The organism is Variovorax sp. GW821-FHT06D12 (assembly GCF_059419205.1).
In genome coordinates this window covers 761,528-817,467 of sequence record NZ_JBWKRI010000002.1, presented here as the reverse complement: position 1 = coordinate 817,467, position 55,940 = coordinate 761,528, and the positions used below count along the sequence as shown (strand labels likewise).

Sequence of the window (55,940 nt, the reverse complement as noted above, 5' to 3'; positions counted from 1 at the left end):
GTGGGGCAGCGCGTGTACGCCATCGGCAACCCGCGCGGGCTGGAAAACACCCTCAGCGAAGGCCTGCTGTCGGGCCTGCGCGGCGGCGACGGCGAGGCGCGGCTGCTGCAGACCACGGCGGCGATCGCGCCCGGATCGAGCGGCGGCGGGCTGTTCGACAGCGACGGCCGCCTGCTGGGCATCACCACCTTCTCTGCCCGCGACGGCGGCAACCTGAATTTCGCGATGCCGGCCGAGTTCCTGGCGGAACTGCCGGCCCGCGCCCAGGCGCAGCTGGCGGCGCGGGCGCGTGAGCCCGAAGGCGGCGCCCGCCGCAGCGCCGGCGTGGCGCTGGCGGAGCCGCTGCGCGCCGGCGACGCGCTCGAGTACGTGCGCACCGACCGGCTGACGGGCAACCGCACGCCGGTGATCTATCGGGTGGACCGGGTCAACGGCGACGAGGTGTCGTTCAACGCGGGCAGCCGGATCGAGAAGACCAACGGGCAGGTGGTGTCGATCACGTCGCCGATTGGCGGCATGTACGACAGCGCGTCGCCGCCGGGCGGCTGGGCGCCGAAGGACGAGGTCCAGCCCGGCATGCGCTGGCACCTGGACTACGTGACGACCACCGACGACCGGCTGCGGCATGAACTCAATGCCTCGGTGGGCGCTGAACACACGGTGCGCGTGGACGGCGTGGAGCTCAATGTGGTGCGCATCAGCTATGAAGGCTGGATCTACGCCTCCGCTGGCACGGGCGCCGCCCTGACCGGCACGCCGTTCAAGGTGGCCGTCCTGTACAGCCCCGACCTGAAGCGGATCGTCCAGTTCGAGGCCAGGCACCGGCGCGCCTATGCCAGCGTGACCAACGAGAGCCTGGAACTCGTCCGCATCCAGCGCTGAGGCCCCCGGAAGCCCGGAAATTGGCCGTTTGGCCATTTCTTCATATAATCGCGGGCTTCGCAGCGTTTTTGTAGCCCCGCGGCGAAGGCATGCCAGCTGCCCTTTCATTGGGCGGAAGGCGTGAAAACCCACCTAAGAGATTCCCATCAGAGGAACGCCGACCGTGGAAAAGGGCTCGCCAAACCCTCTTTCAAGAGAAAAACTCATGACCAAAACGTTCAGCGCCAAGCCCGCTGACGTGACGCACGAGTGGTTTGTGATTGACGCGACCGACAAGGTCCTCGGACGAGTAGCCAGCGAAGTTGCTCTCCGTTTGCGCGGCAAACACAAGGCCATTTACACGCCTCACGTCGATACCGGTGACTACATCGTCATCATCAACGCCGCGCAACTGCGCGTCACCGGCGCCAAGTCGATCGACAAGGTGTACTACCGTCACTCGGGCTACCCGGGCGGTATCACGGCGACGAACTTCCGCGACATGCAGAACAAGCACCCGGGCCGCGCCCTGGAAAAGGCTGTCAAGGGCATGCTGCCCAAGGGCCCGCTTGGTTACGCGATGATCAAGAAACTCAAGGTGTACGGTGGTGCTGAGCACCCGCATACCGCCCAACAGCCCAAAGTGCTGGAACTGTAAGGAGCCTTGAGAATGATTGGTGAATGGAACAATGGCACCGGCCGTCGCAAATCCAGCGTCGCCCGCGTGTTTCTGAAAAAAGGCACCGGCAAGATCACGGTCAACGGCAAGGACATCCAAGCGTTCTTCGGCCGTGAAACCTCGATCATGATCGCCAAGCAGCCCCTGGCGCTGACCAACAACCTCGAAGCTTTCGACGTGATGGTCAACGTGAACGGCGGCGGCGAATCGGGTCAAGCCGGCGCCACGCGCCACGGCATCACCCGTGCCCTGATCGACTACGACGCTTCGCTGAAGCCCGTCCTGAGCCAAGCCGGCTTCGTGACGCGTGACGCACGTGAAGTCGAGCGTAAGAAGGTCGGTCTGCACTCCGCCCGTCGCCGCAAGCAGTTCAGCAAGCGCTGATCCCCTGCTCGTTGCGAGACAAGAAGCCGCCCTCGGGCGGCTTTTTCGTGGCCGCGTCCCCCAGGTGCCCCTGGTGGATGCGGCGCCCGACCCCACTTGCGATGGGTGCTCGCCACAGTCGGCCTGCCGAAAATGCGGCATTGCAGTAGCATCCGTCCCATTGGCCGCCCAAGCGGCCCCCCAAGGAGTTTCACCCCATGAGCGCTGTTGCCGAAAACATCCAGACCCAGATGCCCGAGCCGATCGTCTTCACCGACAGCGCGGCCGCCAAGGTCGCCGACCTGATCGCCGAAGAGGGCAATCCCGACCTGAAGCTGCGCGTGTTCGTGCAGGGTGGAGGGTGCTCGGGCTTTCAGTACGGTTTCACCTTCGACGAGATCACCAACGAAGACGACACCACCATGACCAAGAACGGTGTGTCGCTGCTGATCGACGCCATGAGCTACCAGTACCTGCTCGGCGCCGAGATCGACTACAAGGAAGACCTGCAGGGCGCCCAGTTCGTCATCAAGAACCCGAACGCCACCAGCACCTGCGGCTGCGGTTCCAGCTTCTCGGCCTGATGCCTGGATGCTGCTGACCAGCCCCCTCGAAAAAGCCGCCTCCGGGCGGCTTTTTGCTGCCTGTCGTTTTTCCGAGTCCACGCCTTCCCGATGAGCCCCGAAACCGCCGTCCCCGTCGATCCCGCCCGCAAGAGCCTGCTGTGGCTCGTGGCCGTGGGCTTTTTCATGCAGACGCTGGACGCCACCATCATCAACACGGCGCTGCCCGCGATGGCTGCCAGCCTGGGCGAGAGCCCGCTGCGCATGCAGTCGGTGGTGGTGGCCTACGCGCTCACCATGGCGATGCTGATCCCGGCCTCGGGCTGGATCGCCGACCGCTTCGGCACGCGGCGCGTCTTCTTCTGCGCCATCGTGCTGTTCGCCGCCGGCTCGGTGCTGTGCGCGCTCTCGCAGGGGCTGGGGCAGCTCGTGGCGGCGCGGGTGGTGCAGGGCCTGGGCGGGGCGCTGCTGCTGCCTGTGGGGCGCCTGGCGCTGCTGCGCACGGTGCCGCGCGGCGAGTTCCTGCAGGCGATGAGCTTCGTGGCCATTCCGGGGCTCATCGGGCCCCTGCTGGGGCCCACGCTGGGCGGCTGGCTGGTGCAGTACGCCTCCTGGCACTGGATCTTCCTGATCAACGTGCCGGTGGGGCTGGCGGGCTGCATCGCCACGCTGCGCTACATGCCGGACCTGCGCGGTGCGCTCCAGAAGCGTTTCGACAGCGTGGGCTACGCGCTGCTGGCGTTCGGCATGGTGGCGATCTCGCTGGCGGTGGACGGCGTGTCGGGGCTCGGGCTGCGCCAGGGCGGGGTGATGGCGGTGTTGATCTTCGGCTTCGCCGCCGTGGTCGCCTACTGGCTGCGCGCGGCGCGCACGCCCGAGCCGCTGTTCTCGCCCGCGCTGTTCGGCATTCCGACGCTGAGCATCGGCCTGCTGGGCAACCTGTTCTCGCGCCTGGGCAGCAGCTGCATGCCGTTCCTGGTGCCGCTGCTGCTGCAGGTGTCGATGGGCTATTCGCCGGTGCGCGCCGGGCTGATGATGCTGCCGGTCGCGCTGGCCGGCATGGCGATGAAGCGCTTTGCCACGCCGTTGATCACGCGCCATGGCTACCGCCGCGTGCTGGTGGCCAACACGGTGCTGGTCGGCTGCACCATGGCCAGCTTCGGCCTCACGGCGCCGGGGCAGCCGGTGGCGTTGCACCTGCTGCAGCTGCTGGTGTTCGGTGCGGTCAATTCGCTGCAGTTCACGGCCATGAACACCATCACCCTGAAGGACCTCGACGGCGGCATGGCCAGCAGCGGCAACAGCCTGCTGTCGATGGTGCAGATGCTGGCGATGAGCCTGGGCGTGGCCGCGGCGGGCGCCGTGCTGGCGGGCTACAACGGCGTGTTCGGCACGGCCACGGCGGTGCAGACGCTCGATGCGTTCCAGGCCACCTTTGCGACCATGGGGCTCATCACGGTGGCTTCTGCGCTGATCTTCTGGCATCTGCCCGCAGAAGTGCGGGCGGCACAGCCTGCACAGCCGGAGGTCTCCGGTCAGGGCTGAGGCAAGTCAGGCGGGGTAGATCGCCCCGAGCACCCGCGCCCCGCGCGCGCCGGTCACGCTCGCGAGGTTGCCGGGTTCGCGCCGGACGGTGCGCCGGGCCAGCCACGCAAAGGCGGCCGCCTCGACCTGCTGGGGCGGCAGGCCGTGTTCCGACGACGCCTGCACCTGCACGCCGGGCAGCAGGGCGCGCAGGCGCGCCATGAGGTGGTCGTTGAGCGCACCGCCGCCGCAGACGATCAGCAAGGCGCTCTCTTTTTGATAGCTTTGCAGTGCTGTCGCGCAGGTGCTGGCGGTCAGTTCGGCCAGCGTGGCCTGCACATCGACAGGCGCCCAGGTGGCCGTGCCCAGGTGGCCGGCCAGCCAGTCCGGATGGAATAAATCGCGCCCCGTGCTCTTCGGCGGCGCCTTGGCGAAATACGGTTCGGCCTGCAGCCGGGCCAGCAGCTCGGGCAGCACGCGCCCGCTGGCCGCCCACTGGCCGCCCTGGTCGAAGGGCTGGCCGAGGTGGCGCTGGCACCAGTGGTCCATCAGCGCGTTGGCGGGGCCGCAATCGAAGCCCAGCAGGGGCGCAGTGCCCGCCGGCGCGCTCGTGGCGGGCAGCAGGCTCAGGTTGGAGATGCCGCCGAGGTTCAGCACGGCGACGGGGGCATCAGGCCGGGCGAACAGGGCCTGGTGGAAGGCCGGCACCAACGGGGCGCCCTGACCGCCGGCCGCGAGGTCGCGGCTGCGGAAGTCGGCGACCACGTCGATGCCGCTCAGTTCGGCCAGCAGCGAGGGGTTGTTGACCTGCAGCGTGTAGCCCGTGCCGTCGAATTCGAGCGGCCGGTGGCGCACGGTCTGGCCGTGGGCGCCGATGGCGGTGACGGCGCTGGGTGCCGTGCCGGTGCTGACCAGCAGCTGCGCGACCACGTCGGCATACACCCGCGCCAGGCCGTTGCCGGCCAGGGCCGCGCGGTGCAGTTCGTTGTCGCCGGGGGTGTTGAGCGCCAGCAGCTCGGCGCGCAGCGGAGCGGGAAAGTCGGCGCTGGCGTGGCCGATCACCGCGAGGTGGCCGTCGTCGGAGAAATCGGCAATGACGCCGTCGACCCCGTCGAGCGAGGTGCCCGACATCAGGCCGATGAAGCGTTGCTGCGGCGGCTGCGGTGCGGCGGCCATGCCCAGGGGAGCGAGGCTCAGTCGGCGCTGGCCTGGATCACCGAGAAGGCAGCAGCCAACTCGGTGCGGGCGCCCACGGCGATGCGCTCGAAGGCCGGACGCAGGGCGGCGGTGATCGGGGCGCCGCCTTCCTGCGCGATCGTGGTCGGGTCCTGGTAGGCCCCGCCGACGCGGTATTCGAAATGCAGGTGCGGGCCGGTGGCCCAGCCGGTGGAACCGACGGCGCCGATGGTCTGGCCCTGGCTCACGCTCTCGCCGGCCTTCACGTTGATGCGGCTCAGGTGAGCGTAGGCCGTCTGCTGGTTGTTGCGGTGGTTGATGATGACGATGTTGCCGTAGCCGCTTTGCGTGCCGGCGAAATCGACCGTGCCGTCACCGACCGTGCGCACCGCGGTGCCCGTGGGCGCCGCGTAGTCGATGCCGTTGTGCTGGCGCCAGCTGTTCAGGATCGGGTGCATGCGCATCGCGAAACCGCTGGACACGCGCGAGAACTCGACCGGCGAAGCCAGGTAGGCCTTGCGCAGGCTGTCGCCGTTCGGCCGGTAGTAGCTGCCCTTCTGGCCCGCGCCCGGGGGCTGGAACCAGACGGCCTGGTGGACCTTGCCGTTGTTCTCGAACTCGGCCGAGAGCACGCGGCCGCTGCGCAACGCCTGGCCGTCGGCTTCGAAGGTCTCGTAGACCACGGCGAAGCGGTCGCCCTTGCGCAGCGAGCGCACGTCGACGTCGCCCGCGAAGATGTCGGCCAGCTGGCTCGCCACGGCGTCGGGAATGCGCGAGTCGTCGGTGGCGGCGAACAGCGAGCTGCGGATGGTGCCGCTGGCCAGGCGCGTGCCCGGCGTCAGCATGTCGCGCTCGGTGCGGGCGACAAAACCGGTGGGCGTGCGCTCGACGACGAAACGCTTGAAGCCGCCGTCGGCGTCGGGAATCCAGCGGGCGCTGAGCTTCTGCAGCTGGTTTTCCTGCGTGGCTTCGGCCGTCACGGTGCGGCCCACGCGCGCGAACAGCGCCATGCGCGCCTCGGCGTTGCCACGCACGAAGGCGGTGGCGGCGGGGTCGGAAATGCCCAGGCGCTTCATCAGCGCCTCGGCCGTGTCGCTGGAGCGCGAGACGTCGGTGCGGAACAGCGTGAAGCTGAAGTTCTCGAGCGACGCCGACTGGTCGGCGAAAGACACCGGCGCGGTGGCTTCGAGCACTTGCTGGATGGGGAGGTCGGACGCGTCGGGACCGAGCGAGGCGACCGCAAGGGTGCCGGCGCTGAGCAGCATCGCAGCGATCGCTGCGGTGATCTGCTTGGGGTACGTCCGGAATGTGTAGGCCACGCGGGAAGCGAGAAGCTCCTCGGCGGCGAGAATGCCGTTGATCAAACTGTGGATTCCAACTCAGGTTCTGCAGGTCCGTGCTGCAAGGCCCAGTGCGTTCAGGGCGGCAGGAGACGGTGCGGAAAAAAAGCGCCGCTTAGAATCCGGCGCTTGAAAAGTCGGGCTGAGTATAGCTTCGGCCACCGGAAAAACCGCCAAAAAAGCCCATGAACGCCGAATCTGTTACATCCACCAGCCTCTCCGATGGTGTAAGACAAGCCCTCGAAATCTCCCTCCGCGGCGCTGACGAACTGCTGCCGCAGGACGAGTGGGTCAAGAAGCTCCAGAAGGCGGAAGCCAGCGGCAAACCGCTGCGCATCAAGCTGGGCCTGGACCCGACCGCACCGGATATTCATATCGGACACACGGTGGTGCTCAACAAGATGCGCCAGCTCCAGGACCTGGGGCACCGCGTGATCTTCCTGATCGGCGACTTCACTTCCCTGATCGGCGACCCCTCGGGCCGCAACAGCACCCGCCCGCCGCTCACGGCCGAGCAGATCCGCGCCAACGCCGAGACCTACTTCGCCCAGGCCAAGCTGGTGCTGGACGAATCGAAGACCGAGATCCGCTACAACTCCGAGTGGAGCGACCCGCTGGGCGCGCGCGGCATGATCCAGCTGGCGGCCAAGTACACGGTGGCGCGCATGATGGAGCGCGACGACTTCAACAAGCGCTTCAAGGCCGGCCAGTCGATCTCGGTGCACGAGTTCCTGTACCCGCTGATGCAGGGCTACGACTCGGTGGCGCTGCAGAGCGACCTCGAGCTGGGTGGCACGGACCAGAAGTTCAACCTGCTCGTTGGCCGTCACCTCCAGCAGGAATACGGCCAGGAGCCGCAGTGCATACTCACTATGCCACTGCTCGAAGGGCTCGACGGCGTCGAGAAGATGTCCAAGAGCAAGGGCAACTACATCGGCATCAGCGAGGACGCCAACAGCATGTTCGCCAAGGTGCTGTCGATCTCCGACACGCTGATGTGGCGCTGGTACACGCTGCTGAGCTTCCAGTCGGTGGCGCAGATCGAGGCGCTGAAGGCCGAGATCGCTGGTGGCCGCAACCCGAAGGACGCCAAGGTCGCGTTGGCCAAGGAAATCACCGCGCGCTTCCACAGCGCGGCCGCGGCCGATGCGGCGGAGCAGGACTTCATCAACCGCAGCAAGGGCGGCGTGCCCGACGAGATTCCCGAGGTGGCGCTCGGCGGCGCCCCGCTGGGCATCGGCCAGCTGCTCAAGCAGGCCAACCTGGCGGCTTCGTCGGGGGAAGGCAATCGCCTGATCGACGGCGGCGGCGTGCGCATCGATTCGGTCGTGGTGTCCGACAAGGGCCTGAAACTGCCCGCGGGCAGCTACGTGGTGCAGGTCGGCAAGCGCAAGTTTGCGCGGGTGACCCTGAGCTGATCGCAAGAAAAAAAGGCCCCTCGGGGCCTTTTTCAATGGGGGCAGGGCGGCGGGGTCAGCGGACCTCGATGGTCACGCGCCGGTTGCGGGGCTCGTCCACCTCGTCGGCGGTCGGCACGGCCAAGTCGCGTTCGCCGCGGCCCACGGCCTCGATGCGGTTCGCCGGAAACTGGCGCTCCACGAACAGCTGCACCACTTCCTGCGCGCGGCGGCGCGACAGCTGGTCGTTCTGCTCGCCGGCACCCTTGGTGTCGGTGTGGCCGGTCACCACGATGTCGCCGCCGCTGCGGGCCAGCGCGGCGGCCAGCGCCTCGGTCATGATCTGCTGCGATGCCGCCGTCAGCGTGGTGGTGCCCACCTCGAAGAACACCGTGTAGCGCTGCGGAAGCGGCGGGCGCATGTCGAACAGGGGCTTGTTCTCGGCCTGGACCTTGGCCGCGTCGGCCTGGTCGACCACCGGCGCACCGCTCGCGCCCACCGCGGCCGTGGCGCGCTGGTAGGGCTTGGAGAGCACTTCTTCGCCGTCCTTGGCGCGCACCACCACGGCGGAGGGCGTGCCGTCGGCCTGGGGCAGGAGCACCACGCGCGTGCCCGGCGAGGAGCAGGCGGCCAACAAAAGGGCGACCAGCGCGGTCGCAGGAAGAAGGGGGGAGCGGCGTGGCGGTGTCTGCATCTTTTCAGGGTTGGCCGTCGGTCTGCACGATGAAGTCCGTGCCCCGAATGCCGATGGTGGCGGTCTGGGTTTCGACGCGCACGGCGTCGGGGTTGGTCTTGCCGATGAGGCCCGTGATCATGCGCATCGAGCCGCGCAGCAGCGACACGAGCATGCCGCCGTCGCGGGTGGTGCCGTCGAAGTGGAATTCCTTCAGGTCCATGCGCGAGGACGGGCCGACCATCAGCGTGGTGTTGTCGCGCAGCACGACGGCCGCCGACGAATCCGGGCCGGTCACGATGCGATCGACCGCGCCCAGCGCGTCGCCGGGGGCGGCGTTGCGGGTGGCGCCGGCGCCGTCGAGCAGCTGGACGTTGCCGCGCACCGTCTTCACGAACCCGGCCTGCTGGGGCGCGGCTGCTGCTGCGGGCGCTGCAGCGGGTGCCTGGGCCTGGGCCAGGGTGGCTGCGCCGACGATGGCGAGCCCGAGGGCGGCGGTCAAAAATTTCTTCATCATTTGCCTCTCTGTGACTGATTGCTTCGCAATGAGCGCAAATATTAAGGCGAAGGCGTTACATATGGTCACGCGGCTGATAATTCAGCCGATTCCTGCGACGTAATGCCCGCCCGCACAGGCCCTTTTTACCTGATCTTGTTCTTTCTGCATGACGTTGACCCCTAAAACGCTGCTTCGCGTCTCTGTCGCGGTGGCCCTGATCACCATCCTCCTGAAGGGATGGGCCGGCTACCTGACGAACTCGATGGGCCTGATTTCGGACGCCATGGAGTCGTGCGTCAACCTCGCCAGCGCCATGTTCGCGCTGGCCATGGTGACCATCGCCGAGCGCCCGGCCGACGAGGACCATCCCTACGGCCACCACAAGGCCGAGTACTTCTCGTCCGGCTTCGAGGGCCTGCTGATCGTGGCCGCCGCCGTCGCCATCCTGTGGGTGTCGGTGCTGCGGCTGCTGTCGCCGCAGCCGCTGGAGCAACTGGGCTGGGGTCTGGCGCTGTCGGTGATCAGCTCGGGCTTCAACGCGGCGCTGGCGTTCGTGCTGTTCCGCGCGGCGCGCGCGCACCGCTCCATCGCGCTGGAGGCCGACGGGCGCCACCTGATGACCGACGTGTGGACCTCGGTCGGCGTGCTGGTCGGCATCGTGGCCGTGCATTTCAGCGGCTGGCTCTGGCTCGACCCGCTGATTGCCATCGGCGTGGCGCTCAACATCGTGCGCGAGGGTTTCAAGCTCGTGTGGCGCTCCTCGCAGGGCCTGATGGACGAGGCGCTCGACGCCGAGACGCTCGCCACCGTGCGCGCCACGCTCGACGCCTTCGCCGCCAACCATGCCGAGGGCGACCGGCTGCGCTTCGACGACATGGTGACGCGCGGCGCCGGCCAGCGCCGCTTTGCCGACCTGCACATGCACGTGCCCGGCGACTGGACCCTGCAGCGCGCCGCCAACCTGCGCGACGAGCTGGAGCAGGCGCTCATGGACGCCGTGCCCGGCCTGCGCGTGACCATCCAACTGCTGCCGCTCACCATGGAAGCGCGCGCCACCCGACTCGAGGACCACCATTCATGAAAGCCGTGCTCCAGCGCGTCGCCCACGCCCGCGTCGACATTGCCGGCCAGACCGTCGGCGCCATCGAGGCCGGCCTGCTGGTGCTGCTGTGCGCCGAACGCGGCGACGGCGACAGCGTGGCCGACCGCCTGCTTGCCAAGATCCTCAAGCTGCGCATCTTCTCGGACGAGGCCGGCAAGATGAACCGCAGCGTGCAGGACATCGGCGGCGGCCTCCTGGTCGTGAGCCAGTTCACGCTGGCCGCCGACGTGAGCGGCGGCAACCGCCCCAGCTTCACGCTCGCGGCGCCGCCCGACGAGGGCCGCCGGCTCTACGAGTACTTCGTGGCGCAGGCGCGCGGCGCGCACCCGGTCGTGGCAACGGGCGAATTCGGCGCCGACATGCAGGTGCACCTGCTGAACGACGGACCGGTCACGATCCCGCTGCAGATGACGGCGTGAACGGCGCGGGGCGGATCACCGCTTCCCACGCCACCTTCGGTTCGTCGTAGCGCAGCACGCGCACCTCCTCGAGGTGCTGCAGCTGCCAGCCGTCGGCAAACAGCCGCTCGACCGCGGCGCGCTCGAAGAAGCGCTTGGGAATGCCGTCCACCGTGTAGAAAAAGTCTTCGTCCCGTCCGCTGGCCGACGGGCCGCGCGCGCCGTGGTGCCGGTCGTTGACCGAGTTGAGGCGGCACAGCAGCACGCCACCCGGCCGCAGCACGCGGTGGATGCGCCGCACCAGCGCCAGCGTTTCGTCCCACGCGAAATAGTGCAGCGACAGGCTCGCGAGCACGGCGCCGACCGTGGCGCCCTCCGCCAGAGGCCACGCCTCGCGGAAATCGCCGCAGTGGAACTCGGCGCCTGTCCGCACGCGTTGCCGCGCCTGCGCCAGGGCATCGGACGACAGCTCGACCGCCACCACCCGCAAGCCGGCGTCGACCAGCGTGGCGGTGTCGCGACCGGCCGCACAGCCCAGTTCAAGCACCGGCCCGTCGCCGGCACATTCGCGCAGCAGCGGCAGCCAGCGCGGCAACCAGGGGTCGGTGTCCGACACCACCGCGGCCTCCGCTCAGCGCCCGTACGGGCTGCGAATGCCCAGGCCCGCGAGGATCTCGATTTCGTACGCTTCCATCTCGTCCGCGTCGGCGTCGCTCGTCTCGTGGTCCCAGCCCTGCGCGTGCAGCGTGCCATGCACCAGCAGGTGCGCGTAGTGCGCGGCGAGGGTCTTGCGGTTTTCCTTGGCCTCGCGCGCCACCACGGGCGCGCACAGCACCAGGTCGGCCATCACGACCGGGCCCTGCGCATAGTCGAAGGTGAGCACGTTGGTGGCGTAGTCCTTGCCGCGGAACTCGCGGTTCAGGCGCTGGCCCTCCTCGGCATCGACGATGCGCACGGTGATCTCGCCGTCGATGTCCAGCGCATGGCGAATCCAGCGGTTCACGCTGTGGCGCGGCAGCGCGGCGCGGTGGCGCTCCACGCCCTTGAAGCGCCCGAACTGCAGCGACAGCGACAGGGCCGGAAGCAGGGAGGCCGCCATGTCAGTGGCCTCCCGAGCGCTTGCGCTGCCCGTCGTAGGCATCGACGATCTTCGCCACCAGCGGGTGGCGCACCACGTCGGCGCTCGTGAAGTGCGTGGTCGCGATGCCGGCCACGCGCTTGAGCACGCGCTCGGCGTCGATCAGGCCGCTCAGCTGCTGCTTGGGCAGGTCGATCTGGCTCACGTCGCCCGTCACCACCGCCTTGGCGCCGAAGCCGATGCGCGTGAGGAACATCTTCATCTGCTCCACCGAGGTGTTCTGCGCCTCGTCGAGGATCACGAAGGCGTTGTTCAGCGTGCGTCCGCGCATGAAGGCCAGCGGCGCAATCTCGAGCACGTTGCGCTCGAAGGCCTTCTGCACCTTCTCGTAGCCCATGAGGTCGTACAGCGCGTCGTACAGCGGGCGCAGGTAGGGGTCGACCTTCTGCGTCAGGTCGCCCGGCAGGAAGCCCAGGCGCTCGCCGGCTTCGACGGCGGGGCGCGTGAGCACGATGCGCTGCACCGCCGCGCGCTCCAGCGCATCGACTGCGCAGGCCACCGCCAGGTAGGTCTTGCCGGTGCCGGCCGGGCCGATGCCGAAGGTGATGTCGTGCTTGGCGATGTTGTCCAGGTACAGCGCCTGCGTGGGCGTGCGCGCGCGCAGGTCGGCGCGGCGCGTGACGAGCATGGCCGCGTCCTCGTCGCTCATCGAGCCGTCGCCGGCCAGCGTGAGCTGCACCACGGCCGGGTCGATGGCGCGCTGGGCGATCTCGTACAGCGCCTGCAGCACCTCCATGGCGCGCTGCGCCGGGGCCTTGGGGCCGTCGACCTTGAACTGCTCGTGGCGGTGCGCGATCTTCACGCCCAGGGCGTCCTCGATGCGGCGCAGGTGCGCATCCAGCGGGCCGCACAGGTGGCCGAGGCGCGAATTGTTCAGGGGGGTAAAGGTGTGTCGCAGAATCACGCGGTATCCATTTCCATCTAATTGGCAGCCCATGCAAGACCAGCCACGCTCGAAAAAACGCAATCCAAGGCGGGTAACACCGCGGAACCGGCTTTGCCGGGCCGCCGGTGTTGCCCCCTTGAGGGGGGAAGCGGCTACACGAAGTGAGCAAGCAACGGGGGGGAGCCAATGATAGGCAAACTGACCGGCACGCTCGCAGAGCGCAACCCCCCGCAGGTGGTGGTGGACTGCAACGGCGTCGGCTACGAGGTCGACGTGCCGATGAGCACGTTCTACAACCTGCCCAACGTCGGCGCGAAGGTGTCGCTGCTCACGCACTTCGTCGTGCGCGAAGACGCGCAGATTCTCTACGGCTTCGGCACCGCCGAGGAGCGGGCGGCCTTCCGCCAGCTCATCAAGATCACCGGCGTGGGCCCGCGCACCGCGCTGGGCCTGCTCTCGGGCATGAGCGTGGGCGAGCTGGCGCAGGCCATCACCACGCAGGAGCTGGGCCGGCTCGTGAAGATCCCGGGCATCGGCAAGAAGACCGCCGAGCGGCTGCTGCTGGAGCTCAAGGGCAAGCTGGGCGCCGACATCGGCCTGCCGGCGCATGCCGCCTCCGACGCGCAGGCCGACATCCTGCAGGCGCTGGTGGCGCTGGGCTACAGCGACAAGGAAGCCGCGCTCGCACTGAAGGCGCTGCCGAAGGACGCGAGCGTGAGCGACGGCATCAAGATGGCACTGAAAGCCCTGGCGAAGTGAGTTGGCGCGAGGCGTGGTCGCGCGCGCAGGCGCTGCGCCACGAGTCGGCCGAGACCGACGCCGTGCTGATGCACACGGCCATGGCCTTGTCGGTGCCGATCATCTGGCTCTACGGCTTTGCGGGCGTGGCCTACGGCCAGCTGCCGATGCTGACGCCGGCCGGCTTCGTCGACATGCCGGGCGTCTGCGCGTGGCTCACGGCGGTCATGGCGTTCGCGGTCGGCATCCTGTTCATCGACTGGCTGGTGCGCGGCGACGTGGCGCCGCCGCCGGTGCCGCCGTCGATCGTCGTGCGGCACTGGCAGTCGGGCTGGCCCCGGTCGCCGGCGTTGCCGCCCGAGCCGTCGCCCGGCTTCCTGCAAGGCAGCGCCTCGCCGTTTCGCAGCGTGTGCCTGCTCGTCGCGGCCGTGGCCTGCGTGTCGGCACTGGTGTTCAGCGGCCTCGACACGCTGGGCTGGTCGGTCGTCGCGCGGCTGGGTGGGCTGGCGCCGCGCGCCGAGTGGCCGCTGTACCCGCTGCCATGGATCTGGCCCTGGCTGTTGCCGTTGGTGCGCCAGCCCTTCGCGCTGGGCACTGTCGCGGTCGGCGCGGTGCTGCTCGTCGCGGCGATCTTCATGCGCTGGCGCCGGATGCGCGGCGCGTGGTTTCCGTTCTTCACGGCGCTGCCGATCCTCGTGGCACCGCATTTCCTGGGCGCCGCGGGCTTCGACTACGCCGCCGCGCGCGGGCTCGGCGGCCTGAACGAACCCGCACTGGCGAGTGCGCTCGCGCAGCATCCGGGGCGCTACAACGTCTACACTTTCCTGAGCCTGTGGGGCGGCATCGGTGCCGGCACGGTCGGCCTGGTGCTCGGCTTCTGGTTCGGCCGCTCGCGGGTCATGGACGAGGACTGAGCGCTGGCCCGGCGCCCTGCAAGGAGACACCCTCTGTGAGCGCTTCTTTCTTCGATTCGCCCGCGCACCTGAGCGGCGGCCCCCTCACGCCGCGGATGCGCGCCGAGATGCCGTTCGAGCTCGTCGGCCCGCGCCTGCAGGCCGTGTGCGGCAACTTCACGCCCGTGCCCATGCCGCGCCAGCAGACCGTGTCGGGCGGCATCGAGGTGCGGCGTGCCGGCGGGGTCGACGTGGCGCTCATCGGCCAGAACCTGCAGCGCGTACACCGCGACGCGCAGGCCATCCGGCGCGACGACCGAGAGCATTTCTTCCTCGTGTTCCAGGACCACGGCGGCGCGCTCATGTGCCAGGGCGCGCAGCAGATCGCGGTGCAGGCCGGCGACATCGTGCTGATCGATTCGGCGCGGCCCTCGGAGTTCGTCTACGACGGCGCCAGCTCGCAGCAGGTGTCAGTGCACCTGCCGCGCGCCGACATGCTCGCGCGCTTCGGCCCCGCGCTGCAGGGCGGCGTGTGCGTGCGGCGCGGCGACGCGTTGGGCTTCGCGATGCGCGCCATCCTCGCGCGCCTGCTCGACAGCGGGCAGTCCGACGACGCGCACCTGGTTGAGGCCTTTCTCGGCGTGTTCGGTTCGGTGCTGGTCGAGCGCGCGCGGCAGGCGCCCGCGCTGCTGTCGCGCAACGCCGGCGAGGGCGTGCTGCGCCGCGCGATGGACCATGTGGCGCTGCAGTTCCACGACCCGGCCTTCCACGCGGGCGAACTGGCGCGGCACCTGGGCGTGTCGCCGCGGCTGCTGCAGCGGGCCTTCGAGGCACTGGGCGTTTCGCCGAGCCGGCACATCCTCGACACGCGGCTGGCGGCGGCGCGCGCCGCGCTCGATGCGGCGGCCCGGCAGGGCGGCCCCGCGCCGGCCATCGCGGTGGTCGCCTACGACTGCGGCTTCAACGACCTGTCGTTCTTCTACCGCGAGTTCCGCAAGCGCTACGGCGTGCCGCCGGGGCGCCTGGCACTTGGACCCCTGCCGCACTGACGCCTGAGTCCATTCGCTGACGCCTGGCTCCAAGACGCCGGCCCCTGCTTTTCCTACAGTGACCCGGCGCGCCCGCCCTGCGGCGGCGCGCGCCAGCGTCAACCCAACCAGGACAAAGCAATGCAAGAGACAAGAATGACGATCGGCGGTCGCGCGGTGCCAGGCACGGCCTCCTTCGAAGTGCGCAACCCCGCCAACGGCCAGGTGATCGGCACCGCGCCGAACGGTTCGCGCGACGACCTCGCCGCCGCCGTGGCCGCCGCGCAAAAAGCCTTCACGAGCTGGTCGCGCAAGCCCGACGGCGAACTGGCCGCGGCCTGCCGCGCCATCACCGAGAAGATCGGCGCGCACGCCGAAGAACTCGCGCGCCTGCTCACGCTGGAGCAGGGCAAGCCGCTCAACGGCCTGGGGTCGCGCTGGGAGCTGGGCGGCGCCGCGGCCTGGGCCGGCGCCACCGCGGCGCTCTCGCTGCCGCCGCGCGTGCTGCAGGACAACGCGCAGGGCCACGTCGAGATCTTCCGCAAGCCCGTGGGCGTGGTCGGCTCGATCACGCCGTGGAACTTCCCCGTGCTGATCGCCGTGTGGCACGTGCTGCCGGCGCTGCGCACGGGCAACACGGTCGTCATCAAACCCTCGCCGTACACGCCGCTGGCCACACTGCGCTTTGTCGAGCTGCTCAACGAAGTGCTGCCCGAAGGCGTGGTCAACAGCGTGAGCTGCGACGACCGCACCTCCAACCTCGGCGCCGACATGGCGAGCGACCCCGTCATCCGCAAGATCGTGTTCACCGGCTCCTGCGCCACCGGCAAGAAGGTGATGCAGTCGGCGGCCAGCACCATGAAGCGGCTCACGCTCGAACTCGGCGGCAACGACGCCGGCATCGTGCTGCCCGACGCCGACCCCAAGGCCATCGCCGAAGGCCTGTTCTGGGGCGCGTTCCTCAACAACGGCCAGACCTGCGCGGCCATGAAGCGGCTGTACGTGCACGCCAGCATCCACGACGAGGTGTGCGAGCACCTCGCGGCCTTTGCGAAGCAGGTGCCGATGGGCGACGGCATGGACGAGAAGAACGTGCTCGGCCCGGTGCAGAACCGCATGCAGTTCGACAAGGTCGCACGGCTCGTGGCCGATGCGAAAAAGAAGGGCCAGGTGCTCACGGGCGGCGAGCCGGGCGAGGGCCTGTTCTTCCCCGCGACCATCGTCGCGGGCCTGAAGAACGGCGATGCGCTGGTCGACGAAGAACAGTTCGGGCCCGCGCTGCCCGTCATCCGCTACACCGACGTCGAAGAGGCCATCCGCGCCGCCAATGACAGCGAGAACGGCCTCGGCGGTTCCGTGTGGTCCAAGGACATCGAGCACGCCAAGCGCATCGCGTCACGCCTGGAATGCGGCTCGGTGTGGATCAACAAGCACGGCGCCATCCAGCCCAACGCGCCCTTCGGCGGCGTGAAGGCTTCGGGGCTCGGTGTGGAGTTCGCGGAAGAAGGGCTGAAGGAGTACACCGACGCGCAGGTGATCTTCTCCTGATGCATTGCAGAGCGTGGCGTGCGCCACGCTCTGGTCAGGTGCGCAGCGCGGCGGTCAGCGTGCCGAGCAGCGCATCGGTCTCGACCAGGCTCGGCGGATGGATCGGCGCCGGCCAGGTGCTGTGGATCGCGACCACGAGCCGCTCCTTCGGATGGATGTAGACCTGCTGGCCGAAGATGCCGAGCGCGGCGAACAGGCCGCCGTCGAGCCCGGGCAGCGCCTTCTCGCCGGTCGGGAAGGTCCACCACTGGTAGCCGTACCCCATCGGTTCGAAGCCCGCGAGCGTGCCGGGCGCGAGGTGGCTGGCCGCATCGACGCGCGTGGCATCGGCCACCCAGCCGTCGGGCAGCACCCGCTGGCCGCCGGCCACGCCGCCGCCGAGCACGAACAGGCCGAAGCGCCCGAAGTCGCGCAGCGTGGCGTTCACGCCGCTGCCGGTGAACTCCTGGCCGTCGACCGCATCGAGCTGCCAGTAGGCGTCGGCCTCCATGCCGAAGGGCGCCCAGATTTTTTCCGAGAGGTAGTCGCTGATCGGCCGGCGGATCGCGCTGGCCAGGATCTCGCCGACCAGGCAGGTCTCGCCGGTGCTGTAGTTGAAGCGCGTGCCGGCCGGTGCCACGCGCGGGCGCTGCGCCATGAACTTCAGCACCGCGCCCTTCTCGCGCGTGAGCTGCACGCGCATCAGCTGGCGCCGGTCGGAGTCGGCGTCGAGGTAGTCCTCGTTCCAGGCCACACCTGAGCTCATCTGCAGCACCTGCTTCACGGTCACGTCGTCGTAGGCCGAGCCACTCAATGCGGGCAGGTAGCGCACCACAGGATCGTCGAGGCTGGCGATGTGGCCATCTTTCACAGCCGCGCCGACCAGCGTGGAGGTCAGCGACTTTGCGACCGAGAACGACAGCCACTTCGTCGCCGCGTCGTTGCCCATGGCGTAGCGCTCGAGCACGACGTGCCCGTCCTTGATCACCAGCAAGCCGGCCGTGTGGTTGCGTGCCATGAACGCGTCGATGCCGAAGCGCTGCGCATCGACGGGCGTGCCCTCGGGCAGCGGATGCACCTGCGTTCCGCGCCGGATCGCGCGCGTCGCGTAGAGCCGGTCCATCTGGCGGTAGGTCGGCGCCTGCAGCGCGGGCGCCAGCGTCATCAGGTCTTCGTAGCGGCCGATGGCCTCGTCGTTCGCTGTCATTTCGCAGCAGGCCGGTTCAGCCCCAGCGTCGGCGTCTCGTCGAAGAAGTTCCAGGGCTTGAGCAGCGCATGCACCCATTCGGTGGGCATGATCGGCCACTCCTCGGCGCGCGCGACGTGCGTGGTGCCGGTGGTGAGCCACACCACGTTGTCGGTGTTCACGATCTCCTGGTTGTCGGCCGTGAACTGGCCCAGGCCCGTGTCCTTGTTGGAGCGGTTCGGGTACTTGCCTTCGGGGAACAGCTCCTCGGGGTCGTAGCGCGTCACCCAGAGCTGGCGGTCCATGAAGCTCAGGCGGTGGTTGATCCACTCGTCCTTCGCGAAGTTCGCGCCCTTGGCAATGGGGTGCGTGCCGCCCGCGTACGGCACGAGCTGGTACGACACCGGGTTGCCGACCTTGTTGTTGCGCGATGGGTTGCTCAGCAGGCGGATGGTCGACGGGTCGAACTTCTGCGCCGCCTGCTGCTCGGTGCGCACCGTGCGCTGCACCGTCTGCATGGTGCTGGTGCGCGGGCCGCCGCGCGTGTTGGGCAGCACCACGGGGTCGACCTCGGTGAGCGTGTTCTGCTCGCCGTCCACATCGAGGTCGAGGCGGAAGTTGTAGATGTGCTGGTGCGTGGTGCCGACGATGTGGTGGTCCAGCAGCGTGCCGTAGCGCGTGTCCTCGGCGGCCGTGGGGTCCTGCATGGTGCGCGACTTCACGCCCTTGACGGCCTCGATGCCGGTGGCGCCGGCGTGGATGCCGATGGTGCCGTTCTCGGCGAACACCCAGTCGAACAGGTAGTCGTAGTTGCCCACCGTGCTGATCCAGCGCACCACCAGCTCGCGCCGCTCGGTGCTGATGTTGGGCTTGCCCATCTCCTGGTGCTTGAACTCGGGGTCGGCATAGCGCTCGAAGACGGCGATGGCGCGCGGCACCTTGGTCGGGGCACCGGTGTAGTCGGCCAGCGTGGCGTCCAGCAGCACGGCGTTCTGCGGCGCGTCCTTGTTCGGCTCGATGGGCGAGGTGAGCGTGCCCATGCCGTACTCGCCCGAGTCGAGGTACGCCTTGAAGTACCAGCCGGTGTCGGGGTCGCCGTAGGGCACGATCATGCCGCCCAGCGAGCCTTCGTACATCACCTTGCGCTTCGTGCCCTTGTCGTTGTAGGTGACGGTGGACAGCACCAGGCCCACGCGCGAGTCGAGCCGCACGTGGAAGTCCCAGTTGCGCCAGTGCATCGTGTGGCCGGTGATCGTGTAGTTCTTGCCCTCGGGCTCGGTGATCTCCAGCGGCTTGGGCGCGGGCGTGGCCGCGCGGTCGCGCCCGTCGTAGGGCGTGGGCTTGAGCGGCACGGGCACGAGGCCGCCGTCCTCGATCTTGATGACCTTCTTCTGTTCCAGGTCGACCACCGCCACCAGGCCTTCGATGGGGTGGGCCCAGTAGTTGCCGTCACCCACGTCCAGGTAGCTCACCACCTTCAGCAGGCGGTCTTCCTGGCGCAGCGAATCCTTGCCGTCGAAGTAGCCCACGGTGAGCGGCGTGGCCACCACCTTCTTCACGTCGGCGATGCCGCGCGTGGCAAGCGCCTTGGCGTAGTCGGGGCTGGCCTCGATGGCGCTCTGCACGGTGGCGAAGTCGTCCAGCAGCACCATGCCGTGCGCACCCTCGATCGGCTTCCATGCGGTGAGCGTGCGCGCCGCGAGGTCGACCGTGCCCTCGATCACCTTCTTGCCGTCCAGCGCCACGAAGGCCGCCTGGCGCGGCGCGCGCACGGGCTGGCCGGTGAGCGCGAAGTTCCAGACCTCGTCCTTGGGCGGGCGCTTCACGCTGATCTCGGTGAAGCGCAGGCCGGCCTTGTGGCGCCCCGAGGCCTTCAGCACCTCGAGCGTGGCCTGGATCTCGGCCTCGGTCAGCGGGTTCAGCGGGTTGGGCACGCGCTCGACCACGAAGGTCTTGTCCAGGCTGGACTGGAACACCTGGTTCACGAAGTCGTGCGGCACGTAGGCCGCGCCCTTGCGCATGACCACGGGCACGTCCAGCTGCATCGGCTGGCCGTTGACCAGCGCCGTCTTCGAGCCGGGCTTCAGGCGCACCAGCGTGCCGTTGCGCGCCACGGTGAACACGTTGGCAAAGCTGTCCCAGCGCAGCGTGCCGCCGAAGTCTTCCACCGTCTTCTTCAGCGGCACCATGTGGGCCGCGCCGCCGTGGGCCCGGGCCGGCTCAGTGCTCAGGGGGCCGAGGGCGAGCGCCAGGGCAGAGGCCAGGGCGGTGCCCAGGAGACGCCGTGCGGCGCCGCGGCCGGGCGTTCGGTGGTAGCTGCTGCGCATGGCTGCATCCTTCTTCGCATGTTGTGTGAAACAACCGCGAAGGTAAGAGCGCCGCCGGCGCGGGCGTTATCAAGATTTGGCAAACCACCGCGCGCGCGTGGCGGACGGCAGCTCGCCGAACAGGCGCGCGTAGTCGATGGCAAAGCGCGACAGGTGCCAGAAGCCCCAGCGCGCGGCGATGTCGCCGATGGTGTCCTCGCGGCAGGCCTGCATCTCGCAGCGCACGCGGTTCAGGCGCATCACGCGCAGGTAGGTGACGGGGCTCAGGTGCAGCACGTCCTCGAAGGCGTACTGCAGCGAGCGGCGCGACACGCCCGTGGCCGCGCACAGGTCGGGCACGCTGATGGGCTCGTCGGCGTGCGCCTGCATGTACTCGCGCGCCTTGGCCACGATGTGGCGCCGCGCCGCCGAACTGGCGGGCAGCCGGGCCTCGAAGGCCTCGGAGCCCATGCACTGCAGCACCGCGTCGGCCAGCGACAGCGACAGCATGTGGCGCGCGGCCGGCTGCTCCAGCTGCGCGAGGTTGTCGCGCGCCAGCGACAGGGCGGCGCCCAGCAGGCGGGTGAAGGCGGTTTCGTCGAAGCCGGGGTGCTGCACCGGCGCGGGCGCGGGCATGCGCAGCGCGAAGTCGGGGCCGAACAGGGTGGTGGCCAGCTTCGCCAGCGGTTCGGTGTCGACGCACACGGCCATCAGGTCCATGCCGGCGCCGGCCAGCAGCTCGAACTCGCGCTGCGGCGACAGCGCGATGAGCCGCCGCCCGTCCAGGTCGTGGCCGCAGTACCAGCTGCCGGGGGCCGTCACGTCGATCACGGCCAGGCACAGGGCGCCCGGGCGGCCATGGCCGTGCTGCAGCACCGTCTGGTTGGCGTGTTCGTGGAACACCTGCACGAAATCCAGGTGCAGGTCTTCGGACAGCCCCTCGAAGCGGCCGTTCGACAGCTGCTCGTAGTGCTGCTTCCAGGTGCCCACGCCCGAGGCTTGGGCCTGGGCTTCGGCGGTGAGTTGTCGGCTGAAATGAAGAAGCTCGGTCATGGTGCGCGCTGGCGCAGTTGCCATCGCCCCACCGATGAGCAGAAACCGTGCCTGTCACGGCGCAGTGTGTGGGAAGCGCCGCCGGCCGACCATGTTGCTTACCCTTGGTCAGGGCCGCTCAGGCGGTCATTCGAGCGTCAGGCCGATGTCCTTCACCAGCGCGCCCCAGTCGCGCAGGTCGCTGCGGATGGTGGCGGTGAACTGCTCGGGCGTGTTCTGCGGCAGGTCGTTGAAGTTCAGCTCGTACATGCGGCGCACCACCGCGGGGTCGCGCAGCACCTGGTTCACGGCTTCGTTGAGCTTCTTCACGATCGCCGGCGGCGTCTTGGCCGGCGCCATCAGGCCGTACCAGGCGTAGGTGGTGAAGGGGTAGCCGCTCTCGGTCATGGTGGGCACGTCGGGCAGCATCGGGATGCGCGAGGGGCCGCTGTTGGCCAGCGCCCGGATGCGGCCGGCGCGCACGATCTCCACGGTCGAGGAGATGTCGGCAAAGGCCGCATCGACCTGGCCGCCCACGAGGTCCTGCACGCAGGGGCCGCTGCCCTTGTAGGGCACGTGCGTCATCACGAGGCCGGCCTGCTTCTTGAGGCTTTCCATCGCCAGGTGGCCGCCCGAGCCGTTGCCCCATGAGCAGTAGCTGAGCTTGTCGGGGCGCGCCTTGGCGTAGGCGACGAACTCCTGGATGGTCTTCACCGGCAGGTCCTTGCGCACCAGCAGCAGGTTGCCGCCGCGCCCGACCTGCGCGATCGGCATGAAGTCCTTCAGCGGGTCGTAGGGCAGCTTCTTGTAGAGGCTGGGGTTCACCACCATCGTCGCGGCGTAGGTGAACAACAGCCGGTAGCCGTCGGGCGCGGAACGCGCCACCACCTCGCTGCCGAGGATGCCGTTGGCGCCCGGGCGGTTGTCGACCACGAAGGGCTGCTTCAGGATCTTGCCCAGGCCGTCGCCGATGATCCGCGCCATGGTGTCGGTGCCGCCGGCCGGTGCGGTGGGCACGACCAGCGTCACGGGCTTGTCGGGGTAGCTGCTGTCGCCCTGCGCGTGGCTGGCAACGGCCAGCGTGGCCAGGGAACAGGCGACCAGCATGCGCAGGCCGAAGCGGAATGGTGTTGTCGTTGTCATGGTCCGTGTCTCCGATGGAAAGGCCTCAGCGGATGCCGAAGCGCGCCTGCGTGCCCTGTTCGATCATGTCCGCGCCCACGCGATACAGGTTGCGCGAGACGTAACTGGGCACTTCGCGCGCCCGCTCGCGCAGCCATTCGGCCTTGAGCGAGCGCGCCTCGGCGATCTCGAGCGCCTCGCCCTCGGCGGTGGCCAGCAGGTCGATCACGTGCAGCGCGAGCTGCCACTGCTTGGCCTCAGCCAGCGCACGCGCCTGGTCGATCACGCCACGCTTGTCGGTGATGGCGTCGGCCACCGCGCGGCCGATGGCCTCGGGCGCGGCCGGGTGCAGCGAGGTCGGGTTGCGGTCCCACCAGCCGTTCTCCGAGCGGTAGATGTCGCGCACGATGTAGCCCGGGTCGCCGTAGGTGGGCTTCATCCACTCGACCGCGAACAGCTCGTCGGGAAAGCGGATGCGCGCCAGGATGTCGCGCTCGTTGAGCCCTTCGTTCATGAGCCGCACCACCTCGGCGCGCACCCAGCGCAGCGCGCGGGCCGTGTGCACGAGCACGTGCTGCACCTGGTCTTCGCCCTCGAGCGTGGCGCCGAATTCGCGCACCGCCTTGCGCGGCTTCAACGCCGCCAGCGCCTCCAGCGTGTCGGCCCAGCGCACCGTGTCGCGCATCGTGCGAAAGGGCGTGCCGATGTTGGGAATGGAATCGATCAGCGCCGCGCCGCCGTACAGCACGCGCTGCGCCGGGCTCCACAGCGCGATCGCGTCGTCGGTTTCCGAGGGCGCCCAGCGCAGCTCGATGCGGCGCTCGCCGCTGCCGATCTGCAGCACGTCGTCGAAGGTCTCGGTGGGCGGGTGCGTCACCAGCCGGTGGTCGAAGAAGCCGGCGGGGCGGTTGAACTGGATCTCGGCCATGCGGTGCTGCAGGGCCAGCGTCTCGCGGTAGCGCGCCAGGCGGCGCGGCACGTTGCGGTGCGCAATGATGCGCGGCGGCGCATCGCCGCGCGCGGCGGCATGGGCCAGCCACATCGGCACGCCGGCGTTGTAGCCGATGTGGCCGTGGCTGAAGCACAGCGCATGCACCGGCGCGTCGCTGAGCTGGCGCAGCGCGTCGATCATGCCCTGCGTCACCGAGCCGCCCGGGCCGGCGTCGATCACGACCAGGCCCACGTTGGTCTCGGCCACGAACGATTGGCCCTGCCCGCGCAGGATGTGCAGGCCCGGCGCCACGGTCTCGGTGCCGGTGCCGACGATGAGGAAGGGTTTTTCTTCTTCTGTGGCCTGGGGTTTTTCAGCGGTGGCGCTCATGCGGAATCCTTGGTGACGGTGAGGGGCGGCAGCTGGTAGCGGCCGTCGAGCAGTTCGGCGCGCGGCACGTAGGCGCGCAGGCACAGGTAGAAGCTGCCTTCGGGGGCCGGCAGCCAGTTGGCGCGCGCGGCCTCGCCTTCGGGGCGCGCATTCTGGATGTGCAGCGTGAGCCCGCCGTCCGCGTCGCGCCGCATCCCCGGCGTGCGGTCGCCGATGGCGTAGCGGTCGATCGGGTTGTCGACCAGCATGTAGTCGCGCGTGTCGTACATCGTGAGCGACCAGAAGGCATCGACCGGGGGCAGCGCGTCGGGCGCGAAGCGCAGCGTGTAGCGGCGCTGGCCGGTGAGCGGCTCGCCTGCGGCGTCGTGCCAGGCCATCGGGTAGGTGGCCTCGCGGCTTTCGAGCATGCCGATGTACTTGAGCGCGATCAGCGCGCGCGCCAGGTGGTCGTCGCCGAAGGAGCCTTCCACGAGCGGCATCTGCACCCAGCCCGAGGCCGTGGTGCGGCCCGACTGCGCCTCGCGCAGCCGCGGCAGCACGGTGTCGAGCGCGGCCTGCAGCGCGGCGCGCTGGCCGTCGTCGAGCGCGCCCGCGCCGGGGCTGATCCCGAGCGCCGCATAGCGCGCGAGCTGCGCGGCATCACCAGCCGGCGGTGCGTTGTCGCGCAGCGCCGCGTTCACCTGCGCGGCGAAGTGCGCGGCCGTGAGCGGCGCCTTCGGGTCGCAGTCCGGATCGAAGGCGCGCGGCGCCGAGCGGCGGCCGGCTTCCCAGTCGGGCAGCGTGCGCACGAGAAAACCGTCCTGCAGCGCGTTGACGGCCGGCACGTCCTGCGGGCCGTCGACCAGCAGGCGGCCGATGATCCACAGCCAGCGCGTGGGCGCCTCGATGCGCGCGCCCGGCGCGTCGAAGGCCGCGGGCAGCGTGCCGCGCCATCCCGGCGGCGTGACCACGAAGGAACGCGCCGCCGTGCCCGTGAGGCGCTGGCCCAGGTGGGCGAAGGGGTTGGTGAAGAAGTCGAGCAGGCCCAGCACGTAGTAACGGCCGGCGGTGTCGGGCACGTCGATCACGAGCGGGCCCTCGCCCAGGTCGAGCCAGGCGTTGGTGTAGAGCGTGTCGTTGTTCGGCGTGACGACGCGGCTCTTGCCCGCGCCCAGCAGCTGGCGCGCGTGCGTGAACACGTTGCACCAGCGCAGCGGCTTGGGCGCCTCGCCGGCGGCGTCGGTGCGCTGCGGCGAGGTGGCCGCGCGCATGCGGCACATCTCGTACAGCGGGTAGGCGTAGACCACGGCCTCTTCGGCCAGGGCTTGCAGGGTGTCGGTGTGCGGCTGCATCGTGCTCAGCCCTGTTGTGCCTGCAGCGGCGGGATGCGCCAGCCCTGCACGCCTTCGCGCGGGTAGTACATGCGCAGGATCAGGTAGAAGCGACCGGCCGGCGCGGGCAGCCAGTTGGCGGCGTCGGCGGGGCGTGCGTGGCTCACCACCAGTTCGAGGCTGCCGTCGGCTTTGCGCTTCAGCCCGGGCGTGCGGTCGCCGATGGCGTGGCGGCGGATGTCGTTGGGGTAGAGGAAGCGGTCGGTGTCGTAGAGCGTGACCGACCAGAAGGCGTCCGCGGGCGGCAGGTCGCCGGCCTCGAAGCGCATCGTGTAGCGGCGCTGGCCGTCCAGCGGTTCCTGCGTGGCGTCGTGGTGCGCGGCGGCGTACACCGCCTCGCTGGTCGCCAGCGCGCCCAGGCCCAGGTAGGCGGTGCGCGCGCGGCCGAGGAACTCGTTGCCGTAGCGGCCGGTGGCCGGCGTCATCGACCAGGGCTTGGGCCGGCGGTTGCGGCCCACCGCGCCGACCAGCTGCACGCCCTCGGCGAAGCCTTCGATGAGGCCTTCGCGCAGCGGTGCTTCCAGCGCGTCCCACGAGAACGCGGCGTTCGCGAGCAGCCCGCCCTGGCCGAACCACGCCACGAGCGCGCGGTCTTCCACGCGGCCCGGCGCCTCGGCCAGCGCATGGCACACGTTGGTGAAGAAGCGCGGCGCCACTTCTGCGGCCGGCTCGCCGTGCTCGAAGGCGGCGGCCATGGCGTCCTCGTGCGGGCCGGCCCAGTGTTCGATGGCGGACGGGCGGCCCTGCAGCACGGTGCCGGGCGCGGGTTGGAGCTGGATCTCGGACTGCAGCGCGCGCGCGGCCGGCCAGTCGCTCTCGTCGCCCACCAGGATGCGGCCGATGAGCCAGACCAGGTCGGTCGGGCAGCGCACCACGCGGTGGGCGGCGGCGAGCGATTCCGGCACGGTGCCGTCGGGGCCCACGAGCACCACGGTCTCGCCCTCGGGGTTGCAGTTGCGCGGGCCCAGGTTCTCGAAGTTCTCGGTGTAGGCGTCGTACAGCGGCAGCACGAAGTAGCGCCCCGGATGGCGCGACGACGCGGGCACCGTGAGCAGCATCGGCCCGTGCGCCAGGTGCAGCCAGGCCATGGTGTAGAGCAGGTCGTTGGCGGGCGTGACCACGTCGCGGTCTTCGTGGGTGGACGGGCGCGGCGCGTGGTGCAGCGTGTTCAGCGGCGCGCGCACGTCGGAGCCGGCCGAGGCGCCGCTGCGGCGTTCGGCGCGCGGCGCGGTCTGCATGGCGCAGGTGCGGTAGGTCTCGGTGAGCGGATAGCCGTAGACGAAGGCGGCCAGGCCGATGGAACGGGCGAGCGCCTTGCGGGCGGCGGCGATGTCGGGCACGGGAGCGGGAGCGTTCATGGGAAAGACCTCGGGGTTCGGAAAGAAGAGGAGGGGGAAGGCGGTTCAGTCGAGCTTCACGCCCGTGGCCTGCGTGAGCTTCAGCGTCACGGGCAGTAAGGCCTTGTAGGCCGCGGCGGCCTCGGGCGGCAGGTTGCCCACGGGCTCGGCGCCGAGCTCCTCGATGCGCCGGCTCACCTCGGGCTGGCGCACCACCGCGCTGACCTCGCGGCCCAGGCGCTCGACGATGGCGTCGGGCGTCCTGGCCGGCGCCATCAGCGAGGTCGGGCCGGTCATGGCGTAGACCTCATCGGCGTAGCCCTGCTCGGCGAAGGTGGGCACGTCGGGCAGCGCGCGGGCGCGCCGGGGGCCGGCCACGGCCAGCGGGCGCAGCTTGCCGGCCTTGATGTACGGCTGCAGCGTGGTGACCGAGCCCACCGTCATCTGGATCACGCCGCCGATCAGGTCAATCGCCATCGGGCTCTCGCCCTTGTAGGGCACGTGCATCGTCTGCAGGCCGTAGGCCTTGTCCATGTAGACCTGCACCTGGTGCGGCTGCGTGCCCGGGCCCCACGAGCCCATCGAGTACTTGCCGGGCGCGGCCTTCGCGGCGGCGATCAGGCTCTTGAAGTCGGTGGCCGGCACCGAAGGGTGCACCGCCAGCACGGTGCGCGTGGTGGCGATGTCCGACACCATGCGCAGGTCGGTGCGCGGGTCGTAGGGCAGCTTGCTGTAGAGCACCAGGTTCGCGGTGACGGGGCCCGGCACCGTGAGCAGCAGCGTGTGGCCGTCGGGCGGGCTCTTGGCGACGTAGTCGGTGCCGATGATGCCGCCCGCGCCGCTGCGGTTCTCGACCACCACCGGCTGGCCCAGCCGCTTGGACAGGCCCTCGGCCACGAGCCGCGCGAGGATGTCGGTCGAGCCGCCCGCCTGGTACTGCACGATGATGCGCACGGGCTTGGAGGGGAAGGGCGCTTCCGTGGCTGCCGCCGTCGCGCCGGCCGCGAGCACCAGTGCCGCGCCCGCGCCGAGTGCGCGCCCGAGTCCGTTCTTCGATGTCGTCGTCATGCGATGTCTCCGGTGGTTGTTGTCGTTCTTCAGCGTGCGCGGCCAACGACCAGCGCGTCGACCGCCACGCAGCCGCCCTCGGCCTGCGGGCGCGCGATCAGCGGGTTGATCTCGGCGCTGTCGAGCGAGTCGCCTGCGCGCTGCGCGAAGTCGGCCAGCGCGCACAGCGCGTCGGCGATCGAATCGAGGTCGACCGGCGGCCGCCCGCGTGCGCCGTTCAGGATCGCGAAGGCGCGCAGTTCGCGCACCATGGCCAGCGCGTCGTCGCGCGTGATCGGCAGCGCGCGCAGCGACACGTCGCGCAGCGTCTCGACGTGGATGCCGCCCAGGCCGAACATCAGCACCGGCCCGAACACCGGGTCGCGGTGCACGCCCGCGATGCATTCGATGCCGCCGGTCAGCATGCGCGCCACCAGCGCGCCGTCGAGCCGCGCCTCGGGCCGCGCCGTGAGCGCGAGGTCGCGCGTGCGCTCGAAGGCCGCGCGCGCCTGCGCCGCGCCGCGCAGGCCGAGCGCCACGCCGCCGACGTCCGACTTGTGCGGGATGTCGGCGCTGACGATCTTCACAACGATGGCCTCGCCGAGCGCCTCGGCGGCGGCCGCGGCCTCGTCGGCGCTGCGCACCACGCGGTGCGCGACCACGGGCACGCCGGCGTCGGCCAGCAGCGCGAGCGCGTCGGGTTCGGACATCGTGCCGGGCGCGAGCGTCAAGGGCGCCTCGATCGGCGCAGACGCCGCAGCCACCGCCGCCGCGGGCTTCAGCCCTGCCAGCGCGGCGATCGTGCGGATGCCGTCCGACGGGTCGGCGAACACCAGGCAGCGCATGGCCTCGAGTTCGGCGCGGCGCTGTGGCGTCAGCAGCGTGCTCACCGCCAGCAGCGTGTCGGGATAGGCCTCGCGCAGCGAGGTCACCAAGGAGCGCAGCACGGGCCAGAACGCGTCCGACGCGCCCGCGGCGGCCAGGAAGCCCATCCACGAGGCGAAGCCCTGGTCGTCCAGCATCACGCGCGCCGTGCGATCGATCAGCGTCATGTCGTTGGTGACCTGGCCCGTGATGTCGACCGGGTTGCGCGGCGCCGCGAAGGGCACCCAGCGGCGCAGCGTGTCCTGCGCGGCCTCGCTCAGCGGCCGGGCATCGAGGCCCTGGGCCGAGGCCTCGTCGGCCATCAGCGCGCCGACGCCGCCCGAGAGCGTGAACAGGCCGATCGAGCGGTCGCGCGGGCGGCCCGCCACGGCCGCGCTGTGGGCCAGGTCGAAGAACTCCGTGAGGTTGCGCGCGCGCAGCACGCCGTACTGGCGGAACACGGCGTCGTACACCGCGTCGTCGCCCGCCAGCGCGGCGGTGTGCGAGGCCGCGGCCTCGGCGCCCAGCGCGGTGCGCCCGACCTTGACCATCACCACCGGCTTGCCGTTGGCCTGCGCCAGGGCCAGCGCCGCGCGCAGGCGGGGGCCGTCGCGGCAGCCTTCCATGTAGGCCATGATCACGTCGGTGTCGGGGTCCTGCGCGAGCCAGGCCAGGCAGTCGGCGACCTGCACGTCGGCCTCGTTGCCGGTGGTGGCCCACAGCGACAGGCCGACGCCGCGCGCCCGCGCCATCGCGTAGGCATAGGCGCCGAACGCGCCCGACTGGCTCACCAGCCCGATGCGCCCCGGCATCACGCGGCCCACGCCGGGCGCCGGCGAGAAGGTGGCGTACACGTGGCGCGCGATGTTCATGAAGCCCAGGCAGTTGGGGCCGACCAGCCGCACGCCCGCGGCACGCGCCTTGTCGCCCAGCCGCGCCTGCGCCGTCGCGCCCTCGGCGCCCACTTCGGCGAAGCCCGAGGAGAACAGCACCACGCCCTTCACGCCCGCCGCGATGGCGTCGTCGAGCGCGCCGTCGACCAGCGCCGACGGCACCGCGAGGATGGCCAGGTCCACCGGCTGGCCGATGGCGCGCAGGCTGGGGTAGGCGGGCAGGTCCTGGATGCGGTCGGCGTTCGGGTTGACCGGGTACAGCGCGCCCTCGAAGCCGAAGCGGCGCTGGTAGTCGACGGGAATGCCGCCGATCTTCTGCGCGTTGGACGAGGCGCCGACCACCGCGATGGCACGCGGCGCGAACAGCGCCGACAGGGATTCGGCTTGCGAAGAAAAGAAGTCCATGGGCATGGCGGAGGGTTCGGAAGTCAGAAGTTGTGGCGGATGCCGGTGGCGAGCACGCGCACGTCGTTGCCGCTGTTGGCGACCACCGGGATGGTCGCGAGCGAGGCCGAGGCGCCGTGCCGGTTCAGCAGGCGCAGCCAGCGCGCGTAGACCACGGTGCGCTTGCTCAGGTAGTAGTCGTAGCCCAGCGTCCAGGCCAGCTGCGAGCGTTCGCTCTCGGCCACCTTGCGCTGCGTGGCGCCGAAGATCAGGTTCGAGGCCGGCGTCACGTTGTAGGTGGCGCCCAGGTTCACGAGCTTCGCGGTCGGCACGCCGGGCAGGCTCGAGGCGTTGCGCACGTAGCTGGCGTACAGCTGCAGGCCGATGGAGGGCAGCTCGTAGGAGCCGGTCAGCGCCTGGTAGGTCGTGGTGGCGGGCGAGGCCACGGGCGCCGCCGCCGAGCCCGAGCGCGCGCGCTGGAAGGCATAGGCGATGTAGTAGGGCTTGCGCGCCCAGCCGATGTTGCCGCCGTAGACGTTGCCGCTCTGGTGGCTCGGCGCGCTCGATTCGCCCGGCGCGTAGGCCAGGTCGGCAAAGAACTCCATGCTGGCCGGCGTGCGGTAGCGCACCATGTTGCTGGCGCGGGCCGCGAAGGGCGTGAGGCCGGGTTGCGCGTCGGTGGCCGCCACCAGGTTGATGGGCGAGAACACCGAGTTCAGGCCGTAGGGGTCGGCCTTGAACAGCGCGTAGAACATCGGCGTGTACATGCGGCCCGCGTCGATCTGCCCCCACGGCGCCGAGAAGCCGACGAAGGACTGCCGGCTGAACGACATCGCGGGGCCGGGCAGCGTGCCGTTGCCGGTGTCGGGCGCAAAGCCGCTCTCCAGCGTGAAGTGCGCGCCCAGGCCGCCGCCCAGGTCCTCGGTGCCGCGAAAGCCGATGCGCGAAGCGGTCTGGCCGCCGTCCTCCAGCCGCGTGGAGGAGGCGGGGCCCGACCTGGCGTGCGCCACGTACAGGTCGAGCGTGCCGTAGACGCTCACGGTGCTTTGCGCGGACGCAAGGGCGCAGGCCGCGAGCGCGAGGGCCGCGGTGGCTGTCTTCTTCATTTGGGTTGTCTCCGGTGTGGCCGGTCGCCTGCGGGTGCAGGGCGGTGCCGCCTGTGTGCTTGTCGATGTCCGGGGCTTACGATAGAAATGAAGGGCCCCCGAATCTGTCAACGCTTTGACAGATTCGTGAACACCAGGGCAGGGAGAACCCGCTGACCCGACCACCTGCAACCACCCCTCCCGACGCCGAAGACAGCGCCGAGCTGCTCGACCGCGCGCTGCGCTGGAACGAGCTGTTCTCCCAATGGCCCGACGCGCGCCGCGCCGAGCTCATGAAGTCGGCGCGGCTGGTGCGCTACCGCCGCCGCACGCAGGTGCTGGCGCGCGACCGCCACAAGCGCGAGTTGCTGGCGGTGGTGTCAGGCTGCCTGGAGATCAGCAGCATGAGCCCGCAGGGGCGCAAGTACGTCAACGCGCTGCTCGGACCCGGCCAGGTGGCGCCGCTGGTGCGCCTGCTCGAGGACGTGCCGCTGCCCTACGACTACCACGCGCACGAAGACTCGGTGATCGTCCACCTGCCCAGCGACGCCGTGATCGCGGTGCTCGACGCCGAGCCCGCGCTGTGGCGCGGCGTGGCCCGGCTGGGCCTGAAGCGCCAGCGGCTGAGCGTCGTGCTGCTGCAGAACCAGATGCTGAACTCGGTGCGCGGGCGCGTGGCCGCCACGCTGATGAGCGTGATCCACTTCTACGGCATGCAGGTGGAGGCCGCCGCGAGCCTGCCGGTGCGGCTGTCGCAGAACGACCTCGCGGCGATGCTGGGGCTGTCGCGCCAGACCATCAACAAGGAGCTGGGGCGGCTGGTCGCGGAAGGCGTGATCGACATGAGCTACAAGCGCATCCGCATCGTGGACCCCGACCAGCTCGCGGTCATCGCCACCGGCACCGGGCCGCAGTGAGCGGCGAGGCGAAGTCTCAGGGGTGGATCTTCTCGCCCTTGGCGAGCATCTCGACGAACTGCGCGATGCGCCGGGCGCGCGTCTCGGGCTTTTTCGCGCCCTGCGTACGGAACAGCACCGCGAAGCGGTTGCGCGCATCGAGCGTGGCGAAGAAGGCCTTGGCGGTGCGGTTGGCGTCGAGCGCGGCCTGCAGGTCGGGCGGCACGGTGGCCACGCTCGGGGCATCGTAGGCCGCCTCCCAGCGGCCGTCGGCGCGGGCGCGTTCCACCTCGGCCAGGCCGCCGGGCTGCATGCGACCCTCGTCGATGAGCTTCAATGCCTTGTCGCGGTTGATCTTCGACCAGATGCTGCGCGCGGTGCGCGGCGTGAAGCGCTGCAGGAAGAACTGCGCGTCCTGGCTCTTGCGCTGGCCGTCGATCCAGCCGAAGCACAGCGCGATCTCCAGCGCCTCGGGGTGGTCGACGGAGGCGATGCCGCTGGCTTTTTTCGCGATGCGCAGCCAGACGCCGGCGTGGCTCGCATGGTGTTTCTTGTACCAACGCAGCAGCGCGGCGGCGTCGGCGCATTCCAGCGGCGTGTCGTCGACGATGCGGTCGGTCTTGACCGCGGTCTTCTTCGCCGCCGGGCTCATGGCACCCACCAGTAGCGCAATGCGTGGAAGTAGATCGGCGCCGCGAAGATCACCGAGTCGAGCCGGTCGAGCATGCCGCCGTGGCCTTCGATCATGGAGCCCCAGTCCTTCACGCCGCGGTCGCGCTTGATGGCCGACATCACCAGCCCGCCGAAGAAGCCCAAGAGGCAGATCATGAAGGCCATGAGCGCCGCCTGCCACGGGTTGAAGGGCGTGGCCCAGTACAGCGCCGCGCCCATGGCGGTGGCGCTGGCCACGCCGCCGATCAGGCCTTCCCAGGTCTTGGAGGGCGAGAGCTCGGGCGCCACCTTGCGCTTGCCGAAGAGCTTGCCCCACACGTACTGCAGCACGTCGCTGCCCTGCACCACGATGACCAGGAAGGCGATCAGCAGCAGGTTGCGGCCCTCGAAGCCCGGGATCTGCAGCGTGAGCAGTGCCGGCACGTGGCTGATGCAGAACACGCACACCATCAGGCCCCACTGGATCTTCGAGGTGCGCTCCAGGAAGCGCTGCGTGTCGCCGCCCACGGCCGCCAGGATGGGCAGCAGCAGGAAGGCGTAGACCGGGATGTAGATCGAGTACAGCCCGTACCAGTCGATCCAGATCAGGAAGTACTGGCCCGGCAGCGCCACGAAGAAGGCCAGCGCGATCGCGCCGTGGTCGCCGCGCCGCGTGTAGGCCAGGCTGATGAACTCGCGCAGCGCATAGAACGAGATCAGGTAGAACAGCACGATCACGCCGCCCTTGCCGAAGGCAAAGGCCAGGCCGATCACCGCCACCATCACCCACCACGCGTTGACGCGCGAGTTGAGGTTGTCGATCACCGAGTGCGGCTGGCCGTGCGCCACGCGCCACTTGAGCAGCGCGCCGATGGCCGAGGCCAGCACGAGCACGCCGAAGACGCCGCCGAAGAGCTTGAAGGTGGTCCAGGCGAAGGGGGACATTTCGATCACGAGGCGGTCCCTCCGTTTTGTTCGATGCGGTCGTACTCGGGGCGCAGGTCGAGCATGGCCGTGCGTGCGCGGGCGAGGAAGGCGGTCTTGTCTTCGCCTTCCTCGAGCTGGATCGGCGCGCCGAAGCGCACCGTGCAGGCCAGCGGGATCGGCACCAGCGTGCCCTTGGGCAGCACGCGCTTGAGGTTCTCGATCCACACCGGCACCAGCCGCACGGTGGGGCAGGCGCGCGCCAGGTGGAAGAGGCCGCTTTTCAGCGGCAGCAGGATGTCGTCGCCCGTGTTGCGCGTGCCCTCGGGGAACATGATGAGCGAGTCGCCGCCTTCCAGCGCCTCCTTCATCTGGTCGACCGGGTTGCCGCCCTGGCCCGAGCCGTCGCGCCGGATCATGAGCGCGTTGAACACGTCCTTGCCGATGAAGTTGCGCAGCTTCGAGGCCTCCCAGTAGTCCTGGCCGGCCACGGGCCGCGTGAGCGCGCGCAGGTCGGAGGGCAGCGTGGCCCACAAGAGCACGAAGTCGCCGTGGCTCGTGTGGTTGGCGAAGTACAGCGTCTGCTCGGCCTTGGGCGTGGTGCCCGACCAGATGGCGCGCACGCCGGTCAAGAGGCCGGCCGCGCCGATGATGAGCTGGCCCGCCACCACCGCGAGCCCGCGGCGCACGATGGCGCTTGGCCGGGCGCTGTCGTTGCCGTCGCCATTGCTGCTGCTGTCGTTCTTGTTGTTGCCGTTGTCGTTGTTCAAGCGAGTTCCTGTGTCATGAGGGCGAGCAGGAAGAGCGCGTTCTGGCAGGCGATCACGATGGCGTGGCGCTGCATCAGTTGGCGGGTTCCCTGCACGCGGTCGGCGAGCGCGCGGGCGTTGGGCTGCGGCGGCGGGTCGCGCAGCCCGAGCACCGACAGGGCGTTGTCCATCGCGCCCAGCGAGGCGATCTGGCCGTTGGCCAGGCCTTCGAACAGCGCCTGGTCCAGCCGCAGCCGGAAGGCGAAGTAGCGTTCGAGCACACCCAGCACCATCACCGCGGCAAAGGCCAGGATGGCGGTGTTCGAGAGCCCGCGCAGCGTGAGCGCCAGCACCAGGGCGGCGATGCAGGTGAGCGCGAAGCCCCAGAGGGCGAGCATGGCCGCCGCGCGCAGCAGGCCGGCCAGGGTGGTGCAGGTGGCGCGTTCGTTGTCAGTCATGGCGGGAAGGGGCTGTGTCGGGGGTGGGGGCGAGCGCGGCACGCCAGGCGGCGTGCAGCACGATCTGCGGGCGGGCGCGGCGCACGGCGTCTTCGGCCTGCGCCAGGCCGTGGTCGCGGCCCAGCCAGGCGATCACGGCGGCGGCGCTGCGCGAGAAGCCCAGCGCGCAGCAGACCCACACGGCTGAACCGTCGGCCACCGCCGCGCGGCGCTGGCCTTCGATGACGGCCGCGGCGCGGCGCAGGCGCACGGGTGGCGGCACCACGAGGTCGAGCAGCGGCACGCAGCGCGCACGGGCGGGCGGCACGCCGGCCGGCAGTTGCAGCTCGGCGCACAGGCTCACGAGCCGGGGCTGGCCGGCGGCGAGCCATTCGGCCTGCGTGGGGCGACGGCCCAGGCGCAGGCCGGGCACCACCTCGACCGAGGCCGGCAGCTTGCGCGTCCAGAGCCACACATTGAAGGCGGCGGCCAGGCGGTAGGGCGCGAACAGCCAGCGCGCCGCCCAGCCCATGCGGCCGTGGCCGTCCATCTGGAAGCCGCGCGCGCCGAAGCCGAGGTAGTTGAGCGCCACCAGCGCGAGCGCCGCCGCAGGCCACGCCAGCCACAGCGCCACGCCGCCGGTCGCCAGCGCCGCGAACAGGCACAGCGCTGCGCCCACGGCATAGAAGCCCGCGAGCTTCAGCCGCTGCGGATCGCGCGCCAGGCGCCACGCGCGCAGCATCGACACCCGGCGCGCCATCGGCCACAGCCACACGCAGACGATGCCCAGCAGCGCGCCGGTCGGGATGTCGATGAAGTGGTGCTGCCAGGTCGTGAGCACCGAGGCGCAGATCGCGAAGGCCCACACATGCAGCACGAGCCGCGCCCACAGTGGCCGGATGAAGCGCCGGTACCAGTCCCACAGGATCACGGCCAGCGCGATGTGCAGCGAGGGCGCCTGGTTGTAGGGCTGGTCGAAGCCGCGCAGCGCATTGAACAGGAAGGCCGGCGCGCCCTCCACCGGCGGCTGGCCGAAGCTGAAGTGCAGCGGCCAGAGGATGAAGCAAGTGCAGGCGATGAGCGTGGCGCTCACCAGCCGCAGCGCATGCCGGTCGAGCGTGTGGCGGTCGCGCGCCAGGAACAGCGACAGCGCGTAGAAGACGTTGATGGTCCAGTACGGAAAGATCGTCCAGGCCCAGAAGGGCACCTGCCGCTCCCAGTCGAAGGCCATCGAGGGCACGCTGGCGCGCGTGGTGGCCCACCAGTTGGCGAAGCCATACGTGGCGTAGAACAGCGGCCCCAGCAGCACCAGCCACGCGGCGGCGCGTTTCCACGGCCGGGGCGCGCGCCGGGCGGTCATTGCGCGACGCGCACCGCCAGCGACACCGTGAAGATGCCCCACTCGTCCACCCGCTGGTCGATCTTGCGGAAGCCCGCCTCTTCGACCAGCTGGTCCATCTCGGCCTGCGTGCGCCGGCGCATCACCCAGGCTTCGCCCTGGCGGTGGCTGGTGAGCGCGCGGGCGATCATTTCGAGCTGCGGGTGCCAGGGCTGGCCGGTGTAGACCAGGTAGCCCCGGTCTTCCACCGCGTCGCCCACGCCCGCCAGCGAGCGGCGCACCATCTCGTTGTCGGGGAACAGCTCGTACAGGCCCGACACCACGGCCAGCGTGGGCCGCGGCGTCACGCTGGCCAGGCTGATGCGGTCGAAGGCGTCGGCCTGCACGAACTGGGCGACGTCTTCCAGGCCCTTCTCGGCAATGAGGGCCGTGCCGTCGCGCACGTTGATGTCGCTGTAGTCGCGCAGCAGGATCGAGCTGGCCTTCACCGGGCTGGCCAGCACCGCGTCGAGCACGTAGCGGCCGTGGCCGGCCGCGATGTCCATGAGCCGCACCTCGCGGTGCATCTCGACCAGCCGCTCCATCGCGATGCGCAGCAGCTCTTCGACGTGGATCTTGCGCTGGCGGATGCCGCGCCAGCCGATGGAGTCCAGGTAGGTGCGGTCGACCGAGCGGCCCAGCGCGCCCTTGCCCTGCGGCTGGTTGCGGTAGACGTAGTCGAGCGTGCTGCCCGAGTCGAAGCCCGTGGCGTGGCCCAGCGCGATGCCGCTGGACAGCGCGCCGCCCACGCGCAGCCCGCCGCGCGTGATCGCCCAGTAGGCGCCGCGCGGCGACAGGGGCGACAGCGGCTCGGCCAGCGCGCGCGATTCGTCGGCGGTGTTGCCGCGCAGGTGCGCCTCGCGCAGGTCGACCGGCACGGCCGGTTCGTCGAAGCGCTGCAGGATGAACTCGCGGATCGACGCCACCGCGGGCGCCCGGTCTTTTTCGCCCAGCGTGTCGTGGAAGAAGCCCGGCAGCACCGTCTTCGTCTTCACGGCGCTGCCCAGCCGATCGAAGAACTGGTGTTGCGGCTTGTGGTGCACCACCCAGTCGGCGCCCGAGATGAGCAGCTGCACCGGCAGCGTGATCGCGTTGGCGTCGGCCACCACGCGGTCGGCCGCCTCGTACAGGCCCAGCAGGATGTTGACGGCGATCGGGCGCGAGATCAGCGGGTCGTTCTTGTAGCTCTCGATGCGTTCGGGGTCGTGCGTGAGGAACTTCGGCTTCACGTAGCTGTTCACGAAGAACAGCCCGCGCAGCTTGTGCATGAGCGCCAGCCCCGGCCGCGCGAACGGCACGTAGAGCTTGACCTTGAAGGCCGGCGAGGCCAGCGTGAGGCCGCGCACCTTGGGGGCGTAGTCGTGCGCCCAGGTGGCGATCAGCACCGCGCCCACGCTCTGCGCCACCACGTGGATGTCGTGTTCGGGCACGCCGTGGGCGGCGGCGATGTGCTGCACGAAGGTCTGCACGTCGCGCACCGAGGTGCCGAAGCTGGGGCTGTAGCCGCGCTGGCCCGGCGACAGGCCATGGCCGCGCGCGTCCCAGGCGAAGAAGTCGAAGTCGGGCAGGTCCAGCTCGTCCACCAGGTGCGCCATGCGCGCGCCGTGCTCGTGGCCGCGGTGGAACAGCAGCACGGCGCCGCGCCGCGCGGCGCCCGTGGCCGGCCAGTGGCGGTAGAACAGCGATTCGCCGTCGTGCGTGCGGAAGTGGTGTTCGGCGGCGACGCGGGGTGTGGAAAGGGTCATGAAGAAGGGTCTTCTTTATTTATTTGTATGGGGGTGTTTCAGGCGGCAGGCGCTTCAGCCTCGGCCAGGGCGCGACGGATGCGGTTGACGACCGTCCAGGCCACCAGCGCGGCCACGAGCGGCATCAGGAGGGCGGCCCAGCCCGGCAGCGGCCCGCCGAGGGCGACATACAACCCGAGCGCGCCGAACACGAAGGCCCGGTCGCTCTTGCCCATCGGCCCGTCGTAGCGGCGCGAGGCGCCCACCGTCGGGCCCAGCGCGCCGGCGAATTCGCTCAGCCCGGCCAGCACGATGACCGTGCCGACCCAGAACGGCGCGAACGGCGCCACCAGCGCGAAGGGCAGGTAGAGCGCGGCGTCGGAGACCACGTCGGTGAGTTCGTTGAGGAAGGCGCCCAGCCGGCTTTGCTGGTGGTGCTCGCGCGCCAGCATGCCGTCGATGGCGTTGAAGGCCATGCGAAGGAACATCCAGGCGGGGATCAGGCCGAAGGCCGCCAGCGAGGGCGCGGCGAAGAACAGCCAGAGCCCGAGCCCGACCGACACCGCGCAGGCCGCCAGCGTCACCTGGTTGGCCGTCACGCCCATCGCATGCAGCCGGACCACGAGCGGTCGCAGCAAGGCCTGGAAACGCGGTTTCAGTTCGTAGATGGACACGTTCTGACTTCCCTCTCTTGTTATGTTCTGCAGGCATTCTGCCAGTGTGAAACATGGCCCCCACGCTCGGCACTTCGCGCTCTCGCGGCCCCCCGAGGGGGCGCTCGCTCGCTGGGGGCGGCCCGGCGCAGCGCCGGGACTAAACTTGCCCCCGAAGACCCACCCCCAATGACCATCCAGACCGACGATTTCGCCCCCGCCCCGCAACGCGTGGTGTCCGCCGCCCCCGCCTCGCCCAACGAGGAGGCGATCGAGCGGGCGCTGCGGCCCAAGCTGCTCGACGAGTACGTCGGCCAGGCCAAGGTGCGCGAGCAGCTCGAGATCTTCATCGGCGCGGCGCGCAAGCGCAAAGAGGCGCTCGACCACGTGCTGCTGTTCGGCCCGCCGGGCCTGGGAAAGACCACGCTGTCGCACATCATTGCGGCCGAACTGGGCGTCAACCTGCGCCAGACCTCGGGCCCCGTGCTCGAAAAGCCCAAGGACCTGGCGGCGCTGCTGACCAACCTCGAGCCCAACGACGTGCTCTTCATCGACGAGATCCACCGCCTGAGCCCGGTCGTCGAAGAAATCCTGTACCCCGCGCTGGAGGACTACCAGATCGACATCATGATCGGCGAGGGCCCCGCGGCGCGCAGCATCAAGCTCGATCTGCAGCCCTTCACGCTGGTGGGCGCCACCACCCGCGCCGGCATGCTGACCAACCCGCTGCGCGACCGCTTCGGCATCGTGGCGCGGCTGGAGTTCTACACGCCCGAAGAACTGGCGCTCATCGTGCGCCGCAGCGCGGGCCTGCTCAAGGTCGAGACCGACGCCGCCGGCGGCTTCGAGATCGCGCGCCGCTCGCGCGGCACGCCCCGCATCGCCAACCGCCTGCTGCGCCGCGTGCGCGACTACGCCGAGGTCAAGGGCAACGGCCGCATCACCGAGGACATCGCGCACAAGGCGCTGGCCATGCTCGACGTCGACCCGCAGGGCTTCGACCTCATGGACCGCAAGCTGCTCGAGGCCGTCATCCACCGTTTCGACGGCGGCCCGGTCGGCCTGGACAACGTGGCCGCCAGCATCGGCGAAGAGCGCGACACCATCGAGGACGTGATCGAGCCCTACCTCATCCAGCAGGGCTACCTGCAACGCACGCCGCGCGGGCGCATCGCCACGCTCGCGGCCTACCGCCACCTGGGCGTGGTGCCGCCCTCGGGCCGCGCCGACGGCCCGGACCTGTTCGGCGCCTGAAGAGAAAACCATGCACACCCACGACCTGAGCGCCTGGCAGCACGACCACCACTTCGGCGCCGGCAATGCCGCCGCCGAACGCAGCACCCGCCTCGTGATGTGGATCACCGCCGCCATGATGGTCATCGAGATCGGCGCCGGCTGGTGGTTCAACTCCATGGCGCTTTTGGCCGACGGCTGGCACATGAGCTCGCACGCGCTGGCCATCGGCCTGAGCGCCTTTGCCTACGCCGCCGCGCGGCGCTACGCCCGCGACCCGCGCTTTGCCTTCGGCACCTGGAAGATCGAGGTGCTCGGCGGCTTCGCGAGCGCGCTGCTGCTGCTCGGCGTCGCCGCGCTCATGGTGGTCGGTTCGCTGGAGCGGCTGTGGTCGCCCGTGGCCATCCACTACCCCGAAGCCATCTCGATCGCGGTGCTGGGCCTGGTGGTGAACCTGGTCTGCGCGCGGCTCTTGGGGCATTCGCACGACCATCACGGCCATGACCACGGGCACGGGCATGACCACCACCACGGCCATGACCACGCGCATGGCCACGACCTCAACCTGCGCTCCGCCTATCTGCACGTGGTGGCCGACGCCGCCACCTCGGTGCTCGCCATCGCGGCGCTGCTGGGCGGCTGGTTCTACGGCTGGTCCTGGCTCGACCCGGCCATGGGCATCGTCGGCGCCGTGCTCGTCGCCATCTGGGCCAAGGGCCTGCTGAAGGAAACCGGCAAGGTCCTGCTCGACCGCGAGATGGACCACCCCGTCACCGCCGAAATCCGCGAAGGCGTCGAGACGATGCTGGCCGACTCCGAGACCCGCGTGGCCGACCTGCACGTCTGGCGCGTCGGCCGCGATGCGTACGCCTGCGCGCTCACGGTGGTGACGCATTCGGCCACGCTCACGGCCGACCAGGTGCGGGCGTGCTTCTCGATGCACGAGGAGATCCGGCACTCGACGGTGGAGATTCAGCGCTGCGCTGACTAGGTCGAGGGCCTGCTCCTTCCCCTGCGGGGACGGGAGAAAGTCAGGCCGTCGGCCGCCGGACGTGCCGCACGATCAGCATCTGCGCCGTGTAGTACGTCGCCAGCACCCACAGCGACGCCAGCGGCAGCGGCGACACGAACCGGTTGATCGCCAGCAGCGCATCGCTCAGCATGAAGAAGCAGGCGCCCACCGCCACCCACAGCGCGGTGGGGTCGCTTGAACGCAGCACCGCCGCACGCCCGATGGCCTGCGCCGCCATGCAGGCGATCACCACCACGTAGAACCCGACCGGAATGCGCAGCGCCACCGGCAGGCCGCCCTGCCACAGGAAGGCGTACATGCCCGCGCCGATCAGCAAGGTGGCCGCCAGTGCGCGGGGCCGCGGGAACAGCCCGACGCCGATGCGGAACAGCGCGATGTACGCCAGGTGCGCGAGCAGGAAGCACACGAGCCCGGGCACGAAGAGGTTCGCCGGCCCCATCAGCAGCACGTCGCCTGCGAGCGAGAAGACCAGGCCAGTCAACAGCAGCGCATCGAAGCGCGCGATGCCGCCGGGCTGGCGTTGCGCGCGGCGGGCCGCGAAGGCGATGGCGATCGCCAGCGCCAATGGCTTGAAGAGGAGGTGCAGCCAGCCGATGCCCAAGGCCGCGCTCGCCGTGGCCAGCGCGGCGGCCTCGACCAGCAGCACCTCGGTGACCGACAGCCGGCCCTGCAGCACCGCGCCCACGGCCCACAGCCCGGCCGTCAGCGCGGCCAGCCAGACGGCGGCCTGCGGCAGCGGCAGGGCGTCGGAGTACCAGAGGAACACCGTCACGCCGGCCAGCAGCGCGAGGAACTGCAGGCCCGCGAACCATTGCACGCCCCGGCTCACCACGGGCTCGTAGCGCGTGACCTTCGCGATGTCGAAAGCGGGCTTCGGGTAGCGCGCCGCCACGTCGTCGGGGCGCCAGCCGGGCGGCTTGAACCACACGCGCAGCTTGTCGGACCAGCGGCGCGCATGCCATGAATCCCTGGCGAGCGCCCAGTAGACCTCGGCGTTGGCCCACAGCGGGTCCCAGCTTTTCAGCTCGCCGCGCGTGCCGTACACGCAGCGCTCGTCCTCCTCGCGGAAGGTGCCGAAGAGGCGGTCCCACACGATCAGCACGCCGCCGTAGTTGCGGTCCAGATACGTGTCGTTCACCGCGTGGTGCACGCGGTGGTTCGAGGGCGAGCAGAACCAGCGGTCGAACCAGCCGAGCTTGCCGACCTGTTCGGTGTGGACCCAGAACTGGTAGAGCAGGTCGATGAGCGCCACCACGACGAACACCAGCGGCGGCACGCCGGCCGCGGCCATCGGCAGGTAGAAGAGCCAGCCCAGCAGCGCGCCGCTCGAGGTCTGGCGCAGTGCGGTCGACAGGTTGTAGTGCTGGCTCTGGTGGTGCACCACGTGCGCGGCCCACAGCACGGCCGACTCGTGGCCCATGCGGTGCAGCCAGTAGTAGCAGAAGTCGTAGAACACCAGCGCCAGCAGCCAGCCGTACCAGGTGGTCCAGAACTCGCGCGCCGCCTCTTGCGGAAAGAGCGCCACCGCCGAATACACGGCGGTGTAGATGCCGATGCGCAAGAGCCCCGTGAGCACCGCGCTGATCTGGCTCAGCATGCCCAGCCCGATGCTGTTCACGGCGTCGGCCAGGCGGTAGGTGTCCTGCCCGGTGCCGCGCCGGGCACGCGCGCGGCCGACCGCGAACTCGATCGCGATCAGCAAAAAGAACACGGGGGACACGAGAACGATGATCTGGCCAGAGCGCATCGTCCGATTGTGGCGTTGCCCCGGTGCCACGCGTCACCGGGATGTCACGGAGTCGCCATCGCGCGGTCATGCGCGGATGCGAACCTGCCGGACCATGCAACGCGACGACGCTTTCCTTCGCGCCTGGCGCGACACCGCGATCCAGCCTCCCGAGCCGGAGGACGACGATGCGGCGCGTCCGGCGCTGCGCTATCGCACCCTCTGGATCTCCGACCTGCACCTGGGCACGCCCGGCTGCCAGGCCCGGGCGCTGCTCGACTTCCTCAAGCACACCGAGTGCGAGACCCTGTTCCTGGTCGGCGACATCATCGACGGCTGGCAGCTCAAGCGCCACTGGTACTGGCCGCAGGCGCACAACGACGTGATCCAGAAGCTGCTGCGCAAGGCGCGCAAGGGCACGCGCGTGATCTTCATTCCGGGCAACCACGACGAGTTCGCCCGCAAGTACCTGCACCACAACTTCGGCGGCATCGACGTGGCCGACGAATGGATCCACGAGACCGCCGACGGCCGCAAGCTGTGGATCATCCACGGCGACCTGTTCGACGGCGTGATCCAGTGCGCCAAGTGGCTCGCCTACGTGGGCGACTCGCTCTACGAGTTCACGCTCAAGCTCAACCGGCATCTCAACTCGCTGCGCGCGCGCATGGGGCTGCCGTACTGGTCGCTCTCGAAGTACCTCAAGGGCAAGGTCAAGCGTGCCGTGAGCTACGTGGGCGACTTCGAGAACGCCGTGGCCCGAGAAGCCCGCAACCGCGGCGCGCAGGGCGTGGTGTGCGGCCACATCCACCACGCCGAGATGCGCGACATCGACGGCATCCTGTACTGCAACGACGGCGACTGGGTGGAAAGCCTCACCGCGCTGGCCGAGCATGCCGACGGCACGCTCGAGATCATCGACTGGGCGCAGCACATGCCCGTCGGGACGCAAGCGGTGCCGGCGCGCGAAGCGGTCGCGGCCTGAACGTCCGGCCCTGCACGGGCCCCGACGCAAGAACTGAAGAAAAAAGCGCTCACCGCCGCGGCGGGGCGCCCACGTTCGTCCGATCCGACGATGCCGCGCCGGCGCGCGCGCCGCACACTTGCCGGGTGTGAACCCTGTGAGACAACACCATGGCCTGGACCCTCAGCGCGGCGGAGACCGCGTTTCGCGACGAGGTTCGCGACTTTCTCGCGCGCGAGCTGACGCCTGAGCTGCGCGCCGCAGGGCGCCGCTGCTCCGGCATCTTCACCGACTACGCCGACGGCAACCGCTGGCACCGCGTGCTGGCCCAACGGGGCTGGAGCGTGCCGCACTGGCCGGTGGAACACGGCGGCACCGGCTGGACGCCGATGCAGCACTACCTCTTCGCGAGCGAGCTGGCCGCGGCCGACGCGCCGCCGCGCGCGCCCATGGGGCCCGGCATGGTCGCGCCGGTGATCATCGCCTTCGGCACCGAGGCGCAGAAGCAGGCCTGGCTGCCGGGCATCCGCTCGGGCGAGGACTACTGGTGCCAGGGCTACTCCGAGCCGCAGTCGGGCTCCGACCTGGCCTCGCTGCAGTGCAAGGCGGTGCGCGACGGCGACGACTACGTCATCAACGGCACCAAGATCTGGACCACCCACGCGCAGTACGCCAACCGCATGTTCTGCCTTGTGCGCACGGCCTCGGGCGGCAAGGCGCAGCAGGGCATCAGCTTCCTGTGCTTCGACATCCCCCAGGCCGGCCTGACGATCCGCCCGATCATCAGCATCTCGGGCGACCACGAGCTCAACCAGGTGTTCTTCGACGACGTGCGCGTGCCCGCCAGCGGCCTCATCGGCGAGGAGAACCAGGGCTGGACGGTGGCCAAGTACCTGCTGCAGCACGAGCGCGGCGGGGCCTGGGCGCCGATGCTGCGCGCGCGCCTGCGCCGGCTGCGCGCCGCCGCAGACAGTGCCTTCGCCGCCGCGGGCGACACCGCCGCCGACGAGGCGCGCGAGATGGCGCTGCGCCTGGCCGAGATGGACTGCGCCATCGATGCCGTCGAGGCCACCGAGTTGCAGTCGCTGCGCGCCCAGGCCCGCGGCGAGCCGCACGGCATCCGGCCCTCGATGGGCAAGGTGATGGGCTCCGAGCTGCGCCAGCGCCTGACCGAACTCGGCGTGGAGATCGCCGCCCACTATGCGGCGGCCGACCTGCCGTTGGACGACAGCCTGCAGGGCGCGCTGGCCGTGCCCGAGGAGGCGGTGTTCTCGATGTCGGCCTACCTCAACGACCGCGCCGCGTCGATCTACGCCGGCTCCAACGAAGTGCAGCGCAACATCATCGCGGCGCAGCTCCTGCAATCACGCTGAGGCCCGCTTGCCATGACCACCCTCACCGACCAAGACGACACCCTCGCGATGCTGCGCGACAGCCTCGCGCGCTACCTCGACGACCAGCACGGCTTCGAGCAGCGGCTTCATGCGCTGGCCGCCGCCGACGACGCACCGCCGCCGTTCTGGCAAGGCCTGGCAAGTGACCTCGGTCTGCTGGGTGCGGCCCTGCCCGAAGCGCAGGGCGGCCTGGGCCTCGGCCTGTCCGCGCACCTCGCGCTGCTGCCCACGCTGGGTGGCGCGCTCGCGGCCGAGCCCTACGTGTCCACGCTGGTGATCGGCGCCGGCCTGTTGCAGCGCCACCCCGGCGCGATGGCCGATGCACTGCTCGCGCGCGTCGTCGCGGGGCAGTCCGTGCTGGCCTTCGCGCACGACGAGCCGCACAGCCGCCATGCGCGCGACGACGTGCGCACGACGCTCGTGCGCGAGGCCGACGGCCGGTTGAAGCTCGCCGGCCGCAAGGCCGTGGTGCAGGCCGCGCCGTGGGCCAGCCATGTCATCGTCACGGCGCGCAGCGACAAGGGTTTGTCGTTGCTGGTCGTGCCCAAGGATGCGCCCGGCGTGCAGCTGCGCGCCTACCGCACGCGCGACGGTGGCCGCGCGGCCGACATCGCCTTCGACGCGGTGCGCCTGAACGCCGATGCGTTGCTCGGCGAGGAAGGCGCAGCGCTGCCGCAGATCGAACAGGCGCTCGACGAAGCTACGCTCGCCGTCTGCGCCGAATCCATCGGCATCCTGCGCCGGCTGATGCGCGACACGCTCGACTACGTGCGCCAGCGCAAGCAGTTCGGCGTGCCGATCTCCAGCTTCCAGGTGCTGCAGCATCGGCTGGCCGACATGCACATGGCGCTCGAGCAGGCCGACGCGCTCACCGCCAGCGTGGGCGAGGCTCTGGCCGCCGGCGCCGATGCGGCGTCGCGCGCACGCGCCGTGTCGTCCGCCAAGGTCGCGGTGGCCAAGGCCTGCCGCGCCGTGGGGCAGGGCGCGGTGCAGCTGCACGGCGGCATGGGCATGACCGAAGAACTCGCCGTCGGCCACTACGTGCGCCGCGCCACCCTCATCGAAGGCCAGTTCGGCCCGCCCGCGTGGCACCTGCGCCGTGTGGCGCAGCTTCAGCAACAACAACCCCTCTCACAGCACTAACCCCATGACTGCACTGGACGACCGCACGCCGGTCATCGTCGGCGTCGGCGAGATCACGCACCGTACCAAGGAGGCCGCCGAAGGCCTCGAACCCATCGAGTTGATGGCGCGCGCCATGCGCGCCGCCGCACAGGACAGCGGCGCCGCCGCGCTGCTGGCCGGCCTCGACTCGCTCGACGTCGTCTGCGAGTACTCGTGGCCCTACACCGACGCGCCCGCGCTGCTCAACGCACGGCTGGGCTGCAACCCGGCGCGCAGCGTCTACGGCGTCACCGGCGGCGAAGCGCCGGTGCGCTACATCCACGAAGCCGCGCTGCGCATCTCGCGCGGCGAGAGCCAGGTGGCCGCCATCACCGGCGCCGAGGCGCGCTACACGGTGGACGCCGCCGCCAAGCTCGGCATTCAGCTCGACTGGACCCCGCGCGACGACAGCGTGAAGCTGGTGCGCGGCACCGACATCTGCCACCCCGTGGCGATCAAGCTCGGCGCGGCCATGCCGACCACCATCTACCCGTTCTACGAGAACGCCGCGCTCGCGCACTGGGGCCAGACGCCGCGCCAGGCGCAGGACGAGTCGTCGCGCCTGTGGGCGCGCTACTCCGAGGTGGCCGCCGCCAACCCCTATGCCTGGCTTCGCAAGCCCTTCACGCCCGAAGACATCGCGCGCGTCGACGCGGCCAACCGCCTCATCGCCTGGCCCTACACCAAGCACATGGTGGCCAACCCGCTGGTCAACATGGGCGCGGCCGTGCTGCTCACCAGCGTGGGCCATGCGCGCGAACTCGGCATTCCCGAAGACCGCTGGGTCTACGTGTGGGACGGCGCCGCCGCGCGCGAGCCGCGCGACTACCTGCAGCGCGACCAGTACCACCGCTCGCACGCACAAGACCTGGTGATGGAAACCGTGCTCGCGCAGGTCGGCGGCGACGCCGCGGCCTTCGAAATGCTGGAGCTGTACAGCTGCTTCCCCATCGTGCCCAAGATGGCGCGCCGCACGCTGGGCCTGGCGCCTGAGGCGCGCATGACCTCCACCGGCGGCCTGAGCTTCTTCGGCGCGCCGCTCAACGACTACATGACGCACGCCGCCGCTGGCCTGGTGCGCGCGCTGCGCGCCGCGCCGAAGGGCAAGGCGGCGCTGCTCTACGGACAGGGCGAGTACGTCACCAAGCACCACGCGCTGGTGCTGGGCTCCAGCCCGCCGCCGCAAGGACTTCCGAAGCCCGACTACGACGTGCAGGCCGCCGCCGATGCGCGGCGCGGCCCGGTGCCGCCGCTGGTGCTGCAGTACGCGGGCGCCGCCACGCTGGAGACCTTCACCGTGGTCTACGGCCGCGATGGCCAGCCCTCGCAGGGCATCGTGATCGCGCGCACCCCGGCCGGCGAACGGCTCATGGCGCGCGTCGATGCCGCGGATGCGGCCTCGCTGAAGGTGCTGACCGACCTCGACCGCAGCCCCGTCGGCTGCGGCGGCACAGTGACGGCGGGTACCGATGAACTCTTGAACTGGAGCGTGTCATGAGCGCAGTGACTGTCGAACGTCTGCCGGGCCATGTCGCCCTCGTCACCATCGACCGCCCCGAGGCGCGCAACGCCGTCAACGGCGACGTGGCGTCGGGCCTCGAAGCCGCCGTCGATGCCACCGAGGTCGACGACGACATCCGCGCCGTGGTGCTCACCGGCGCCGGCCGCGAGGCCTTCTGCGCGGGCGCCGACCTGAAGGAAGTGTCAGCCGGGCGCGGCAGCGCGCTGCGCACCGAGCGCGGCGGCTTCGCGGGCTTCGTGTACCGCGAGCGCAGCAAGCCGTGGATCGCCGCCGTCAACGGCAAGGCGCTGGCCGGCGGCACCGAGCTCGTGCTGGCCTGCGACCTCGTCGTGGCCGTGCGGCAGGCCGCCTTCGGCCTGCCCGAGGTGCTGCGCGGGCTGATCGCCGCGGCGGGCGGGCTGTACCGGCTGCCGCGCGCCATTCCGCCGAACATCGCGCTCGAGCTGATCCTCACGGCCGGCCAGCTCGATGCCGAGCGCGCGCACGGCTTCGGCCTGGTCAACCGCCTCGTGGCCGACGTCGAGGGGCTGCGCGAGGCCGCGCTGGCGCTGGCCGCCGAGATCGCGCGCAACGGCCCCGTGGCGGTGCGGCAGAGCCTGCGCGTGGCGCGCGAAGCGAACAGCGGGCTCGACGAGGCCGCGCTGCGCGCCCTCACGCGCGATGCGTTCGAGCGTGTGGCCGCGAGCGAAGACTTCAAGGAAGGCCCGCGTGCCTTCATCGAGAAACGCGCGCCGCGCTGGAGTGGCCGCTGAACAAGAAAGAGACCGCCATGCCCGACAGCGAAGCAGACGACGACATCCTCATCGACCGCAGCCGCGCAGGCATCGCACTGCTCACGCTGAACCGCCCCGCGCGCCTGAACGCACTGAGCCAGCCCACCGTGCGGCGCCTGTGCGCCGCGCTCGACGCACTGGCGCAGGACGACAGCGTGCGCGTTCTGGTGCTCACCGGCGCCGGGCGCGGCTTCTGCGCCGGCTGGGACCTCACGACGCCGCTCACGCGCCGCGACGACCAGCCGCTCGACGGCGAGCCCTCGGTGACCGACCTGATGGCGGGGCAGGAGCTGTTCGCCGGCATGGTGCGGCGGCTGCGCGCGCTCGACAAGGTGGTGATCGCCGCCGTCAACGGCGTGGCCGTGGGCGCGGGCTTTGCACTCACGCTGGGCGCCGACATCCGCGTGGCCGCGCGCTCGGCGTCGTTCCATGTGGGCGCGGTGCGCATCGGCCTCACGGCCGGCGAGTGCGGCATCAGCTACCACCTGCCGCGGCTGGTGGGCGCCTCGCGCGCCTTCGAACTCATGCTCACGGGCCGACCCGTGCCGGCCGACGAGGCCGAGCGCATCGGCCTGGTCGCCGCGCTGGTGGACGACGAAGCCCTGCTGCCGCGCGCGCTCGCCCTGGCGGCCGACGTGCTGCGCAACAGCCCCTACGCCACGCGCCACACCAAGCAGCTCATGTGGGCCAACCTCGAGGCCCCGAGCCTGGACGCCGCACTCGAGGTGGAGAACCGCGCCCAGGTGCTGGCGCTCAAGACAGAGGATTTCCGCGAGGCCGCCGCCGCCTTCGCGGCCAAGCGCGCGCCCGTCTTCACGGGGCGCTGAAACGTCTTTCCGCGCTTTCGTCGCTTCCGACGATGCGACGGCGGCGCCCGCGCGCCAAGATGCCTTCACACAACAGGCCGCCGGGTGCGCGCCAGAGGAAACACACATGGCAGGACCCCTGAAAGGACTTCGGGTCGTCGAGATGGCCGGCATCGGCCCCGGCCCCTTTTGCGCGATGCTGTTCGCCGACATGGGCGCGGAGGTGCTGCGCATCGCGCGCCCCGGCACGCGGCGCGACCCCCACGACATCCTGGCGCGCGGGCGCAGCACCTGGGAGGTCGACCTGCGCGCCCCCGACGCCGCCGCGCCGGTGCTCGACGCCATCGCGCGCGCCGACATCCTCATCGAGGGCTTCCGCCCCGGCGTGATGGAACGCCTGGGCCTGGGCCCGTCCGAATGCCACGCGCGCAACCCGCGCCTGGTCTACGGCCGCATGACCGGCTGGGGCCAGCACGGCCCGCTGGCGCACGCGGCCGGTCACGACATCAACTACATCGCCATCAGCGGCGCGCTGCACGCCATCGGCCGTTCGGGCGAGGCGCCCGTGCCGCCGCTGAACTACGTGGGCGACTTCGGCGGCGGCGCCATGCTGCTGGCCTTCGGCCTGCTGGCCGCGCTGCACGAGGTCAAGGCCTCGGGCCAGGGCCAGGTGGTGGATGCCGCCATGACCGACGGCGCTGCGTTGCTGTCGGCCATGATGTACGGCTTCAAGTCGGCCGGCCAGTGGAGCAACCAGCGCGGCGAGAACCTGCTCGACGGCGGCGCCCACTTCTACGACACCTACGCCTGCGCCGACGGCAAGTACGTGGCCATCGGTTCCATCGAGCCGCAGTTCTACGCGCTGCTGCGCGAGCGCTGCGGCCTGGTCGACGACCCCGCCTTCGACGCCCAGATGGACGCCGACCGCTGGCCGCTGCTCAAGCTGCGCCTGGCCGACGTGTTCCGCACCCGCACGCGCGACGAGTGGTGCGTGCTGCTCGAAGGCAGCGACGCGTGCTTCGCGCCCGTGCTCGACTGGGACGAGGCCCCGCAGCACCCGCACAACGTGGCGCGCGGCACCTTCGCCACCGTGGGCGGCGTGGTGCAGCCCGCGCCCGCGCCGCGTTTCAGCCGCACCGCGCCGGTCGTGCCGCCGGCCGTGTCGCCCGACGACGGGCCCGCGCTGCTCAAGCGCTGGGGCGCGGCAGCGCCCGTGGCCGAAGCACGCTGACGTCCTTGTTTTCCGGGCATGCGCGTTCGCGCATGCATGGCATTTCCGCACCGCACCGACAGGAGCCTTGTCCATGCCCACCACGCCACCGCCGCTGTACCTCACGCAGGCCCTGCACCGCGCCATGCAGTGCAGCCCGCGCGCCGTCGCCACCGTGTTCCAGGGCCGCACGCGCACCTACGGCGAACTCGGCGAGCGCGTCGCGCGCCTGGCGGGTGGGCTGCGCCGCCTGGGCGTGCAGCCCGGCGACCGCGTGGGCGTGCTCGCGCTCAACGCCGACCGCACGCTGGAGTACTACCTGGCCGTGTGGTGGGCCGGCGGCGTGGTCAACCCGGTCAACACGCGCTGGAGCGTGGCCGAGATGGCGCACTCCCTCGACGACTGCGCGACGCACATCCTGTTCGTCGACGACCAGTTCCTTGCGACGGCGGACGCGCTGCGCGCCGCCGCGCGCGCCGTCACCACCTGGGTCTACATGGGCGAGCGCCAGGCGCCCACGGGCATGACCGATTACGAGGCGCTGGTCCGCGAGAGCGAGCCCGTGCCCGACGCGCTGCGCGGCGGCGACGACCTGGCCGGCGTGTTCTACACAGGCGGCACCACCGGCCGGCCCAAGGGCGTGATGCTCAGCCACGCGGCGCTGGTGATCAACGCGCAGGTGTCGATGCTCGGCGCCTTCTTCGACGACAGCGCGCGGCTGCTGCAGGTGGCGCCGCTCTTTCACCTGGCGGGGCTGTCGTTCCTGCTGCGCGGCGTGCTCATGGGCTGCGCGCAGATCATCCTGCCGGGCTTCTCGGTGGACGGCATGCTCGCCGCCATCGAGCGCGACCGCGCCACCAACCTCATGGCCGTGCCCGCGATGCTGCAGATGCTGGTGGACGACCCGCGCACCGCGCAGGCCGACCTGTCGAGCGTGCGCTTCGTCGGCTACGGTGCCTCGCCCATCACCGAGGCGCTGCTGGAGCGCGCCTTCGCCACCTTCCCGCAGGCCGAGTTCGCGCAGGGCTACGGCATGACCGAGCTGTCGGCCGGCGTGAGCTACCTCACGCGCCACTACCACTCGCCCGAAGGCCGCAAGCTCGGCAAGCTGGCCTCGGCCGGGCAGGCGCTCTCGGGCATCGACCTGCGCGTGTGCGACGGCGACGGCCGCGAGGTGCCGCGCGGCACCGTGGGCGAACTCACCGTGCGCAGCCCGTGCGTGATGCAGGGCTACTGGAACCTGCCCGAACAAACCGCGGCCGCATTGCGCGATGGCTGGATGCACACCGGCGACGCCGCCCGCATGGACGACGACGGCTTCGTCTTCATCGTCGACCGCTACAAGGACATGATCGTGAGCGGCGGCGAGAACATCTACTGCGCCGAGGTCGAGGGCGCGCTCGCGCGCCACCCCGCCGTGGCCGCCGCCGCCGTCATCGGCGTGCCCGACGAGCGCTGGGGCGAGGCCGTGCATGCGGTGGTGGTGCGCAAGCCGGGCAGCGATGCCGATGCCGACGCGCTCATCGCCCACTGCCGTGAATTGATCGCCGGCTACAAGTGCCCGCGCAGCGTCGAATTCGTCGACGCGCTGCCGATCTCGGGCGCCGGCAAGGTCATGAAGTACCGCCTGCGAGAGCCGCACTGGGCCGGCCACGCGCGCCGGGTTGCCTGACAAAAAACCACCAAGGAGACGACACCATGTTCCTCACCCAGCCCCTGCACAAGGGCCGCCGCGAGAAGGCCCGCGAGACCGCCGTGGTCTGCGGCAACCACCGCCTGGACTTCGCGACCCTCACCGACCGCGTGGCGCGCCTGGGCGCCGTGCTGCAGCAGCTCGGCATGGCGCGCGGCGACCGCGTCGGCATGATGAGCCTGAACTCGCACCGCTTCGTCGAGTTCTTCTTCGGCACCTGGTGGGGCGGCGGCGTCATCAACCCGGTGAACATCCGCTGGAACCCGAAGGAGGTCGCCTACTCGCTGGACGACTGCGACACGCGCATCCTGCTGGTCGACGACCTGTTCGCGCCCATGGCCGGCGAGCTGCGCAAGCTCTCGACGTCGCTGCGCACCGTGGTGTACTGCGGCGACGGCCCCGTGCCCGAGGGCATGGTCGGCTACGAGGCGCTGCTGGCCGACGCGCAGCCGATCGACGATGCGCCGCACAGCGCCGACGAGCTGGCCGCCATCATGTACACCGGCGGCACCACCGGCCGGCCCAAGGGCGTGATGCTCACGCACGGCAGCCTCTACATCAACGCGCTGAGTTCGGTGGCCGCGGTGCCGCGCGAGACGCGCAACGCCGCCGTGGTCATCGCCGTGCCCATGTTCCACGTGGCCGGCTGCGGGCTGTCGCTGCAGAGCATCCTGCGGCTGGTGCCGCAGCACGTGGTGCCGATGTTCGACGAGGTGGCGATCCTGCAGGCCATCCAGGCCGCGCGCGCCACCGAGATGTTCCTGGTGCCCACCATGATCAAGCGCGTGATCGAGCACCCGCGCTTTGCCGAGTTCGACCTGTCGAGCCTGCAGATGCTGCTGTACGGCGCCGCGCCCATCGACGTGGCGCTGCTCGAGCAGGCCATGGCCGCGCTGCCCGCCACGAGCTTCTCGCAGGCCTACGGCATGACCGAGCTGTCGCCCACCGTGGCCGTGCTGATGCCGCACTTCCACCTGCCCGGGCCCGACCGCAACCGCCTGCTGCGCGCGGCCGGCACGCCAGTGCCCGTGGCCGAGATCCGCATCGTCGACGGCGAGGACAACGAGCTGCCGCCCGGCCAGGTCGGCGAGATCGTCGCGCGCGGACCGATGGTCATGAAGGGCTACTGGAACAAGCCCGCCGAGACCGAGGCCGCGCTGCGCGGCGGCTGGATGCACACCGGCGACGGCGGCTACATGGACGAGCACGGCCTGCTGTTCGTGGTCGACCGCATGAAGGACATGATCGTGAGCGGTGGCGAGAACGTGTACTCGGCCGAGGTCGAGAACGCCATCGCCCAGATGCCGCAGGTGCTGATGTCGGCCGTCATCGGCGTGCCCGACGACAAGTGGGGCGAGCGCGTGCATGCGGTGATCGTTCTGCGCGAGGGCATGCCGCTCACGGCCGACGACGTCATCGCCCATTGCCGCGACCAGATCGCCAACTACAAGTGCCCGCGCAGCGTGGAGTTCCGCGATGCGCTGCCGCTCTCGGCCGCCGGCAAGCTGCAGAAGTTCCAGCTGCGCGAACCCTTCTGGGCTGGTAAAGAGCGCCGCGTCGGCTGACCCCATTCCCCCAATTCCAAGACACTGAAGGACACCCCATGCCCATCGATTTCCGCCGCTCGTGGAGCGACGAAGAACTGGAGCTGTACCGCGACAACGTCGTGCGTTTCGTCGAGACCGAAGTCATGCCCCACGACGAAGAGGCGCGCAAGCGCGGCCATGTCGGCCACGAGGTGTGGCGCAAGGCCGGCGCGCTCGGCCTGCTGTGCTCCGACATTCCCGAGGCCTACGGCGGCGCGGGCGGCGACTTCCGCCACGAGGCCGTGTTCTACGAAGAGAAGGCGCGCCGCGCGCTGACCGGCATGGCCAGCTCGGTGCACACCATCGTGGCGCACTACTTCCTGAACCACGGCACCGAGGAACAGAAGCAACGCTACCTGCCGCGCATGGCGCGCGGCGAGCTGGTCGGCGCCATCGCCATGACCGAGCCCGGCGCCGGCTCCGACCTGCAGGGCGTGCGCACGCGCGCCGAGAAGCAGCCCGACGGCAGCTACCGCATCCGCGGCTCCAAGACCTTCATCACCAACGGCTTTCTCGCGGGCGTGGTGCTGGTCGTGGCCAAGACCGACCCGACGCAGGGCGCCAAGGGCACCTCGATCCTCATCGTCGAGACCGAGGGCTGCGAGGGCTACCGCGTGGGCCGCGTGCTCGACAAGATCGGCATGAAGGCACAGGACACCTCGGAGCTGTTCTTCGACGACGTGCACGTGCCGGCCGACGCGCTGCTCGGCGGCCAGGAAGGGCAGGGCTTCTTCCAGCTCATGAGCGACCTGCCGTACGAGCGCACCATCATCGGCGTGAACGCGCTGGCCACCATGGAAGGCGCCTACCAGGCCACGCTCGACTATGTGCGCGACCGCAAGGCCTTCGGCAAGCCGATCGCCGACTTCCAGAACACCAAGTTCAAGCTCGCCGAGATCGCCACGCAGATCAAGGTGGGCCGCGCCTTCATCGACCGCTGCGTGGAAGACCTCGTGGCCGGCAAGCTCGACACCGCCACCGCCTCCATGGCCAAGCTCTGGGGCTCCGAGACGCAGGGCCGCGTGGTCGACGAATGCCTGCAGCTCTTTGGCGGCTACGGCTTCATGACCGAGTACATGGTGGCGCGCATGTACGCCGACGGGCGCGTGCAGCGCATCTACGGCGGCACCAACGAGATCATGAAAGAAGTGATCTCGCGCGCGCTGTGACTGCGATGAACGAGGTGCTGCAGATCGAGCGGCGCGGCGAGGTCGCGTGGCTCACGCTGAACCGCCCCGAGCGCCTGAACGCGCTCGACCCGGTGCTGGTGCGCGCGCTGCGCGAGTACTTCGAGGGTCTGAACGCGCGCAGCCCCGAGCGCGTGGTCGTGCTGCAGGGCGCGGGCCGCGCCTTCTGCGCCGGGCTCGACCTGAAGGAACAGGTGGGCGGCGAAGACCTCGGCGTGGCCGACATGCTCGAACAGCAGAAGGGCATCCGCGACATCATGCTCGCCATGCGGCGCTGCCCGCAGCCCATCGTGTGCGTGGTGCAGGGCGCGGCCAGCGGCGGCGGCTTTGCGCTCGCGCTGGCCTCCGACGTGCGCCTGGCCACGCCCGACGCGCGCATGAACGCCGCCTTCATCCGCATCGGCCTGTCGGCCTGCGACGTGGGCGTGAGCTACTTCCTGCCGCGCATGGTCGGCAGCTCGGTGGCGGCCGAGTACATGCTCACCGGCCGCTTCATGGACGCGCAGCGCGCCTATGCACTGGGCCTCGTGAGCCACGTCGACGCGCTGCCCGCGCTGCAGGCCGAGGCGCAGGCGCTGGCCGACGACATGCTCAACGCGACGCCCGTGGCGCTGCGCCTGACCAAGGAGGCGCTCGGCATCGCCGTGGACGCCGGCAGCATGGAAGCGGTCATCGCCATGGAAGACCGCAACCAGGTGCTGTGCACCCAGACCCGCGATTTCCGCGAAGGCATGAGCGCCTTCCTCGAGAAGCGCGCGCCCGTCTACACGGGGCGCTGAGCTTCATCCCGAATTCCAACGGACCGCACACAAGGATTCCCATGACCCTCGACGACCTGATGTTCAAGCCCGGCCTGCTGGCCGGCCGCCGCTACCTCGTGACCGGCGGCGGCAGCGGCCTGGGCCGCGTGATGAGCGAGGCGCTGCTGCTGCTCGGCGCCCACGTGTACATCTGCGGGCGCCGCGCGCCCGTGCTCGAAGAAACCGCGGCCGAGCTGATGCACCTGCACGGCGGGCGCGTGACGCCCAAGACCTGCGACATCCGCCACGACACGCAGATCACCGAGATGCTCGATGAAATCTGGGCCGACGGCGGCGCGCTCGACGGCCTCGTCAACAACGCCGCGGGCAACTTCGTGAGCCGCACCGAAGACCTGTCGCCGCGTGCCTTCGATGCCATCTCGAGCATCGTCTTTCGCGGCAGCTTCTGCATGACGCTCGAATGCGGCAAGCGCTGGCTGGCCGAAGGCAAGGCCGCGTCGGTGCTGTCGATCCTCACCACCTGGGTGTGGAACGGCTCGCCCTTCACCGTGCCCTCGGCCATGTCGAAGGCCGGGCTGCATGCCATGACGCAGTCGCTCGCGGTCGAGTGGGCGGGCCGCGGCATCCGCTTCAACGCCATCGCACCGGGCCTGTTCCCCACCGAGGGCATGAGCGCGCGGCTGAACCCCGGCGGCGGCGAGCACAAGGCCGAACGCAACCCGATGGAGCGCAACGGCCGCATGC

Annotated in this window: 52 protein-coding genes (2 of these 52 running past the window's edge); 27 read left to right on the top strand and 25 right to left on the bottom strand. The window is 70.4% G+C overall.

Annotation, left to right across the window (positions count from 1 at the left end; all coding sequences use genetic code 11):
• The 5 genes from AC07SQ_RS10175 to mdtD all read left to right on the top strand — a co-directional run.
• On the top strand, window positions 1-882 hold the 3' portion of the coding sequence (locus AC07SQ_RS10175) for a S1C family serine protease (RefSeq protein ID WP_495271958.1). 369 nt of this gene lie to the left of the window's left edge; 882 of the gene's 1,251 nt are visible here — the last part of the coding sequence; its start codon lies off the left edge, out of view; it ends in the stop codon at window positions 880-882.
• A gap of 205 nt (window positions 883-1,087) precedes the next feature.
• Window positions 1,088-1,519 carry a 50S ribosomal protein L13 gene (rplM, locus tag AC07SQ_RS10170; protein WP_062479213.1) on the top strand — a complete coding sequence of 144 codons (432 nt, stop codon included), beginning with the start codon at window positions 1,088-1,090 and terminating at the stop codon, window positions 1,517-1,519.
• 12 nt (window positions 1,520-1,531) lie between these two features.
• On the top strand, window positions 1,532-1,924 hold the full coding sequence (gene rpsI, locus AC07SQ_RS10165; protein WP_062479216.1) for a 30S ribosomal protein S9: 393 nt from the start codon (window positions 1,532-1,534) through the stop codon (window positions 1,922-1,924).
• Window positions 1,925-2,121: 197 nt separating this feature from the next.
• Window positions 2,122-2,487: an iron-sulfur cluster insertion protein ErpA gene (erpA, locus tag AC07SQ_RS10160; protein ID WP_056577477.1), complete on the top strand. Its 366-nt coding sequence runs from the start codon at window positions 2,122-2,124 to the stop codon at window positions 2,485-2,487.
• Window positions 2,488-2,577: 90 nt separating this feature from the next.
• Window positions 2,578-4,011 (top strand): multidrug transporter subunit MdtD, encoded by a 1,434-nt coding sequence (gene mdtD, locus AC07SQ_RS10155; protein ID WP_495271959.1) that lies wholly within the window; start codon window positions 2,578-2,580, stop codon window positions 4,009-4,011.
• Between the two features lie 6 nt (window positions 4,012-4,017).
• On the opposite strand, the gene AC07SQ_RS10150 is transcribed toward mdtD, so the two are convergent.
• Together AC07SQ_RS10150 and AC07SQ_RS10145 are read right to left on the bottom strand one after the other, a co-directional pair.
• Window positions 4,018-5,166: an anhydro-N-acetylmuramic acid kinase gene (locus AC07SQ_RS10150; RefSeq protein ID WP_495271960.1), complete on the bottom strand. Its 1,149-nt coding sequence runs from the start codon at window positions 5,164-5,166 to the stop codon at window positions 4,018-4,020.
• A gap of 17 nt (window positions 5,167-5,183) precedes the next feature.
• Window positions 5,184-6,530: a M23 family metallopeptidase gene (locus AC07SQ_RS10145; protein WP_062479224.1), complete on the bottom strand. Its 1,347-nt coding sequence runs from the start codon at window positions 6,528-6,530 to the stop codon at window positions 5,184-5,186.
• A gap of 161 nt (window positions 6,531-6,691) precedes the next feature.
• Between AC07SQ_RS10145 and tyrS the strand changes: the two genes are divergently transcribed.
• The gene (gene tyrS / locus AC07SQ_RS10140) at window positions 6,692-7,924 is read left to right on the top strand and encodes a tyrosine--tRNA ligase (RefSeq protein WP_495271961.1); all 1,233 of its coding nucleotides are present in this window, start codon (window positions 6,692-6,694) and stop codon (window positions 7,922-7,924) included.
• Between the two features lie 55 nt (window positions 7,925-7,979).
• Here tyrS and AC07SQ_RS10135 read toward each other — a convergent pair whose 3' ends face one another.
• Window positions 7,980-8,597, bottom strand: a complete 618-nt coding sequence (locus tag AC07SQ_RS10135; protein ID WP_062479230.1) for an OmpA family protein — start codon at window positions 8,595-8,597, stop codon at window positions 7,980-7,982.
• A gap of 4 nt (window positions 8,598-8,601) precedes the next feature.
• Window positions 8,602-9,093, bottom strand: coding sequence for a FecR family protein (locus AC07SQ_RS10130; RefSeq protein WP_495271962.1), 492 nt, complete (start codon window positions 9,091-9,093; stop codon window positions 8,602-8,604).
• Between the two features lie 148 nt (window positions 9,094-9,241).
• On the opposite strand from AC07SQ_RS10130, the gene AC07SQ_RS10125 reads away from it, so the two are divergent.
• Complete coding sequence (locus AC07SQ_RS10125; protein WP_062479235.1) at window positions 9,242-10,156, top strand: cation diffusion facilitator family transporter; 915 nt, start codon at window positions 9,242-9,244, stop codon at window positions 10,154-10,156.
• The gene (dtd, locus tag AC07SQ_RS10120; RefSeq protein WP_062479238.1) at window positions 10,153-10,596 is read left to right on the top strand and encodes a D-aminoacyl-tRNA deacylase; all 444 of its coding nucleotides are present in this window, start codon (window positions 10,153-10,155) and stop codon (window positions 10,594-10,596) included. The genes AC07SQ_RS10125 and dtd overlap by 4 nt, the downstream gene beginning before the upstream one ends.
• Here dtd and AC07SQ_RS10115 read toward each other — a convergent pair.
• Genes AC07SQ_RS10115 through AC07SQ_RS10105 form a run of 3 tightly spaced genes read right to left on the bottom strand, consistent with a single transcriptional unit; the run spans window position 10,568 to window position 12,617 of the window.
• A complete protein-coding gene (locus tag AC07SQ_RS10115; RefSeq protein WP_495271963.1) occupies window positions 10,568-11,191 on the bottom strand; it encodes a class I SAM-dependent methyltransferase in 624 nt (207 codons plus the stop codon). The two genes, dtd and AC07SQ_RS10115, sit on opposite strands and share 29 nt — an antisense overlap.
• A gap of 15 nt (window positions 11,192-11,206) precedes the next feature.
• On the bottom strand, window positions 11,207-11,674 hold the full coding sequence (gene ybeY / locus AC07SQ_RS10110) for an rRNA maturation RNase YbeY (protein ID WP_095947949.1): 468 nt from the start codon (window positions 11,672-11,674) through the stop codon (window positions 11,207-11,209).
• 1 nt (window position 11,675) lies between these two features.
• Window positions 11,676-12,617 (bottom strand): PhoH family protein, encoded by a 942-nt coding sequence (locus AC07SQ_RS10105; RefSeq protein WP_062479248.1) that lies wholly within the window; start codon window positions 12,615-12,617, stop codon window positions 11,676-11,678.
• Between the two features lie 168 nt (window positions 12,618-12,785).
• Between AC07SQ_RS10105 and ruvA the strand changes: the two genes are divergently transcribed.
• From ruvA to AC07SQ_RS10085, 4 genes are all read left to right on the top strand, one after another.
• Entirely contained in the window at window positions 12,786-13,358 is a 573-nt protein-coding gene (gene ruvA / locus AC07SQ_RS10100; protein ID WP_056577514.1) for a Holliday junction branch migration protein RuvA, read from the top strand.
• Entirely contained in the window at window positions 13,355-14,251 is an 897-nt protein-coding gene (locus AC07SQ_RS10095) for a hypothetical protein (RefSeq protein WP_495271964.1), read from the top strand. Before ruvA ends, AC07SQ_RS10095 begins: the two co-directional genes overlap by 4 nt.
• A gap of 35 nt (window positions 14,252-14,286) precedes the next feature.
• Window positions 14,287-15,279, top strand: a complete 993-nt coding sequence (locus AC07SQ_RS10090) for a helix-turn-helix domain-containing protein (protein WP_495266431.1) — start codon at window positions 14,287-14,289, stop codon at window positions 15,277-15,279.
• 120 nt (window positions 15,280-15,399) lie between these two features.
• Entirely contained in the window at window positions 15,400-16,806 is a 1,407-nt protein-coding gene (locus tag AC07SQ_RS10085) for an aldehyde dehydrogenase family protein (protein WP_495271965.1), read from the top strand.
• A 34-nt stretch (window positions 16,807-16,840) separates the two neighbouring features.
• Here the strand turns inward: AC07SQ_RS10085 and AC07SQ_RS10080 are convergent, their stop codons facing one another.
• From AC07SQ_RS10080 to AC07SQ_RS10035, 10 genes are all read right to left on the bottom strand, one after another.
• Entirely contained in the window at window positions 16,841-17,992 is a 1,152-nt protein-coding gene (locus AC07SQ_RS10080; protein ID WP_495271966.1) for a serine hydrolase domain-containing protein, read from the bottom strand.
• Window positions 17,989-20,298, bottom strand: coding sequence for a primary-amine oxidase (tynA, locus tag AC07SQ_RS10075; protein WP_369630221.1), 2,310 nt, complete (start codon window positions 20,296-20,298; stop codon window positions 17,989-17,991). The genes AC07SQ_RS10080 and tynA overlap by 4 nt, the downstream gene beginning before the upstream one ends.
• A 69-nt stretch (window positions 20,299-20,367) precedes the next feature.
• A complete protein-coding gene (locus AC07SQ_RS10070) occupies window positions 20,368-21,330 on the bottom strand; it encodes a helix-turn-helix domain-containing protein (RefSeq protein WP_495267007.1) in 963 nt (320 codons plus the stop codon).
• Window positions 21,331-21,456: 126 nt separating this feature from the next.
• Entirely contained in the window at window positions 21,457-22,452 is a 996-nt protein-coding gene (locus tag AC07SQ_RS10065; protein ID WP_495271967.1) for a Bug family tripartite tricarboxylate transporter substrate binding protein, read from the bottom strand.
• Window positions 22,453-22,477: 25 nt separating this feature from the next.
• The gene (locus AC07SQ_RS10060; protein WP_495271968.1) at window positions 22,478-23,752 is read right to left on the bottom strand and encodes an alkyl sulfatase dimerization domain-containing protein; all 1,275 of its coding nucleotides are present in this window, start codon (window positions 23,750-23,752) and stop codon (window positions 22,478-22,480) included.
• On the bottom strand, window positions 23,749-25,083 hold the full coding sequence (locus AC07SQ_RS10055) for a DUF1254 domain-containing protein (protein ID WP_495271969.1): 1,335 nt from the start codon (window positions 25,081-25,083) through the stop codon (window positions 23,749-23,751). Before AC07SQ_RS10055 ends, AC07SQ_RS10060 begins: the two co-directional genes overlap by 4 nt.
• 5 nt (window positions 25,084-25,088) lie before the next feature.
• A complete protein-coding gene (locus AC07SQ_RS10050; RefSeq protein WP_495271970.1) occupies window positions 25,089-26,480 on the bottom strand; it encodes a DUF1254 domain-containing protein in 1,392 nt (463 codons plus the stop codon).
• Window positions 26,481-26,525: 45 nt separating this feature from the next.
• Complete coding sequence (locus AC07SQ_RS10045) at window positions 26,526-27,527, bottom strand: Bug family tripartite tricarboxylate transporter substrate binding protein (RefSeq protein WP_495271971.1); 1,002 nt, start codon at window positions 27,525-27,527, stop codon at window positions 26,526-26,528.
• A gap of 29 nt (window positions 27,528-27,556) precedes the next feature.
• Complete coding sequence (locus AC07SQ_RS10040; protein ID WP_495271972.1) at window positions 27,557-29,668, bottom strand: acetate--CoA ligase family protein; 2,112 nt, start codon at window positions 29,666-29,668, stop codon at window positions 27,557-27,559.
• A gap of 23 nt (window positions 29,669-29,691) precedes the next feature.
• Entirely contained in the window at window positions 29,692-30,753 is a 1,062-nt protein-coding gene (locus AC07SQ_RS10035) for a porin (protein ID WP_070062862.1), read from the bottom strand.
• A 272-nt stretch (window positions 30,754-31,025) separates the two neighbouring features.
• On the opposite strand from AC07SQ_RS10035, the gene AC07SQ_RS10030 reads away from it, so the two are divergent.
• Window positions 31,026-31,649, top strand: coding sequence for a Crp/Fnr family transcriptional regulator (locus tag AC07SQ_RS10030; RefSeq protein WP_223301435.1), 624 nt, complete (start codon window positions 31,026-31,028; stop codon window positions 31,647-31,649).
• A gap of 16 nt (window positions 31,650-31,665) precedes the next feature.
• Here the strand turns inward: AC07SQ_RS10030 and AC07SQ_RS10025 are convergent, their stop codons facing one another.
• The 7 genes from AC07SQ_RS10025 to AC07SQ_RS09995 all read right to left on the bottom strand — a co-directional run bounded on the left by AC07SQ_RS10025 (window position 31,666) and on the right by AC07SQ_RS09995 (window position 38,165).
• Window positions 31,666-32,280 (bottom strand): YdeI/OmpD-associated family protein, encoded by a 615-nt coding sequence (locus AC07SQ_RS10025; RefSeq protein WP_495271973.1) that lies wholly within the window; start codon window positions 32,278-32,280, stop codon window positions 31,666-31,668.
• Entirely contained in the window at window positions 32,277-33,224 is a 948-nt protein-coding gene (locus AC07SQ_RS10020; protein ID WP_172438312.1) for a phosphatidate cytidylyltransferase, read from the bottom strand. The genes AC07SQ_RS10025 and AC07SQ_RS10020 overlap by 4 nt, the downstream gene beginning before the upstream one ends.
• 5 nt (window positions 33,225-33,229) lie before the next feature.
• Entirely contained in the window at window positions 33,230-33,895 is a 666-nt protein-coding gene (locus AC07SQ_RS10015; protein WP_139704435.1) for a lysophospholipid acyltransferase family protein, read from the bottom strand.
• Window positions 33,896-33,969: 74 nt separating this feature from the next.
• Window positions 33,970-34,410 (bottom strand): hypothetical protein, encoded by a 441-nt coding sequence (locus AC07SQ_RS10010; RefSeq protein WP_062482724.1) that lies wholly within the window; start codon window positions 34,408-34,410, stop codon window positions 33,970-33,972.
• On the bottom strand, window positions 34,403-35,749 hold the full coding sequence (locus tag AC07SQ_RS10005) for a phosphatase PAP2/dual specificity phosphatase family protein (protein ID WP_495271974.1): 1,347 nt from the start codon (window positions 35,747-35,749) through the stop codon (window positions 34,403-34,405). The genes AC07SQ_RS10010 and AC07SQ_RS10005 overlap by 8 nt, the downstream gene beginning before the upstream one ends.
• On the bottom strand, window positions 35,746-37,512 hold the full coding sequence (locus tag AC07SQ_RS10000; RefSeq protein ID WP_495271975.1) for a bifunctional alpha/beta hydrolase/class I SAM-dependent methyltransferase: 1,767 nt from the start codon (window positions 37,510-37,512) through the stop codon (window positions 35,746-35,748). The genes AC07SQ_RS10005 and AC07SQ_RS10000 overlap by 4 nt, the downstream gene beginning before the upstream one ends.
• A 38-nt stretch (window positions 37,513-37,550) precedes the next feature.
• Window positions 37,551-38,165: a CDP-alcohol phosphatidyltransferase family protein gene (locus AC07SQ_RS09995; RefSeq protein WP_495271976.1), complete on the bottom strand. Its 615-nt coding sequence runs from the start codon at window positions 38,163-38,165 to the stop codon at window positions 37,551-37,553.
• 168 nt (window positions 38,166-38,333) lie between these two features.
• Here AC07SQ_RS09995 and ruvB point away from each other — a divergent pair, with 168 nt between their 5' ends.
• Window positions 38,334-39,398 carry a Holliday junction branch migration DNA helicase RuvB gene (gene ruvB, locus AC07SQ_RS09990; protein WP_062482092.1) on the top strand — a complete coding sequence of 355 codons (1,065 nt, stop codon included), beginning with the start codon at window positions 38,334-38,336 and terminating at the stop codon, window positions 39,396-39,398.
• Between the two features lie 10 nt (window positions 39,399-39,408).
• Window positions 39,409-40,368, top strand: coding sequence for a CDF family Co(II)/Ni(II) efflux transporter DmeF (gene dmeF, locus AC07SQ_RS09985; protein ID WP_495271977.1), 960 nt, complete (start codon window positions 39,409-39,411; stop codon window positions 40,366-40,368).
• A gap of 40 nt (window positions 40,369-40,408) precedes the next feature.
• Here the strand turns inward: dmeF and AC07SQ_RS09980 are convergent, their stop codons facing one another.
• Entirely contained in the window at window positions 40,409-42,157 is a 1,749-nt protein-coding gene (locus AC07SQ_RS09980) for a lysoplasmalogenase family protein (protein ID WP_495271978.1), read from the bottom strand.
• Between the two features lie 94 nt (window positions 42,158-42,251).
• Between AC07SQ_RS09980 and AC07SQ_RS09975 the strand changes: the two genes are divergently transcribed.
• From AC07SQ_RS09975 to AC07SQ_RS09920, 12 genes are all read left to right on the top strand, one after another.
• Window positions 42,252-43,121, top strand: a complete 870-nt coding sequence (locus tag AC07SQ_RS09975) for a UDP-2,3-diacylglucosamine diphosphatase (protein WP_070062854.1) — start codon at window positions 42,252-42,254, stop codon at window positions 43,119-43,121.
• Window positions 43,122-43,270: 149 nt separating this feature from the next.
• Complete coding sequence (locus tag AC07SQ_RS09970; RefSeq protein ID WP_307696413.1) at window positions 43,271-44,473, top strand: acyl-CoA dehydrogenase family protein; 1,203 nt, start codon at window positions 43,271-43,273, stop codon at window positions 44,471-44,473.
• Between the two features lie 12 nt (window positions 44,474-44,485).
• Window positions 44,486-45,637 (top strand): acyl-CoA dehydrogenase family protein, encoded by a 1,152-nt coding sequence (locus AC07SQ_RS09965; protein WP_495271979.1) that lies wholly within the window; start codon window positions 44,486-44,488, stop codon window positions 45,635-45,637.
• 4 nt (window positions 45,638-45,641) lie between these two features.
• Window positions 45,642-47,156 carry an acetyl-CoA acetyltransferase gene (locus AC07SQ_RS09960; protein WP_495271980.1) on the top strand — a complete coding sequence of 505 codons (1,515 nt, stop codon included), beginning with the start codon at window positions 45,642-45,644 and terminating at the stop codon, window positions 47,154-47,156.
• Entirely contained in the window at window positions 47,153-47,932 is a 780-nt protein-coding gene (locus AC07SQ_RS09955; RefSeq protein WP_495271981.1) for an enoyl-CoA hydratase-related protein, read from the top strand. Before AC07SQ_RS09960 ends, AC07SQ_RS09955 begins: the two co-directional genes overlap by 4 nt.
• Before the next feature lie 17 nt (window positions 47,933-47,949).
• The gene (locus tag AC07SQ_RS09950) at window positions 47,950-48,780 is read left to right on the top strand and encodes an enoyl-CoA hydratase/isomerase family protein (protein ID WP_495271982.1); all 831 of its coding nucleotides are present in this window, start codon (window positions 47,950-47,952) and stop codon (window positions 48,778-48,780) included.
• Between the two features lie 106 nt (window positions 48,781-48,886).
• Window positions 48,887-49,990, top strand: a complete 1,104-nt coding sequence (locus AC07SQ_RS09945; RefSeq protein ID WP_495271983.1) for a CaiB/BaiF CoA transferase family protein — start codon at window positions 48,887-48,889, stop codon at window positions 49,988-49,990.
• A gap of 73 nt (window positions 49,991-50,063) precedes the next feature.
• Window positions 50,064-51,641 carry an acyl-CoA synthetase gene (locus tag AC07SQ_RS09940; protein ID WP_495271984.1) on the top strand — a complete coding sequence of 526 codons (1,578 nt, stop codon included), beginning with the start codon at window positions 50,064-50,066 and terminating at the stop codon, window positions 51,639-51,641.
• Between the two features lie 26 nt (window positions 51,642-51,667).
• Window positions 51,668-53,227 carry a long-chain-fatty-acid--CoA ligase gene (locus AC07SQ_RS09935; RefSeq protein WP_492698720.1) on the top strand — a complete coding sequence of 520 codons (1,560 nt, stop codon included), beginning with the start codon at window positions 51,668-51,670 and terminating at the stop codon, window positions 53,225-53,227.
• Window positions 53,228-53,265: 38 nt separating this feature from the next.
• Window positions 53,266-54,417 carry an acyl-CoA dehydrogenase family protein gene (locus AC07SQ_RS09930; protein WP_495271985.1) on the top strand — a complete coding sequence of 384 codons (1,152 nt, stop codon included), beginning with the start codon at window positions 53,266-53,268 and terminating at the stop codon, window positions 54,415-54,417.
• Between the two features lie 5 nt (window positions 54,418-54,422).
• A complete protein-coding gene (locus AC07SQ_RS09925; RefSeq protein ID WP_495272231.1) occupies window positions 54,423-55,214 on the top strand; it encodes an enoyl-CoA hydratase/isomerase family protein in 792 nt (263 codons plus the stop codon).
• Window positions 55,215-55,255: 41 nt separating this feature from the next.
• On the top strand, window positions 55,256-55,940 hold the 5' portion of the coding sequence (locus AC07SQ_RS09920) for an SDR family oxidoreductase (protein ID WP_095746851.1). Its footprint extends 209 nt past the window's final position; 685 of the gene's 894 nt are visible here — the first part of the coding sequence; the start codon lies at window positions 55,256-55,258; its stop codon lies off the right edge, out of view.

Coding starts and splice junctions, on each gene's coding strand:
- AC07SQ_RS10065 (WP_495271967.1), bottom strand. CDS start 22,452: ATGACAACGACAACACCATTCCGCTTCGGCCTGCGCATGCTGGTCGCC.
- AC07SQ_RS09960 (WP_495271980.1), top strand. CDS start 45,642: ATGACTGCACTGGACGACCGCACGCCGGTCATCGTCGGCGTCGGCGAG.
- AC07SQ_RS10080 (WP_495271966.1), bottom strand. CDS start 17,992: ATGACAGCGAACGACGAGGCCATCGGCCGCTACGAAGACCTGATGACG.
- AC07SQ_RS10050 (WP_495271970.1), bottom strand. CDS start 26,480: ATGAACGCTCCCGCTCCCGTGCCCGACATCGCCGCCGCCCGCAAGGCG.
- AC07SQ_RS10030 (WP_223301435.1), top strand. CDS start 31,026: ATGAAGTCGGCGCGGCTGGTGCGCTACCGCCGCCGCACGCAGGTGCTG.
- ruvB (WP_062482092.1), top strand. CDS start 38,334: ATGACCATCCAGACCGACGATTTCGCCCCCGCCCCGCAACGCGTGGTG.
- AC07SQ_RS10020 (WP_172438312.1), bottom strand. CDS start 33,224: ATGTCCCCCTTCGCCTGGACCACCTTCAAGCTCTTCGGCGGCGTCTTC.
- AC07SQ_RS10010 (WP_062482724.1), bottom strand. CDS start 34,410: ATGACTGACAACGAACGCGCCACCTGCACCACCCTGGCCGGCCTGCTG.
- AC07SQ_RS10055 (WP_495271969.1), bottom strand. CDS start 25,083: ATGCAGCCGCACACCGACACCCTGCAAGCCCTGGCCGAAGAGGCCGTG.
- AC07SQ_RS10035 (WP_070062862.1), bottom strand. CDS start 30,753: ATGAAGAAGACAGCCACCGCGGCCCTCGCGCTCGCGGCCTGCGCCCTT.
- tyrS (WP_495271961.1), top strand. CDS start 6,692: ATGAACGCCGAATCTGTTACATCCACCAGCCTCTCCGATGGTGTAAGA.
- AC07SQ_RS10085 (WP_495271965.1), top strand. CDS start 15,400: ATGCAAGAGACAAGAATGACGATCGGCGGTCGCGCGGTGCCAGGCACG.
- AC07SQ_RS09965 (WP_495271979.1), top strand. CDS start 44,486: ATGACCACCCTCACCGACCAAGACGACACCCTCGCGATGCTGCGCGAC.
- AC07SQ_RS10060 (WP_495271968.1), bottom strand. CDS start 23,752: ATGAGCGCCACCGCTGAAAAACCCCAGGCCACAGAAGAAGAAAAACCC.
- AC07SQ_RS10150 (WP_495271960.1), bottom strand. CDS start 5,166: ATGGCCGCCGCACCGCAGCCGCCGCAGCAACGCTTCATCGGCCTGATG.
- erpA (WP_056577477.1), top strand. CDS start 2,122: ATGAGCGCTGTTGCCGAAAACATCCAGACCCAGATGCCCGAGCCGATC.
- AC07SQ_RS10130 (WP_495271962.1), bottom strand. CDS start 9,093: ATGATGAAGAAATTTTTGACCGCCGCCCTCGGGCTCGCCATCGTCGGC.
- AC07SQ_RS10005 (WP_495271974.1), bottom strand. CDS start 35,749: ATGACCGCCCGGCGCGCGCCCCGGCCGTGGAAACGCGCCGCCGCGTGG.
- AC07SQ_RS09930 (WP_495271985.1), top strand. CDS start 53,266: ATGCCCATCGATTTCCGCCGCTCGTGGAGCGACGAAGAACTGGAGCTG.
- AC07SQ_RS09935 (WP_492698720.1), top strand. CDS start 51,668: ATGTTCCTCACCCAGCCCCTGCACAAGGGCCGCCGCGAGAAGGCCCGC.
- tynA (WP_369630221.1), bottom strand. CDS start 20,298: ATGCGCAGCAGCTACCACCGAACGCCCGGCCGCGGCGCCGCACGGCGT.
- AC07SQ_RS09955 (WP_495271981.1), top strand. CDS start 47,153: ATGAGCGCAGTGACTGTCGAACGTCTGCCGGGCCATGTCGCCCTCGTC.
- AC07SQ_RS10125 (WP_062479235.1), top strand. CDS start 9,242: ATGACGTTGACCCCTAAAACGCTGCTTCGCGTCTCTGTCGCGGTGGCC.
- AC07SQ_RS10070 (WP_495267007.1), bottom strand. CDS start 21,330: ATGACCGAGCTTCTTCATTTCAGCCGACAACTCACCGCCGAAGCCCAG.
- AC07SQ_RS09970 (WP_307696413.1), top strand. CDS start 43,271: ATGGCCTGGACCCTCAGCGCGGCGGAGACCGCGTTTCGCGACGAGGTT.
- ybeY (WP_095947949.1), bottom strand. CDS start 11,674: ATGGCGGCCTCCCTGCTTCCGGCCCTGTCGCTGTCGCTGCAGTTCGGG.
- AC07SQ_RS09975 (WP_070062854.1), top strand. CDS start 42,252: ATGCAACGCGACGACGCTTTCCTTCGCGCCTGGCGCGACACCGCGATC.
- ruvA (WP_056577514.1), top strand. CDS start 12,786: ATGATAGGCAAACTGACCGGCACGCTCGCAGAGCGCAACCCCCCGCAG.
- AC07SQ_RS10135 (WP_062479230.1), bottom strand. CDS start 8,597: ATGCAGACACCGCCACGCCGCTCCCCCCTTCTTCCTGCGACCGCGCTG.
- mdtD (WP_495271959.1), top strand. CDS start 2,578: ATGAGCCCCGAAACCGCCGTCCCCGTCGATCCCGCCCGCAAGAGCCTG.
- AC07SQ_RS10040 (WP_495271972.1), bottom strand. CDS start 29,668: ATGGACTTCTTTTCTTCGCAAGCCGAATCCCTGTCGGCGCTGTTCGCG.
- AC07SQ_RS09980 (WP_495271978.1), bottom strand. CDS start 42,157: ATGCGCTCTGGCCAGATCATCGTTCTCGTGTCCCCCGTGTTCTTTTTG.
- AC07SQ_RS09925 (WP_495272231.1), top strand. CDS start 54,423: ATGAACGAGGTGCTGCAGATCGAGCGGCGCGGCGAGGTCGCGTGGCTC.
- AC07SQ_RS09950 (WP_495271982.1), top strand. CDS start 47,950: ATGCCCGACAGCGAAGCAGACGACGACATCCTCATCGACCGCAGCCGC.
- AC07SQ_RS09945 (WP_495271983.1), top strand. CDS start 48,887: ATGGCAGGACCCCTGAAAGGACTTCGGGTCGTCGAGATGGCCGGCATC.
- rplM (WP_062479213.1), top strand. CDS start 1,088: ATGACCAAAACGTTCAGCGCCAAGCCCGCTGACGTGACGCACGAGTGG.
- rpsI (WP_062479216.1), top strand. CDS start 1,532: ATGATTGGTGAATGGAACAATGGCACCGGCCGTCGCAAATCCAGCGTC.
- AC07SQ_RS10025 (WP_495271973.1), bottom strand. CDS start 32,280: ATGAGCCCGGCGGCGAAGAAGACCGCGGTCAAGACCGACCGCATCGTC.
- AC07SQ_RS10045 (WP_495271971.1), bottom strand. CDS start 27,527: ATGACGACGACATCGAAGAACGGACTCGGGCGCGCACTCGGCGCGGGC.
- AC07SQ_RS10000 (WP_495271975.1), bottom strand. CDS start 37,512: ATGACCCTTTCCACACCCCGCGTCGCCGCCGAACACCACTTCCGCACG.
- dtd (WP_062479238.1), top strand. CDS start 10,153: ATGAAAGCCGTGCTCCAGCGCGTCGCCCACGCCCGCGTCGACATTGCC.
- dmeF (WP_495271977.1), top strand. CDS start 39,409: ATGCACACCCACGACCTGAGCGCCTGGCAGCACGACCACCACTTCGGC.
- AC07SQ_RS09940 (WP_495271984.1), top strand. CDS start 50,064: ATGCCCACCACGCCACCGCCGCTGTACCTCACGCAGGCCCTGCACCGC.